This is a genomic window from Sphingobacterium sp. SYP-B4668 (assembly GCF_027627455.1).
Classification (GTDB): Bacteria; Bacteroidota; Bacteroidia; order Sphingobacteriales; family Sphingobacteriaceae; genus Sphingobacterium.
Map to the genome: position 1 here is coordinate 403,700 of NZ_CP115483.1, position 57,671 is coordinate 461,370.

At 43.2% G+C, this 57,671-nt stretch carries 41 protein-coding genes (2 of these 41 running past the window's edge); 36 read left to right on the forward strand and 5 right to left on the reverse strand.

What is annotated here, in order from left to right:
* The 25 genes from rfbA to OQ289_RS01875 all read left to right on the forward strand — a co-directional run.
* On the forward strand, positions 1 to 89 hold the end of the coding sequence (gene rfbA, locus OQ289_RS01755; RefSeq protein WP_270089156.1) for a glucose-1-phosphate thymidylyltransferase RfbA. 775 nt of this gene lie to the left of the window's left edge; only the last 89 of its 864 coding nucleotides appear in the window; the start codon falls outside the window, past its left edge; the stop codon is at positions 87 to 89.
* A gap of 19 nt (positions 90 to 108) precedes the next feature.
* Positions 109 to 1,215, forward strand: a complete 1,107-nt coding sequence (wecB, locus tag OQ289_RS01760) for a non-hydrolyzing UDP-N-acetylglucosamine 2-epimerase (protein ID WP_333485562.1) — start codon at positions 109 to 111, stop codon at positions 1,213 to 1,215.
* A gap of 2 nt (positions 1,216 to 1,217) precedes the next feature.
* A complete protein-coding gene (locus OQ289_RS01765; RefSeq protein ID WP_270089158.1) occupies positions 1,218 to 2,627 on the forward strand; it encodes a lipopolysaccharide biosynthesis protein in 1,410 nt (469 codons plus the stop codon).
* A gap of 204 nt (positions 2,628 to 2,831) precedes the next feature.
* The gene (locus tag OQ289_RS01770) at positions 2,832 to 4,499 is read left to right on the forward strand and encodes an FAD-dependent oxidoreductase (RefSeq protein ID WP_270089159.1); all 1,668 of its coding nucleotides are present in this window, start codon (positions 2,832 to 2,834) and stop codon (positions 4,497 to 4,499) included.
* 10 nt (positions 4,500 to 4,509) lie between these two features.
* On the forward strand, positions 4,510 to 5,592 hold the full coding sequence (locus OQ289_RS01775) for a polysaccharide pyruvyl transferase family protein (RefSeq protein ID WP_270089160.1): 1,083 nt from the start codon (positions 4,510 to 4,512) through the stop codon (positions 5,590 to 5,592).
* Positions 5,589 to 6,710: a glycosyltransferase gene (locus tag OQ289_RS01780; RefSeq protein WP_270089161.1), complete on the forward strand. Its 1,122-nt coding sequence runs from the start codon at positions 5,589 to 5,591 to the stop codon at positions 6,708 to 6,710. The genes OQ289_RS01775 and OQ289_RS01780 overlap by 4 nt, the downstream gene beginning before the upstream one ends.
* Positions 6,707 to 7,867: a hypothetical protein gene (locus tag OQ289_RS01785; RefSeq protein ID WP_270089162.1), complete on the forward strand. Its 1,161-nt coding sequence runs from the start codon at positions 6,707 to 6,709 to the stop codon at positions 7,865 to 7,867. The genes OQ289_RS01780 and OQ289_RS01785 overlap by 4 nt, the downstream gene beginning before the upstream one ends.
* Positions 7,864 to 8,670 carry a glycosyltransferase gene (locus OQ289_RS01790; protein ID WP_270089163.1) on the forward strand — a complete coding sequence of 269 codons (807 nt, stop codon included), beginning with the start codon at positions 7,864 to 7,866 and terminating at the stop codon, positions 8,668 to 8,670. The genes OQ289_RS01785 and OQ289_RS01790 overlap by 4 nt, the downstream gene beginning before the upstream one ends.
* Entirely contained in the window at positions 8,663 to 9,754 is a 1,092-nt protein-coding gene (locus OQ289_RS01795) for a glycosyl hydrolase family 28-related protein (protein ID WP_270089164.1), read from the forward strand. Before OQ289_RS01790 ends, OQ289_RS01795 begins: the two co-directional genes overlap by 8 nt.
* Before the next feature lie 4 nt (positions 9,755 to 9,758).
* Positions 9,759 to 10,583, forward strand: a complete 825-nt coding sequence (locus tag OQ289_RS01800; RefSeq protein ID WP_270089165.1) for a glycosyltransferase — start codon at positions 9,759 to 9,761, stop codon at positions 10,581 to 10,583.
* Positions 10,584 to 10,585: 2 nt separating this feature from the next.
* Positions 10,586 to 11,620 (forward strand): polysaccharide biosynthesis protein, encoded by a 1,035-nt coding sequence (locus tag OQ289_RS01805; RefSeq protein WP_270089166.1) that lies wholly within the window; start codon positions 10,586 to 10,588, stop codon positions 11,618 to 11,620.
* A gap of 26 nt (positions 11,621 to 11,646) precedes the next feature.
* The gene (locus tag OQ289_RS01810; protein WP_270089167.1) at positions 11,647 to 12,765 is read left to right on the forward strand and encodes a polysaccharide biosynthesis C-terminal domain-containing protein; all 1,119 of its coding nucleotides are present in this window, start codon (positions 11,647 to 11,649) and stop codon (positions 12,763 to 12,765) included.
* A gap of 17 nt (positions 12,766 to 12,782) precedes the next feature.
* Complete coding sequence (gene wecB / locus OQ289_RS01815) at positions 12,783 to 13,922, forward strand: non-hydrolyzing UDP-N-acetylglucosamine 2-epimerase (RefSeq protein ID WP_270089168.1); 1,140 nt, start codon at positions 12,783 to 12,785, stop codon at positions 13,920 to 13,922.
* Positions 13,923 to 13,924: 2 nt separating this feature from the next.
* Entirely contained in the window at positions 13,925 to 15,109 is a 1,185-nt protein-coding gene (locus OQ289_RS01820; RefSeq protein ID WP_270089169.1) for a glycosyltransferase family 4 protein, read from the forward strand.
* Entirely contained in the window at positions 15,106 to 16,008 is a 903-nt protein-coding gene (locus OQ289_RS01825) for an NAD-dependent epimerase/dehydratase family protein (protein WP_270089170.1), read from the forward strand. The genes OQ289_RS01820 and OQ289_RS01825 overlap by 4 nt, the downstream gene beginning before the upstream one ends.
* A gap of 250 nt (positions 16,009 to 16,258) precedes the next feature.
* Entirely contained in the window at positions 16,259 to 17,215 is a 957-nt protein-coding gene (locus tag OQ289_RS01830) for a UDP-GlcNAc--UDP-phosphate GlcNAc-1-phosphate transferase (RefSeq protein WP_270089171.1), read from the forward strand.
* A 378-nt stretch (positions 17,216 to 17,593) separates the two neighbouring features.
* A complete protein-coding gene (locus tag OQ289_RS01835) occupies positions 17,594 to 17,953 on the forward strand; it encodes a four helix bundle protein (protein ID WP_270089172.1) in 360 nt (119 codons plus the stop codon).
* An 87-nt stretch (positions 17,954 to 18,040) separates the two neighbouring features.
* A complete protein-coding gene (locus tag OQ289_RS01840) occupies positions 18,041 to 18,469 on the forward strand; it encodes a WxcM-like domain-containing protein (RefSeq protein ID WP_270089173.1) in 429 nt (142 codons plus the stop codon).
* Positions 18,470 to 18,815: 346 nt separating this feature from the next.
* Positions 18,816 to 19,772: a nucleotidyltransferase family protein gene (locus OQ289_RS01845; protein WP_270089174.1), complete on the forward strand. Its 957-nt coding sequence runs from the start codon at positions 18,816 to 18,818 to the stop codon at positions 19,770 to 19,772.
* 473 nt (positions 19,773 to 20,245) lie between these two features.
* A complete protein-coding gene (locus OQ289_RS01850; RefSeq protein WP_270089175.1) occupies positions 20,246 to 20,827 on the forward strand; it encodes an RNA polymerase sigma factor in 582 nt (193 codons plus the stop codon).
* A 58-nt stretch (positions 20,828 to 20,885) separates the two neighbouring features.
* Entirely contained in the window at positions 20,886 to 22,085 is a 1,200-nt protein-coding gene (locus tag OQ289_RS01855; protein ID WP_270089176.1) for a FecR family protein, read from the forward strand.
* A 324-nt stretch (positions 22,086 to 22,409) separates the two neighbouring features.
* Positions 22,410 to 25,673: a SusC/RagA family TonB-linked outer membrane protein gene (locus tag OQ289_RS01860; RefSeq protein WP_270089177.1), complete on the forward strand. Its 3,264-nt coding sequence runs from the start codon at positions 22,410 to 22,412 to the stop codon at positions 25,671 to 25,673.
* 13 nt (positions 25,674 to 25,686) lie between these two features.
* Positions 25,687 to 27,147, forward strand: coding sequence for a RagB/SusD family nutrient uptake outer membrane protein (locus tag OQ289_RS01865; RefSeq protein ID WP_270089178.1), 1,461 nt, complete (start codon positions 25,687 to 25,689; stop codon positions 27,145 to 27,147).
* 23 nt (positions 27,148 to 27,170) lie between these two features.
* A complete protein-coding gene (locus tag OQ289_RS01870) occupies positions 27,171 to 27,854 on the forward strand; it encodes an SGNH/GDSL hydrolase family protein (RefSeq protein ID WP_270089179.1) in 684 nt (227 codons plus the stop codon).
* 17 nt (positions 27,855 to 27,871) lie between these two features.
* A complete protein-coding gene (locus OQ289_RS01875; protein ID WP_270089180.1) occupies positions 27,872 to 29,515 on the forward strand; it encodes an FAD-dependent oxidoreductase in 1,644 nt (547 codons plus the stop codon).
* A 211-nt stretch (positions 29,516 to 29,726) separates the two neighbouring features.
* Here OQ289_RS01875 and OQ289_RS01880 read toward each other — a convergent pair whose 3' ends face one another.
* The gene (locus tag OQ289_RS01880; protein WP_270089181.1) at positions 29,727 to 31,469 is read right to left on the reverse strand and encodes a RagB/SusD family nutrient uptake outer membrane protein; all 1,743 of its coding nucleotides are present in this window, start codon (positions 31,467 to 31,469) and stop codon (positions 29,727 to 29,729) included.
* 38 nt (positions 31,470 to 31,507) lie between these two features.
* A complete protein-coding gene (locus OQ289_RS01885) occupies positions 31,508 to 34,762 on the reverse strand; it encodes a SusC/RagA family TonB-linked outer membrane protein (protein ID WP_270089182.1) in 3,255 nt (1,084 codons plus the stop codon).
* A gap of 509 nt (positions 34,763 to 35,271) precedes the next feature.
* Between OQ289_RS01885 and OQ289_RS22125 the strand changes: the two genes are divergently transcribed.
* Positions 35,272 to 35,535 carry a CBU_0592 family membrane protein gene (locus OQ289_RS22125; protein WP_443020419.1) on the forward strand — a complete coding sequence of 88 codons (264 nt, stop codon included), beginning with the start codon at positions 35,272 to 35,274 and terminating at the stop codon, positions 35,533 to 35,535.
* Here the strand turns inward: OQ289_RS22125 and OQ289_RS01890 are convergent.
* Positions 35,499 to 36,185, reverse strand: a complete 687-nt coding sequence (locus OQ289_RS01890; RefSeq protein ID WP_270089183.1) for a TetR family transcriptional regulator — start codon at positions 36,183 to 36,185, stop codon at positions 35,499 to 35,501. The genes OQ289_RS22125 and OQ289_RS01890 overlap by 37 nt on opposite strands.
* A 500-nt stretch (positions 36,186 to 36,685) precedes the next feature.
* Here OQ289_RS01890 and OQ289_RS01895 point away from each other — a divergent pair, with 500 nt between their 5' ends.
* The 7 genes from OQ289_RS01895 to OQ289_RS01925 all read left to right on the forward strand — a co-directional run bounded on the left by OQ289_RS01895 (position 36,686) and on the right by OQ289_RS01925 (position 49,134).
* Entirely contained in the window at positions 36,686 to 38,032 is a 1,347-nt protein-coding gene (locus OQ289_RS01895) for an IPT/TIG domain-containing protein (RefSeq protein ID WP_270089184.1), read from the forward strand.
* Positions 38,033 to 38,035: 3 nt separating this feature from the next.
* Positions 38,036 to 41,131 carry a SusC/RagA family TonB-linked outer membrane protein gene (locus OQ289_RS01900; RefSeq protein WP_270089185.1) on the forward strand — a complete coding sequence of 1,032 codons (3,096 nt, stop codon included), beginning with the start codon at positions 38,036 to 38,038 and terminating at the stop codon, positions 41,129 to 41,131.
* Positions 41,132 to 41,218: 87 nt separating this feature from the next.
* Positions 41,219 to 43,249 (forward strand): RagB/SusD family nutrient uptake outer membrane protein, encoded by a 2,031-nt coding sequence (locus OQ289_RS01905; RefSeq protein ID WP_270089186.1) that lies wholly within the window; start codon positions 41,219 to 41,221, stop codon positions 43,247 to 43,249.
* Between the two features lie 45 nt (positions 43,250 to 43,294).
* Positions 43,295 to 44,176: a BT_3044 domain-containing protein gene (locus OQ289_RS01910; protein ID WP_270089187.1), complete on the forward strand. Its 882-nt coding sequence runs from the start codon at positions 43,295 to 43,297 to the stop codon at positions 44,174 to 44,176.
* Positions 44,177 to 44,301: 125 nt separating this feature from the next.
* Positions 44,302 to 45,693 carry a BT_3987 domain-containing protein gene (locus tag OQ289_RS01915; RefSeq protein WP_270089188.1) on the forward strand — a complete coding sequence of 464 codons (1,392 nt, stop codon included), beginning with the start codon at positions 44,302 to 44,304 and terminating at the stop codon, positions 45,691 to 45,693.
* Positions 45,694 to 45,715: 22 nt separating this feature from the next.
* Positions 45,716 to 48,208 (forward strand): phosphocholine-specific phospholipase C, encoded by a 2,493-nt coding sequence (locus tag OQ289_RS01920; RefSeq protein ID WP_270089189.1) that lies wholly within the window; start codon positions 45,716 to 45,718, stop codon positions 48,206 to 48,208.
* 77 nt (positions 48,209 to 48,285) lie between these two features.
* Complete coding sequence (locus OQ289_RS01925) at positions 48,286 to 49,134, forward strand: metallophosphoesterase family protein (RefSeq protein WP_270089190.1); 849 nt, start codon at positions 48,286 to 48,288, stop codon at positions 49,132 to 49,134.
* A gap of 240 nt (positions 49,135 to 49,374) precedes the next feature.
* Here the strand turns inward: OQ289_RS01925 and OQ289_RS01930 are convergent, their stop codons facing one another.
* Positions 49,375 to 49,698: a TFIIB-type zinc ribbon-containing protein gene (locus tag OQ289_RS01930; protein ID WP_270089191.1), complete on the reverse strand. Its 324-nt coding sequence runs from the start codon at positions 49,696 to 49,698 to the stop codon at positions 49,375 to 49,377.
* A 457-nt stretch (positions 49,699 to 50,155) separates the two neighbouring features.
* On the opposite strand from OQ289_RS01930, the gene OQ289_RS01935 reads away from it, so the two are divergent.
* Positions 50,156 to 51,238, forward strand: a complete 1,083-nt coding sequence (locus OQ289_RS01935) for an FUSC family protein (protein ID WP_270089192.1) — start codon at positions 50,156 to 50,158, stop codon at positions 51,236 to 51,238.
* A gap of 84 nt (positions 51,239 to 51,322) precedes the next feature.
* Here OQ289_RS01935 and OQ289_RS01940 read toward each other — a convergent pair whose 3' ends face one another.
* Positions 51,323 to 53,866, reverse strand: a complete 2,544-nt coding sequence (locus tag OQ289_RS01940) for a prolyl oligopeptidase family serine peptidase (RefSeq protein WP_270089193.1) — start codon at positions 53,864 to 53,866, stop codon at positions 51,323 to 51,325.
* A 386-nt stretch (positions 53,867 to 54,252) separates the two neighbouring features.
* Here OQ289_RS01940 and OQ289_RS01945 point away from each other — a divergent pair, with 386 nt between their 5' ends.
* On the forward strand, positions 54,253 to 56,667 hold the full coding sequence (locus OQ289_RS01945; protein WP_270089194.1) for a hypothetical protein: 2,415 nt from the start codon (positions 54,253 to 54,255) through the stop codon (positions 56,665 to 56,667).
* Positions 56,668 to 56,754: 87 nt separating this feature from the next.
* On the forward strand, positions 56,755 to 57,671 hold the start of the coding sequence (locus OQ289_RS01950; RefSeq protein ID WP_270089195.1) for a glycoside hydrolase family 95 protein. The gene runs 1,441 nt beyond the window's last position; 917 of the gene's 2,358 nt are visible here — the first part of the coding sequence; it begins with the start codon at positions 56,755 to 56,757; the stop codon falls past the right edge of the window.

The following is a 57,671-nucleotide window of genomic DNA, read 5'->3' on the forward strand; positions in this document are numbered from 1 at the left end:
ATATAGATAAGCAACAGTTGAATCTTGTAGCACAGCCCCTTATAAAATCAGGTTATGGTGAGTATTTGATAAAAGTTTGTGAATTGTAGTTGTATGAAAAGGAATCTAATGATATTTGGAACAAGGCCAGAGGCAATAAAGATGGCACCATTGATAAAGGAGTTTATAAAGAAAACGGAGGAGTTTGATACTAAAGTTTGTGTTACAGCCCAACATCGCCAAATGTTGGACCAGGTTTTGGATTTTTTTGAGATAACGCCTGACTATGATTTGGATCTTATGAAACCCGATCAGGATTTATATTCTTTGACGGCGGATATTATCACAAAATTGAAACCAGTTTTAAACGAATTTAGACCTGATTATGTCTATGTGCATGGAGATACCACTACTTCTATGGCTGCCAGTATAGCAGCATTCTACTCGGGTGCAAAGATATGTCATATTGAAGCTGGACTAAGGACAAATAATAAAAGATCTCCTTTCCCTGAGGAGATTAATCGACAAATTACCGGTCGAATTGCGGATTTTCATTTTGCACCTACTGATGCTTCTCGAAATAATCTTCTGCGTGAGAATGTTAATGTCAATGATATTTTGGTAACTGGTAATACTGTAATCGATGCGCTAGTCGAAAGCGTAACTAAAGTTAATACCTTACAAAATGATGAGATTAATCAATTAAAAAATACTATCGATCGAAGTAGGAAAATTATACTAGTTACTGGACATAGACGTGAAAATCATGGAAAAGGTTTTGTTAACATTTGCGTCGCCCTTAAAGAAATTGCTCATGAGCATACAGATGTACAAATTATATATCCTGTACATCTAAATCCAAATGTTAAGGGGCCAGTTTATGAGATTTTATCTGGAATTCAGAATATTAATTTGATTGAACCTCTTTCTTATCCTGCGTTTGTATGGTTGATGGATCAGGCGTATTTGATTATCACCGATTCCGGTGGTGTTCAAGAAGAGGCTCCAAGTTTGGGCAAACCTGTGCTGGTAATGCGAGATTCAACGGAGCGACCTGAAGCGGTAGCCGCTGGTACTGTTATATTGGTCGGCACTGATAAAGAGAGAATAGTGGACGAAACACGATTACTGTTAGTTGATACAACGAGATATGAAAAAATGAGTGGATTGCATAACCCTTATGGAGACGGAAAGGCTAGTTATAGAATTGTTGAATTTATGGCCCGGCAAAATTAAAAATGGCTGGGAGAGTAAGTTTAATGAGAGAAACTCTCATCTATACCGTAGGTAGTTTTGGCTCAAAGATATTATCATTCCTATTAGTTCCGCTCTACACTTTTTATCTTACAAAATCAGAAATGGGAGAATATGATCTTTTTATGACCTCTATAGCTTTGTTTGTACCAATAGTGTCATTACAATTGTCGGATGCTGTTTATAGGTGGTTGGTAGAAATTGACGAGGAAGAAACTAGAGAAAGGATGTTGCCTACAGTTTTTACGAGCTCTTTCTTGTTGTTGCTGATTACGTATGCTGTGTTTAGTTTAGGCTTTATAGGCTATTGTCAACTCTTCGGTATGAACAATGCTGTGGTATTTTTAATATTGCTTATGTTAAGTTCAATGCTTCCATTTCTTCAGAGTGTTTTACGAGGATTAGGAAAAACAAAGGAATTTGCTATAAGTGGATTGGTTACTACATTGTTGATTGTTGGACTGAATATTATCTTATTTCTATTTTTTACGGTGTCGGTAAAAGGGGCTTTGATTGCTAATATTGTAGGTTTTGGTCTGTCTTCGTTGCTTATTGTAGTAAAGTTAAATTTGAATAAGTGTTTTAAGATTGAAGCTTTCGATGTTCAGCTTGTTAAGAAAATGTTGTTGTATTCGCTACCTCTTATTCCAAATTTGATAAGTTGGTGGTTAATTTCGTCTGCCAGTAAATTTATCATTTTGGATAAGTTGGGAATAGAAGCAAACGGGGTTTACGCCATTGCAAACAGATTTCCTTCAATGTTGGTTTTGATAAACTCTGTATTAATATTACCCATTCAAGATTCTTTGCTAAAGCAACGGTCAGATTTTCAATATTTTATATCGATTGTTCAAAGGTTTGTTCGGTTTGAACTGATCGTGGTTGTTTTGCTCTCCGTTGGAAGCCCAATTTATGTCAAGTTTATGGTAGAAGATAGTTTTTATGAAGCATGGATGTATATGCCATTTTTGTTTCTTGGAGTCGGATTTAACACATTAGCATCCGTGATTGGTATCATATATCAAAAAGAAAAGAAGACGATGCGAATAACGGTCACTACTGTAATAGGTGGAATCATTTCAATACTCCTGTCTTTTCTTTTAGTGTCTGAATTTGGGCTAATGGGAATATCATTATCTTTTTTTGCAGGTTATTTGATTATGTTTTTGCTTCGAACAATTGATCTCAGACATAAATTAAATTTTAAAGCATTTTTACCATCTGACATGTTAGTTTTTTTTGGTTTTATATTGATAATGTATTTACAGATAATACTAGAATTCAAAATGCAACTTTTATTGTTTATTATTACTATGTTTTTTTTGTTTTTTTATTATCGAGTTGATATTCAAAAAGCCTATAATAGTATTAGAAAAAATAAAGAAACTATTTAGTAAATAAATACTATTGGAATGTTTCTCTTATAGATCTAGGTATTCAATGGCGGTGAACATATAGAGGAGTATTCACTCAATATTTAAGGATAGATTTTTTATTGCGTGATGTTCGTATCTTGAATTTGAATTAATGCAAGAGATAATATTTTTTGATTTAGAGTTTGATAATAAATAACCGGGAAATAAGACTTTCTATATTATATGAGAATTAAGGCAATTTGTTTTTTCTTTTTTGTACCTGCTATGGGATTTTTAATCTCATGTAAAAAAGCACCTCCCTTACAGGATCCGATTCCTGATGAGGAAGTCTTAAATTTTAATAAACTATCCGGTGTTGGAGACGAAAAGATAGGTGACGAATTTGACGTAGTCATTTATGGGGGGACTGCTTCAGCCATCATGGCAGCAATTGAGATAGTACAATCCAACAAATCGGTTATTGTAGTTAATCCTCGTGGTTCCGGACTTGGAGGAATGACAACTAATGGTTTGGGTTCAAGTGATTTTACTAGTACCACAATAATAGGAGGATTAGCTGGTAGGTTTTATCAAGACTTGAAGAGAGAGTACTCAAATCCACTTTATTGGATTGATAGTCGCCGAGAGGACTACACAAGGTTAAATGCCTACGGCGATAAAATGATGTTTTTCGAGCCTAAAATGGCACAAAAAATATTGCAACGTTATATTATGCATTATAAAATACCAATTATACACTTAGATAGACTAAACTTAACAAGCGGAGTCGTCAAATCCGGTAACACGATATTGATGATTAAACTAGAGTCTGGAAGATCTATAAAAGGTAAAGTCTTTATTGATGCGAGTTATGAAGGGGATCTAATGGCTAAAGCCGGAGTATCTTATACAGTAGGGAGAGAGAGCTCTTCGACTTACAATGAGGATTTAAATGGAGTTAATGTAAAAACTATGCCTACAGCTGAGTTTCATAGAGGTGTCCAAGACAAGAGAGGGATTTTAAAAAATTGGCGGGAAATCGGGAAATCGGGAGGGGGTGATGAAAAAGTTCAAGCATATTGCTATCGTCTTCCTCTTACCAACGTCGCGGCAAAGATGGTGCCTGTTTCTAAACCGTTGGAGTATAATGAGAATGATTACGATTTCCTTTTTCAATATTCTAGAATCCAACCTGAAAATAAATTCATTGATTTATATCCTTTGCCGAATGGTAAAACAGATACTAATAATAGCGGTCCTATTTCGATAGATTTTGTTGGGGCAAATTATGGCTATCCTGATGGATCACATGAAGTGCGAGATAGAATTGTTGCAAGGCATCGCTCTTATATTCAAGGATTTTTATGGACATTGATTAATCATCCGGACATTCCTAGCAATATTAGGGAAAGATATGGCAAATGGGGGTTATCAAAAGACGAGTTTATAGACAATGACAATTGGCCCTATCAATTGTATGTCCGTGAGGCTCGACGTATGGTGAGTGATTATGTAATGACTCAAGCAGATTGTGAAGGAAAGACTTCTTTGGGGCAATCAATAGGGAAAGCTCTATATGCTTTTGATAGTCACGTGGTACAGCGTTACGTTGCTTTTGATGGGAATGTGAAGAACGAAGGGGGATTTCATAAAGTCTTAAATGTACCTTACACTCTTAACTACGGGTTAATTCTGCCGAAAAAGATAGAATGTTCTAACTTGTTAGTCCCAATCTGTGTTTCTGCATCACATGTTGCATACTCTTCGCTGCGAATGGAACCAACATATATGGTGCTGGGGCAATCGGCTGCTTGTGCAGCTCTAATTGCATTGAAGTATAACCTTGCCGTGCAAGATATTAATTATAATGAATTAAAAGCTTTCTTATTGAATAGGAGGGTGGTTATCTAATGAAATGAATATGTATAAATTTAGTATTAGGGGGGGGTATGGGGTATCAAACTTTGGTGATGATCTGTTGATGATTGTTTTTGAAAACTACTTGATAAAGGAGTTCCCTGAGTCCCTGTTAAATTTTGAAAGTCAGGGCTTGAATTATCCAGTTAAGCTTTTAAAAAGATCAAGCTACGATGTGAAGTCATTTAAAGAAGATTGGTTAATTTATGGAGGCGGAACTCAATTTTTTGCATTTAGTGATAAAAATGAATTTACATTACTACAACGTATTCGACGAGCAATGTTGAGTCCAGAGATAATTTTGAATAAGATTCAGAGATATTTTGCTAAACCTAAGAAAGTTAACATTGCGATTTTAGGACTAGGCTTAGGACCTTTCTATAATGAAGAATATATAAGTATTGTAAAAGATTTATTAAAGGATACAAAATATATAGGTTTGAGAGATGAACAATCTTATTTGTATTGTCGCGATTGGGATATTAAGGCTACATTAGGAGCCGATGTTGTGTTTTCTTCATATTTTTATTTACCGCCATTTAAGGGAAATGAAGTAACTCAAAAGTCGAAAAAGATTGGTGTGATTGTGAGGGACTGGGAATGGGAGGAATCAGGCAGGGCATATTTTGAACCAATTTTGGATTTTGTAGAGGATTATCAAAGTAGACCGGATATCGAAATCCATTATATTCTATTCTCAACAAAAAAAGACAAGGAATGGATAACCTTAATTGGAGATAGTAAGAGAATAATCTGGAATCCAGATGAATCTACTGTAGATGATTTTTTAAAAGTGCTGGCTAATTTTGATGGATTTATATCAGCTCGGTACCACGGTGCTATAGTCGGTGCTTTGCTCGGAAAACCTGTGATTGCCATTGAAATTGAACCGAAATTAAGGTTGTTGCGAGATCAAATTCCTGAGATGCAGCTTTGGTCAAAGCCTTTTGATTTGGAGGAATTAAAAAATCTCGTCGAAAAGATGGATTTTAATGTAGATTATTCGAATTCAATAAGTAAGCTTAGAAATGCTTCTGATAAGATGCTTTTAGAGTTTAGAGAATTAGTAAATTTAAATAGATTATGATTAAAGTTGCTTTTTGCATTAGAGAGGATTATAAAACTCGGGGGGGCGGGGATGCTGTTCAAATGTTGAAAACCAAGCAGTATCTAGAATTCCATACAAAAGATATAGAAATCCAAGTTTTAACGAATCCTGCTGAATTAACAAAAGACAGATTTGATCTCTGTCATATATTTAATTTTTCGACTTACAAGCTAAGCGGAGCTTTTATTGAGAAAGCAAAATCAGAAGGAATTAAGATTGCTGCTTCTCCAATCTACTGGGATTATAGCGTTCTGATTTACGCAATTTTTTCAAAACTAAGGCTTTCAAAACTCAATTCGACAATTTTATCGCTCGAAAAACTCATTTCGAAAATAATTGGTGTTTTTTATCCTTTAATATTTCTGTCTTCAAAAAAATTCAGAGCTATTGTAAGCAGCTTCGTCTATAATTGCGATATTCTCTTGCCAAATTCTGAAGAGGAAATGACATTATTGTGCCAGTTTATAAAAAGAAAGAAGGCAACAATTAATTATGATGTTGTGGTTAATGCTTGTGAGGCTCACTACGTATTTGATTTAGAAAAGCAAAAGGCTGTCAACTTATTGTTGGCTCAGGGAAATATTAAGGGTGATTTTGTTTTACAGGTCGGACGTATAGAACCTATTAAGAATCAAATTAATCTTGTAAAAGCGCTGGAAAAAGACTCCGATATTCCAATCGTTTTTATTGGAGCAATTTCACATAGGGAATACTATGATACTTTAGCTCGGATTTGTAATCGCCGAGGAAACGTTTATTTCATCTCCGAGGTAGATCATGAACTGATTTACGACTTTTACAGACGTGCTAAATTACATGTATTACCTTCCTTGAGGGAGTCGCCGGGGCTCGTTTCTTTAGAAGCGTTATCTATGGGATGTCCAATTATTGTTTCGGATTACCCTTATTCACCTTTTGAGACTTATTTTGGAGAAAAAGTGACAAAAATAGATCCGCTCAATATTTCTGACATACGGACTAAAGTCTTGAAGGAATTTTGTAATAATGAAGAAAAAAAGTCCGGATTTAAGGCCTTTACTTGGGAAATGACTGCAGAACAAACGTATAATGCTTACGTTAAAATACTGAAAAAATGATTTCGGTTGAAAGAGCCCAGAGCACACTGGCTACACTTTTTTTAGTGATGGTTTTTTCTTTTCCTAGGACACTTCAGTCTCCGAAGATTATCGTACTTTTTATCCTGTTGCTTTTAATGGCTTTTAGGCCAAAATTAGGAGCTGCTTATTTAAACTTTTTTTTATCTTATCTATTCATTTTCATATCTCCTTTTTTGGTAGCTGGTATTAGAGGAAATGAAACAATTTTTGTACTTCATTCTTTTCTGATTTATTTCATATTTCCTTTTTTGGTAACAATAGTACTTCAAGTTTTTGATAGAAATAGACTTTTTTCAATTATTTATAGAAGTGCTTTCATATCCCTAGTATTAATAACGCTAACAGCTGTAAGTACGTTGTTACATGGAGTCGGAATATTCCCCATAAATTTAAATGCGATTTTCTACCCTGACGAAAATCGTATCGGCCTCAATGAAGGATTTATTCACATAATAAATTCTCCGCTAACTTATTATCTGTTTTTAATTCCGATAATTTTTAATCAGGGGAAGCAGCTAAATTTTAGAAACTGGAAGTTGTATCTCTTTCTCAGCCTTTTAATTTTTTCTGTTCTTACAGGAAGAAGAATTTTGCTTGTTCCTTTTATTCTCGTTATTTTAATAAATTTTAAGTATTATGTCCGCTATATTTCTTTATTTCTGGTTGCTCTAATGTTTATTATTCCCAAACAAAAATTCGAAAATTTTGAGTTTGAAAAGGTTGTAAGTCGCTTCCGAGATGCAGCTAGATCCTCTGGAGATTCAGAAGTCCGGAGTGAGCAAGGAACTTATTTTACTAAATATATCCTAGACCGCCCACTTGCTGGATACGGAATGGGGGCATATATGCCCGATTATTTGCGAAATAATGAGTTTAAAACTGCCTATGAAAATTCATTTCATTATTTAATATTTTGTGTTGGGGTTCCAATTGCGTTCATTCTTATTTGTATGTATTTATATTTGTTATATAGAAATTGGAAATTGGAAGTGGATAATTCGTTGAATGTAGGAATTTGCCTAGGAATTCTTTCGGTTCTATTAGCTTCATTTACCAATCCTTATTGGTTAAGTAGTTTTGATTATACTGTCCCGTTTGGAGTACTTATCACATTAGCTTTTAAAAGAACAATATGAGAGAGATTTTCGGAATATTAGTTACATATAATTCAGATATTCAGAAATTAGAAAGGAATATTGAATCTATTTTAGACCAAGTTGATAAAGTAGTGATATTTGACAATGGTTCGGGAAATAGAGAAGATATTGCTAAATCTGATATCATCGGAAGATGTGAGGTTTATTACAGTGATAAAAATATAGGATTAGGAGGAGCCTACAATTATTGGCTAAATAAGTATTGTCAGAATTATTCCTATTTTGTGACTTTTGATCAGGATACTTGGATTCCATCAAACACCCTTGTCCTTTTACAATCTATATTGGATTCTAACCGAAATATAGGGATTGTCGGACCCTCATTTTCGAGAAGTAACAGTAGTACTACAGAAGACGGAAAAGTACTTGATACATATACAATAATTCAAAGTTGTTGTTTATTTAGAACTGAACTTTTGCAAAAAGTTGGGGGGTTCAACGAGGATTATTTTATTGATTCTGTTGATTTCGAATATTGTTTACGGGTGGGCAAAGCGGGATACAGAGTAGTAAAGTACGATGGAGTGACAATAGAGCACAGTTTAGGTTCTGCAAAGAGGAAATTTGGAATTAACTACTACAGTCACAACTGCCTCAGGAACTATTATATAGCAAGGAATCACAGACATATTTCGAGTACCTACTTTATGGATTTTCCGTATTTTATTCTCAAAAAGAATTTTTTTTTCGTACTTCATATCCTTAAAGTACTATTTCTTGAAATGGATATGAAAAAAATAAAATGTTTATTTAAAGGCCTAATGAATAAGAGTTATGAATAGATTAAGCTTTTTGTCGGTACTTGCTTCGTCAAGTTGTTTTTATAAAGGGTCATCGAAAAACGAACGTGAGACAGTTAATGAAATAGCTGCTGTAAACAATGATGCGCGATCTTCATCCATAATAGATATAAAGCAATATGGGGTGAAGGGGGACGGTCATATTGATGATTCTCGAGCAATTCAAGTTGCTGTTGACGACTGTATTAAATTTAAAAAAACTCTTTATCTTTCGAGGCCAAGCAAATCTTACCTCTGTAAGAGCAAAATAATTATATCCGGTCAAATTTACATATACGGAGATGGAATGAGCATGTGTGGATTGAATTTTTTGAATAGTGATGGTTTTGAGATTTTGGAAGGTGTTAGTAATGTCATTTTTGAAAGATTTTCTATTAATCAAGCTATTAGATATACCCAAACAAGAAATCTCTTCACGGCCATAAAGGTGCTGGGGTCGACGAAAAAAAGACCTTATACGCATGTCTATCGAGATGTTTTTATAGATGGCTTTAATACAGCCTTCGATTCCAGTTGGCTGTGGGATTCCCATTTCGATAATATAAAAGTATTATTTGGTCAGATTGGTTTCAATATAAAAGGAACATCTGTAAATAATAATATAAGTAATTGTAGTGTCTCAGTATCTGGAGGTGGATCGAAGGGTGTCTTCTTTAGCGATGCTCAACAAGCAACTGAGGGATGGAGGATTACGAATTTATTAACTTATAATGCCGATATCGGTATTCATTCCCTTTATACCTCTAATGTATATGTAACGACTCCTATTTTAGATTTCTGTAAAGAGTATGGTATTTTGCTCGAATCAGGGAAAGGGCCCTCCACAAACTGGCAGGTTTTGGGAGGATATATAGCCATGAGTGGCAGGAGTAAATCCGCTATTTCAGTGAATAACGAGGTTAATAACAACCAAATCAGAGGCTGCAAAATTTCAAATGTAGATATTTTGGCCTATCCTGGGTCGTCTTGCGAGTATGGAATTGAATTAAAAGGGGTACTTGATCAAAAAGCGGCATTGAATGCAAATAGCTTTACAAATATAAAGAACGAATATTTTGCTAAATAAAATTATGAAGGAGTCTCTTAATCCTATTGTTCCTTTTATCTGTGTAAATTATGGAACGTATACAGAAACGGTAAAATACATCGAAAATGTTATTGGTTTAAAATTTGGTCAACGGGCACTTATTATAGTGATTGATAATACTCCAGATGAATTTGATTTCAATAAATTGTTGGAATATAAAGAAGAAAATCATCTTGAGGATGCGGTATTGAAGATTATTAGAGATGAGAATCGTGGTTATTTCCAAGGGCTTAATGTAGGTGTCAAATATGCCAGAAGTCTGAATAATGATTCTGGTTATTATGTAGTGGGCAATAATGACATAATTTTTGAGGACGATTTTATTAAATATATATTGGATTATCAATTAGATAGCGATACCCTTATTATATGCCCTGATGTAATCACTACAGAGGGATCACATGAAAATCCTCATGTTTTAAGAAAAATGGGCTTTCTAAGAAAGCTAAAGTATCAAGTGTATTATTCTAACTATTTTATTGCAAAAATTTTGAGTACTCTGAAAAGTACGGAAAGAAGATTTAAGAGGTATGATTCGCAAAAAAAAAATATTCATATGGGAATTGGCGCTTTATATATCTTGACTCCTAATTTCTTTAAGCATTTTGATTTTCTTTGGGAAGATGTCTTTTTATATGGAGAAGAAGCGATTCTGGCAGGTCAGGTTGGTTCAGTGAACGGTAAAATACTATATGACCCCTCTTTTGTTTGTTATCATAATGAATCTTCAACAACATCAAAAATTGAGCCAGCCTCTAAGTATAAAATAGTTCAACAGTCATATAAAGTGTACAAAAAATATTTGTAAATATGGAGATTAAAAGGAAAGTATTACTGATTACTGGAGGAACAGGTTCATTTGGTACAGCAGTTTTAAATCGATTTTTAAGTGGTGACCATTTTAAAGAAATTCGAATCTTCTCTCGGGACGAGAAAAAGCAGGATGATATGCGTAACCTCTATAGAAATGATAAAATTAAGTATTATATAGGGGATGTACGAGATTATTCAAGTGTTGAACCCGCAACACGTGGGGTGGATTATGTATTCCATGCTGCAGCGTTGAAACAAGTGCCGTCTTGTGAATTTTTTCCTATGCAAGCTGTAAAGACAAATGTTGAAGGCACGCAAAATGTAATCCGTGCAGCAGCTTCAAACGGTGTGAAAAAAGTAATTTGTCTAAGTACAGATAAAGCTGCTTATCCCATTAATGCAATGGGGATATCCAAAGCAATGATGGAGAAAGTGGCTGTGGCGGAAGCTCGCAACTTGACAGAGACTACTGTTTGCTTGACGCGTTACGGAAATGTAATGGCCTCTAGGGGTTCTGTTATACCTTTATTCTTAAATCAGATTCAAAAAGGCGAACCGATTACAATTACGGACCCTAACATGTCTCGCTTTTTTATGTCATTAGAAGATGCTGTAGATTTAGTGTTGTTTGCTTTTGAACACGGTAATCCTGGAGATCTTTTTGTCAATAAAGCGCCTGCAGGAAGTATAGGTGACTTGGCTAAAGCGTTAATCCAACTGACTGGAAAGGAAGTGCCCGTGAAGATTATAGGTACCCGTCATGGTGAGAAGCTATATGAGACGCTTTGCACCCGAGAGGAAATGATGAAAGCGGAAGATATGGGTGATTTTTATCGTGTCCCTGCGGATAATCGGGATCTGAATTATGCAAAGTACTTTTCGGAGGGGGAGCAGGATGTTTCTAGAATAGAGGATTACCACTCGCATAATACCACCCAACAAGGCGTTGATGGCTTGAAAGACTTGATATCCAAACTACCATTGATACGCAAAGAGGTTTTTGGTGAGGATGTTATGCAGTACCCCTATTAGATTAGAGTATTAGAATGTAAGATGCTATGAAAAGAATTGGAATTACGGGACAGCAAGGCTTCGTCGGAAGCCATTTATATAATACCTTAGGATTATTTCCTGACGAATTTGAACGTGTGAATTTCAAAAGGGCCTATTTTGATGATGCTGAGGCCTTAGATGAGTTTGTCCGTAAATGCGATGTCGTCGTACATTTGGCAGCAATGAATCGACACGAAAGTGAGCAGGTAATTTACGATACGAATGTTAAATTAGCCAAGGATTTGGTTGCATCTTTAGAGCGGACTAAATCAACAGCACATATCTTAATTTCCTCTTCTACGCAAGAAGAACGAGACAATCTATATGGCAAGTCAAAGAAAGAAGGCCGGGAGGCAATAGCATCTTGGGCTGAAGCCAAGGGAGGGAAGTTAACAGGACTAATTATACCAAACGTTTTTGGCGCGTTTGGTAAACCCTTTTACAATTCCTTTGTCGCAACTTTTTGCTACCAACTCACGCATAGGGAGCAACCAATTATAGCACATGATGGTGAGGTTACATTGATTTATGTACAAGAGTTGGTGGATGAAATAATTAACCAAATTCGTCGTGAAGAACATAGGCCCCATTGTGTAATAGAGCATACCGCTACAAAAAAAGTTTCAGAGGTACTAGCGCTCTTGGAAGGTTTCAAAGAAATGTATTTAGAAAATGGAGAGATCCCGATATTAGAAAATTCCTTTGAATTAAATCTCTTTAATACCTACCGGTCGTATATGGATTATGGTAATCTTTACCCACGCCATTTTCAATTGCATACAGATTCAAGAGGCACGTTTGTCGAGATTATCCGTATGGGTATTGGTGGACAATCTTCTTATTCAACAACTGTACCTGGGATAACCAGAGGTAATCATTTTCATACGCGCAAGATTGAGCGCTTCGCTGTGATTAAAGGTAAGGCTCTTATTCAATTACGTAAGGTAGATACTGACGAGATCTTTGATTTCTACTTGGACGGTACCCAACCTTCTTATGTCGATATGCCAATATGGTATACGCACAATATCAAAAATATTGGGAATGAAGAGTTGATTACTATGTTTTGGATAAATGAGCCCTATGATCCCACCGACCCAGATACTTATTTTGTAGAGGTATAAATTATTTTAAAGATATAATGAAAAAATTAAAGGTAATGACGGTCGTTGGAACGCGCCCGGAGATTATTAGATTATCAAGAGTATTGGAAGCACTGGATAGATCTAATGCTGTTGAACATATTATCGTCCATACAGGACAGAATTATGACTACGAGTTGAATCAGGTTTTTTTCGAAGATTTGGGATTACGTAAGCCTGATTATTTTTTGGAGGCTGCTGGTAAGACCGCAACTGAGACAGTGGGCAATATCTTGATAAAAATAGACCCCTTGTTAGAGGAATTGAAACCGGAGGCCTTTTTGGTATTGGGTGATACCAACTCATGTCTTTGCGCGATACCGGCTAAGAAACGTCATATTCCAATCTTCCATATGGAGGCGGGGAATAGATGCTTTGATCAGCGGGTACCAGAAGAGACCAACCGTAAAATCGTGGATCATACAGCAGATGTAAACCTTACCTATTCGGATATTGCGCGTGAATATCTATTGCGTGAGGGGTTGCCTGCAGATCGAATTATTAAGACAGGTTCGCCTATGTTTGAGGTGCTTAATCATTACCTTCCTCAAATTAAAGCTTCGGATGTGCTATCCAAATTGAATTTAGAGGACCGTAAATTTTTCGTGGTTTCTTCTCATCGTGAGGAGAATATTAATTCGGAAAAGAATTTTAGAGGTTTGATTGATTCATTAAATGCGATAGCAGAACAGTATAAGATGCCGATTATCGTATCCACTCATCCTCGTACGCGTAATATGATTGATAAGATGCAGATAGCCGTGCGCCCTGAAGTTCAATTTCTGAAGCCCTTAGGATTTCACGACTATAATGCGTTGCAGATGCGGTCATTTGCTGTTTTATCGGATTCTGGGACCATATCTGAGGAGTCATCTATTTTGAATTTCAGAGCACTGAATATTCGTCAGGCTCACGAGCGGCCAGAAGCGATGGAGGAAGCATCTGTCATGATGGTGGGACTGTCTCCAGAGCGTGTTTTACAAGGACTGGTGCAGGTATTAGAGCAAAAGATAGACGGTGAGCGTAATTTTCGTCCCGTAGCCGATTATTCGATGCCCAATGTATCTGATAAAGTGGTACGTATTATAATCTCCTATACCGATTATATTAAACGCGTGGTTTGGTCTGAGGAGATATAGGTATGAAGAGAGTATATCTGATTTCAGAATTATTTTATCCGAATAAAACCTCAACGGCTTATATTATGACAGAAATAGCCAAATTTCTGTCCAAAAATTATGATACCTCTGTAATATATGCTGACATAGCCTATGACGCTAATGTAGATCATGTAAATGAAAAAAAACTGGAAGGAATAAAGTTAATCAAATCGAGAGCCTTATCATTAGATAAAAACAAATTTTTTAACAGGATTCTGGGATCTTTGTACACAACATTTTCTTTTGCTGGAAAAATTTTGAGATACGTTGCGAAAGAGGATGTAGTTTTTGCAGTAACTAATCCATTTTTACTTGTGATTTTACTTGGATGTATTCGTAGGTGCAAAAAATTTAGGTATGTTCTCTTGGTTCACGATGTATTTCCGGAAAATGCTGTTCCGGCAGGTGTATTGAAAAACAACTCGTTTTCATATAAAATTATGAAGACGATGTATGATTGGTCTTACAGCATGGCAGACGAATTGATTGTATTGGGAAGAGATATGGAAAAACTTGTGGCTTCTAAAGTAAGCCGTGGAAAAAAAATTCATATCGTTGAAAATTGGTTTGATTCTGATTTACAACCTAATTTGGTTTTTGATAGAAATAACTATCTAGGAGTTGATGTAACGGATAAAATCGTTATCGGATTTGCTGGGAATATGGGAAGAGTACAATATTTAGAGGAGTTTTTGAAAATATTTGCCTCATCTCATAATGAAAAATTACATATGATTTTGGTAGGAGATGGCGCATGTAAAAATGATATACTGAACTTTTTAAAAAAGAACGGTATTGATAACGTACATTATCTAGGCCCTAAACCGCGCTCTGAGCAATCATATTTCTTAAATAGTTGTGATATAGGCTTAGTGACATTATCGCCGGCTATGTACGGTCTTGGCGTACCTTCGAAATCCTATAATTTATTAGCGTTAGGTAAACCCATTCTTTTCGTGGGAGATGAAGGGGCTGAAATTGATTTGTTAATTAAGGATAATCAGATTGGTTGGAGTTTTAACTGGGATAATCCCGAGCCTTTAAGAAGTTTTTTAACAACTTTAAATAACAAAGATAATATCAAATCAGAGAAAGCGAAGATATTAGCTAATGAAAGGTTTGCGGAAAATATAGTTCTTTCTAAGATAAACCAAATCATCAAATGAAAGTAACAATTTTAGGAGCTAGCGGATTCATTGGAAAGCATTTACTTAGTGGGATTAAAGATGTTTGTGGGAGCTCATTACGACGTGACGGGTGGCAAAATGATCTGAAGAGCAGTGTCGTTATACTTAATCTTGTGGGTAAGGCTCACGATCACAAGGGAACTGCGACCGAACAGGATTATTATTACGCTAACTTAGAGTTAACAAAGCAGATTTTTCAGGTTTTTGTAAGCTCCTCTGCTAAGCTGTTCATCCATATAAGTTCGTTGGCTGCCCTGGAAGAATTCGAATCTAACAGGCCGTTGACAGAAGAGAACAATTGTCATCCCGAATCTTGGTACGGGAGCTCAAAACGAGCTGCGGAGGAATGGCTTTTGGACCAAGAACTACCATCAGATAAAAAGTTGGTTATCCTTAGGCCGACAATGGTACACGGACCTGGTGACAAAGGAAATCTGGGCTTGCTATATAAATTGATATCGAGGGGAATTCCCTATCCTTTAAGTTCATTTGATAATAGCCGTTCCTTTATATCGATTTCTAACTTTTGTTTTTTTATCGAACAGATTATAGAAAATTACGATAAATTGGAATCAGGGATATATCATATCGCTGATGATGAACCAATTTCTACAAATGAAATTATTGAGGTCATTAAGAAGGTTACGAACAAAAAGGTTATGAGTATTTCACTGCCTAAATATTTGGTTAGGATGATAGCTAAAGTCGGAGATGTGATTCCGATACCGTTAAATACGAAGCGACTTAAAAAGATGACTAGTGATTTATTGGTTTCGAATCAAAAGATTAAAGCGGCTTTGGGAATTGAGAAATTGCCATTGACGGCGAAGGAGGGATTGGAGAGGACGATAAGGTCTTTTGGGGAGGCTAAGAGTTAGGTATTGGTGATTAGGAGAGAGGGACTTGACGTGATGTATTGCCTATGACGGAGAGACTCCGAATCAAGTTCGGAGTGACGGAATGATAGAGTGGTGATAGGGGTTAGGGGGTAGAGATTAGATGTTAGAGAGCTAGGAGTTTGGGGTGAGGGGCTTGACGTGGTGTATTGCATTTAACGGAGAGGCTCCGAATCAAGTTCGGAGTGACGGGGTCGGAGTTAGAGCCTAGGTACTAGACAAATATAAAGTGATGATATATTTAGTAGTTTTTATAGTTCTTTTTGTGGCGGAATTAGCATATTTCCGGGTTGCAGATCGATTCAATATTATTGACAAGCCGAATGAGCGTAGTTCGCATACCGCTATTACGTTAAGAGGTGGTGGGATTATATTTTATTTAGGGGCGTTAGCTTATTTTATTCTATCGGGATTCCAATACCCTTATTTCTTCCTAGGTCTGACATTGATGACAGTAGTGAGCTTTGCGGATGATATCATGACCTTATCCAATAAAATTCGCCTGTTGGTCCATCTGCTATCAGTACTGTTAATGGCATATGAACTGGATGTATTCGGTATGCCTTGGTATTATTTGGTGATAACATTTATAGTGGTAATCGGCGTTATTAATGCCTACAATTTTATGGATGGTATCAATGGAATCACGGCTTGCTACAGCCTAGCGGTAGGTGGCTTGTTACTATTGGTCAGCCATCACGTCGATTTTATCGACCGGGATTTGTTAATATATAGTATGCTCTCGATATTGGTATTTGCTTTTTTTAACTTTAGGGCCAAAGCGAAATGCTTTGCGGGAGATGTTGGCTCTGTGGCTATTGCTTTTATCTTGCTGTTTGCATTGGCTGCCTTGATAATTAAGACCCAGAACTTGATTTATATATTATTCCTAGTAGTATACGGAGTGGACACGGTGTGGACAATTGTGCGGCGGCTCTCCAAAAGAGAAAACATTTTCCAAGCGCATCGCTCACATCTGTACCAATACTTAGGGAATGAGGCCGGCGTGAATAAGCTAGTGGTATCTTTTGTATACGGAGTACTACAGTTTATCATTGGTTTACTCGTGATACGGTTTACAGATGAAAGTGTTACCATCCAATTAGGATTTGCAATTGGCCTGCTGTTAGCATTAAGCCTTATTTATTTGATGTTGAAGCGATATGTGTTGAAGAGGTATATTGGGTAACTAGTGACTAGTAATTGGTGACTAGTGACTGGTAATTGGTGACTAGTGACTGGTAATTAGTAACTAGTAATTGGTGGCTAGGAGTTAGAGTTTAGAAATTGGAGTTAGGAGATAGAGAGTGGTAATTGGTGACTAGTAATTGGTGACTAGTGACTGGTAATTGGTGACTAGTGATTGGTGACTAGGAGTTAGAGTTTAGAAATTGGAGTTAGGAGATAGGTGTTAGATATTAGGAGTTGGAGGGATAGAGAGTGGGAGTTAGGAGATAGAGGTTAGATAATTAGTGATTGGTGACTAGTAATTGGTGACTGGTAATTAGTAACTAGTAATTGGTCGCCAAAATCTCTATATTAGATATTTGGCGCTAATTGGAACCTTATGAAAACACACAAAGACTTGGATGTTTGGAAGAAAAGTATTGACCTGGTCACGACTATTTACGAATTGAGCAAAGTTTTCCCGAAGGACGAGGTGTATGGATTAACGAACCAGATAAGGAGGGCTGCTGTCTCAATCCCGAGTAATATCTCGGAAGGAGCTGCAAGACAATCAAAAAAGGAATTTATACAGTTTCTGTATATCGCATTAGGAAGTGCGATGGAAGTAGAAACTCAATTGATTATCAGTAAAAACTTGCAATATATTTCTGAAAAGAAGCAGATTGAGATTTTAGACGAATTAAGTTGCATTAGTAAAATGATTAATGGCCTTATTACATATCTAAAGGAACGGAATTAATGTTTTATAACTAATACGAGTAGTTGACTACAGGCGATGTGTGTCTCTAACGACTACTAATCACTAGTCACGAATCACAAATAACATATGCATATAAATTTTATTACAGGTGGCATCGCCAAAGATTATAGAGGTCAAATTCGGTTCGTAAATGACTTTGATATGTCGCAAGTCAAACGATTCTACATCATTCAAAATGCAGATGCCGAGCTGGTCAGGGGCTGGCGTGCGCATCGTATAGAGCAGCGCTGGTTTTATGTCTTATCGGGTGCATTCGCCGTAGACTTGGTCGAAATCGATAATTGGGAGGATGCATCTCCTGATTTGGCCATACAAAGAGAGATTATCCATGTCACAGAACAGCGTGTATTCCACGTACCTGCTGGATATGGTACCGCTTTTCGAGCCTTAGAACCGAATAGCGAACTGTTGGTATTCGCAGATTATGGTATCGAGAATGCTAAGCTGGACGACCACACCTGGCCAGTGGATTATTTTGTGAATAGGTTGGTGTAGGGGTTAGAGATTAGGAGATAGAGAGACTAGGTGTTGAAGATTGGAGGCTAGGAGCTAGGTGTTAGAGGTAAGGAGGTAGTTTAGATACTAGGTGTTGGAGATTGGAGGCTAGGAGCTTGACGTAGTGTATTGCATTTGATAGGCAGACTCCGAATCAAGTTTGGAGTGACGGGCGGGGAAGGAGTTGGAAGTGGTGTATTGCATTGACGGGCAGACTCCGAATCAGGTTCGGAGTGACGGGCGGGGAAGGAGTTGGCATTAAACTTGTTATAGGCTGGTACATGTTTTAATTTTTGTACCGTTCTACTGGATTCTCCAAAAATCCAAGTAGACCAGATCACACCCTATGATAAAAAAAGAAAAACCTACGCTGGTCATACTGGCGGCTGGAATGGCTAGCCGATACGGCTCTGCTAAGCAAGTGGAAAGCATTGGTCCATATCAAGAGAAAATTATCGATTATTCCATATACGATGCGGTCCGCGCTGGATTCGGCAAGATTGTCTTTGTTATCCGAGAAGAATTCTTAACCATCATGCAGAAAAATGTGGGCGATCGGCTTCCCAAAGAGATAGAAGTAGCTTATGCTTTCCAGGATTTTGACCTGCGTAAATTCGGCGTGGAGATGCACGTCGAGCGGCAAAAACCGTGGGGCACGGCACATGCGGTAATGAGTGCGCATGAACATGTAGATGGCCCATTCTGTGTCATCAATGCCGATGATTTCTATGGTTATGATGCTTTCGAACGGATGGCTGATTTCTTGACGAATGAAGCAACAGATGGACAAATGGCCTTGGTAGGTTTTGAAATAGGAAATACGCTATCCGACTATGGATATGTATCGCGAGGGGTATGCGAGGTGAATGGCACAGGACAGATGACGAGCGTGACCGAACGCACCAATATATACCGTAAAGACGAAGGAGAGGACATGCATATCGTCTACCGCTCGGACGACCAAGAGGTGATACTCCCTAAAGAGACAAGGGTATCCATGAACTTTTGGGGATTCACCCCCAAAGTAATCGAGGTAGCTAAGGAGCTGTTTCCAGCTTTCGTAGCAGAGAACCAAGATAACCCGAAAGCCGAATTTTTTATTCCCAATATTCCAGACTACATGGTAAAGAAGCAGATGGCGCAATTTGCAGTGCTGCCAACTTCGTCCAAATGGTTTGGCGTGACCTATAAAGAGGACAAGGCGATAGTACAAGCAAGTATTCGACAATTGATAGCGGATGGGGTGTACCCGAGAAGGCTATGGCCGAAGCCTGTAAATGAAGCGCTGTATTTGGATTTTTAGGGGTTAGTGATTTGGGGGGAGGAGCTTGACGGGTGTATTGCATTTGACGGAGAGACTCCGAATCAAGTTAGGAGTGACGGGGGGAGTGGTGATAGGGGTTAGGTTTTAAAGATTAGGGGTTAGTGATTTGGGGGGAGGAGCTTGACGGGTGTATTGCATTTGACGGAGAGGCTCCGAATCAAGTTCGGAGTGACGGGAGAGGATGGAGGGGTGATAGGGGTTAGTGGGAGAGGTGTTGGGTTTTAGAAACTAGGAGTTAGATGGTTAGGAGTTAGGTTTTAGAGATTAGGGGTTAGTGATTCGTGATGGGGTTAGGAGCTTGACGTGGTGTATTGCCTATGACGGAGAGACTCCGAATCAAGTTCGGAGTGACGGGTGTTTTGTTGTAAGCCCTCCGCCATTAACCATCCATCACTAGTAATAAGCTAGCTACTAATTTTCAATACTAAACTGAATTAGCTACCTTAGGGTTGATGAAACTAACCAATTATCATGTATTGCCCGAAAATCATTTGATTCCGTTATTGAAGAATGGCGATCGGGAGGCCTTCGAAGAAATCTTTAATCGATATTACCATTTTCTGCTCCAATATGCAGATCAACTGACGCATGATAGTCAACAAAGCGAGGACCTCATCCAAGAGATATTTATCCGAGCGTGGCAAAACCGCGAACGATTTGACGATTCCAAAAATCTATTTAATTATCTCAAAGTGAGTGTTCGGAACGGCTTCCTGAATCAAGAACGGACCAAGACGACGCATACAGCTTTCAAAAAAGAATTGACCCACTACCTAACGGCGGGATACACGACTGCGGACCAAGGGATGATCGAGAAGGAGCTTATTGCACGTTTGGAAAGCATAGCTGCAGCACTGCCCGGCAAAATGGGAAAGGTATTCATGATGACCCACTTCGAGAATTGCAGCAATGAAGAGATTGCCCTCGCACTGGGGGTCTCCGAGAAGACCGTCAAAAATCTATTGAGCCAAGCTGTTGGCAATATTCGCCTACGTATGGGACTCTCCCTAGCATTGGCTATTTTACTTTCGTAAAAAAAATAAAATAAATCGGGATTTATGGGAAGCAGATGTGTACTGTATATAGAGACACATGAAAGATGACGCTATCGCTATGGGAAATACAGAAGCACAGAAACTAATAGAACGCTATATGGAAGGGACGGCTACTCCTCAAGAGCGGCTGCAGGTCGAGGCTGCCCTCAATCGACATATGGCGAATAGCGATGTGCGGCGTACACCGGAGGAAATGGCGAAGGCTACCCGACGGAGTAAGGAGGCTGTGCTTGCCGCAATTGAACTACCGGCAAGGTCACGGGGCCTTAGATATCGGGCGCTACCCTATGTAGCAGCGGCAGCGCTACTGATTGTGGGCCTGGTGTTTTGGCGGATAGGGGATGGGAAAAAGGATCGTCCAGATATGCAAGCTGAGCGACAAACGAGGGTAGACCCTCAGCAGGTGTTGCCAGGAGGCAACCGGGCGACCTTGACTTTGGCCGATGGAAGTACCTATGCACTGGATGAACAGCAGACAGGGGTGGTAATAGGGCCGGATGCCATTAAGTATGGTGATGGCAGTGCATTGTTGGACAAAGAGGGAGGGAACGCTGAACTCACCTCTGCAGTACTGACTACACCTAAGGGGGGGACGTATCAGGTGACACTCCCGGATGGTACAAAGGTGTGGCTCAATGCGGCCTCGACCCTAAAATATCCAACCAAATTCACGGATATGGAAAGGGTGGTCGAACTGCAGGGAGAGGCCTACTTTGATGTGACCAAACAACAAGCAAAAGGAGGTGGACCTATGGCAGGTGCTGCGGTACCATTTAAAGTAAAAACGAAAGACCAGGTGGTAGAAGTCCTAGGGACCGGATTTAATATATCAGCCTATGCGGAGGATGTCGAGACGAAGACAACCTTGGTGGAGGGCCGGGTAAATATTGTCACGAATGGAGGGGCAGGCACGCTGTTGCTACCAGGGGAGCAAGCGACACTACGCAGATCTAAAGTGGACGTCCGAAAGGTGGATGTCGAACAATTTACAGCTTGGAAAGACGGATTCTTCTATTTCGATAACTTGTCGCCCCAAATCGCGTTGGCCCAACTGGCACGCTGGTATGATGTGGAGGTGCTGTATCAAGGGGCTATCCCCGAAAAGCGGATATTCGGCATGATAGACCGAGGCAAATCACTGGGCTCGGTATTGAAGTCATTGGAAAAAAGTGGGCTGACCTTCAGGCTTACAGAGGCCAATGGCCATAAGGAGCTGCTTGTGCAGGGCGAAAGATAGCACGTGAAAACAAACGAAGGGTATACCCAGCTTATAGCAAGTAAGTGTACCATTTATATAAACCATAACCATTATAATCAAAAACGAGGAGAAATGAATATGAATACATCATAACGACAGGACGGTATAGCAGAAAGAAGAATAAGGAACAACGGATGGTGCTGGAGACACCATCCGTGGATTTCGTTTGGATTACAGTACGGACCGGTATTGAATTGCCGGTCTATGACCAATTTTGAATCACCCAAACAGCACTAATTTATGATTTTTAAACGAATTTTTAAAGGACCGGACTGGTCTTTTAGAACACGATTGCTACTTACTATGAAATTAGCGATTTTTTTAACTTTTCTTTTCATTGTCCAGGCTGCGGCCGAAGGGCGAGCACAAAAGATTACTCTTCATGCCAAAAATACCAGTCTGCGGGATGTCATGAAAGATATCCAAAAACAACAGGGCTATTCCTTCTTGTTTCGTGGCGATCGCATAGCCATGACACGTGTCAATGTGCAAGTCAAAGATGTAGTATTTTCGGAGGCGATGCGGGCTATATTGGCAGGCCATGAATTGGTTTGGTCACTTGATGACGGCATTGTCACCATCATGCCAGGCGCACCGCAGCCTACGCAAAGGGAAAAAGCCGAGGATAGGCCCCAAGAACGGCTGGTCTCGGGAGTGGTCAGCGATAATGAGCGTAAGCCTTTGGCGGGGGTGACGGTACGGGTGAAGGGGACCCAAGTGGCTACCACGACCAATGGTGATGGAGCATATGAAATTCGCCTCCCGAATGGAGCGACTACATTGACCTATTCGTTGATAGGTCGGCAAACCAAAGAGTTGGCGGTGGGAAGCCAAGTGCGGATCGACGTGCTATTGGGCGAAGAGGTAGCCGATCTGGATGAAGTGGTGGTGGTGGGCTACGGAACGATGCGAAAATCGGATCTGACAGGATCGGTATCGCAGGTGAAACCCGCCCAGCTGGAAGCGGTACCGGTATATAATATGGAGCAGGCCTTGAAATCTGGCGCTACGGGGGTACGTGTGGTGCAGAATTCGGGAGCTCCGGGATCTCGGATGGAGGTGCGGATACGGGGCGGCAACTCTATGATAGGGGACAACCAACCCCTGTATGTGGTAGACGGATTTCCGGTGACGGGGGATATCAGCTATCTCAACCCATCTGATATCGAATCGGTCGATATCTTAAAGGATGCTTCTGCCACTGCTATATATGGCGCAAGGGGAGCGAATGGGGTGGTCATCATTACCTCCAAAAAGGGAAAATCAGGCCAACCCACCAAAATAGACCTGCAGAGTCAGGTCGGGGTACAGGAAGATATCAAACGGATGAAGGTATTGGATGCGAAAGAATATGCGATCGTAGCCAATGAATGGTTAAAGAACAGTGGACAGCAGCCATTTTTTGATGTCAACGAAATCAAGGGCCCAGGTACGGATTGGCAAAGTGAAGTATTAAGAAGTGCGATCCTACACAATCATACGCTTACCTTCTCAGGGGGATCTGAAAAAAGTCGATACTCCCTATCTGGAAGCTATTACGATCAAGACGGAATCATTATCAATACAGGTGCTAAACGGGGATCGGTGAGACTTAATATGGACCATCAGCTGTTTGATTGGTTGACCATGGATGTCAACATCAACTTGTCTCGAAGAGAGCGTTTTCAGGTGCCGGTGGATAATGGCAATTTCGGTAATACGGTATATTCGGGTGCGGTGTCGGCCCCACCCACATTGGATGTGTATGATGCCAATGGACAATATACACAGATAGGTCAGATATACTCGTTTGCGGAGGCCACGATGGTCAACCCGCTGATCTATCACAAGCCCTATAAAAATAGAGGTTTTACCAATGTATTGATTGGAAATACGAGCTTCACGGTCAAGATCGCAGAAGGGCTGACCTTCAAAACATTACTGGGCACCGAAGCCCATAACGTAGCGACGGAGGAATTTAGACCTCTTATTTTTGAAAATGATAGGGGAGGCGCCTCGCAAGGGACTTCCTATAGATCGTCCTTCTTGAACGAGAATATCTTGAATTATAACCGTGCATTCGGGGATCGCCATCAGCTGGGCTTGATGGGCGGATTTACCTATCAGGATGAAACCCTTCGTACATCGGGAATCAGTGTAAGCGGGTTTGCAAACAACAATACTGAGAATTATAACCTAGGTGTGGCCGAGACGGTGAATCCGCCTTCGTCTGGAATATCCAAATGGGCGATGGCCTCTTGGTTGGCAAGGGCCAACTACTCCTACGCGGACAAGTATTTGCTGACGGCCAGTATACGTGCCGATGGATCGTCGCGCTTTGGCGAAAATAATAAATGGGCGGCATTCCCATCGGGAGCGGTGGCTTGGAAAGCGAGCAATGAGCCTTTTCTTCAAGAGGTCGAGGCTATCGATGAATTGAAGCTAAGGGCAAGTGTAGGGGTGACTGGAAACACCGCCCTATCGCCTTATCAATCTCGAGACCGTATTTCGCCGGTGAGGACCATCTACGGCAATAGTACGGAGGTCATCGGCTATGTGCCCTCGGGTATAGCCAACCCCGACCTAAAGTGGGAGACGACTACACAGATGGACGTGGGCATAGACCTAGCGCTATTGAACAACCGATTCAAGATAACAGCGGATTATTATATCAAGAATACCACCGATTTATTGGCATCGGTGCCACTGCCTCCTTCGGTCGGGTTTGGCGCTATGCTACAGAATATCGGCGAAATAAGGAATCAAGGATTTGAGTTCAACTTGGCAGCGGATATCTTGACACGCGAATTTAAATGGGATGCAGCTGTCCGGCTTTCGACAAATAAGAATAAAATTGTTTCGCTAGCGGGAGGAAATGATATCTTCAGTGCAGAATTGAACCAATTCCGATCGAGTATGAACATCGCTAGAGAGGGACAGCCTTTCGGGATGTTTCTGGGACTGATCGAAGATGGATTGGATGACAAGGGCTTGATCAAATATGTGGATCAGAATCAAGATGGACAAATCAACGCGCTGGACCGCGTGATTATCGGGAATCCCTATCCGAACATGGTCTATGGATTTAACAGCAACTTCTCCTACAAAAGCCTGGAATTGAATCTTTTCATAGAGGGCGTGACAGGGAATGATATCTTCTGGGCGACAGCGGGGACAAACCTCAACTCTTTCCAACGCGGGACCAATCAATTTCAGGATCTAGTGGGCAATTATTGGACGGCAGAGTCGCCCAATCCGAACGCGAAATATCCGAAAATCAGCTCCACTACGTTGGTGGATGTCTCCGATCGCTTTATTGAGGATGGAAGCTATCTACGCCTGAAATCGGTCAGGCTGGCGTACAATATGCCTATCGCCAAGTGGACCAACTCAAAGGTGAAGCGGGCCCAGGTCTATGTGTCGGGCGTCAACCTATTCACGATCACCAACTACCCGGGTATCGATCCGGATGTTAATACTACCGGGTCAGATGGGCAAGGAGTGGGAGATAGACTGCGTATGGGGATAGACCAAAGTGCCTATCCGACAGCCAAAATGTATATGGCTGGAATTAATTTTTCATTTTAAGAGATACGGGATCATGAAATATTTCATCATTGGATTTTTACTGCTGACAGCACTATTTAGTACTTCATGCAGCAGCTTATTGGATGAGGTACCCCAGGATTTTATCAATCGGGACAACTTCTATCAGAACGAGACAGATGCTTTAGGTGCCATAGCGGGTGCATATTCTTCTTTCAATCGGGACTATTACAATGTAAACTACTACCTGCTGCTGGAATTGCATGGTGATTATATAGAAGGAAGGGGGTCACAGGCACCTATATCTGATTTTACACATGTGCTGGACAATACGAGCATCGGTAGGGCGGCCACAGGATGGTCTATCTTATATCAATCGATCAATAGGGCAAATGCGGTGCTGGACAATGTGCCGGGAATCGAAAACATGTCTGACGGGGTCCGGAAAAGAGTGTTGGCGGAAGCTCGGTTTATACGGGCAATGGCTTATTTCAACCTGGTGAAGGGCTGGGGAGCGGTACCGATCCGATTAAACGAAAACAAAGGCTTAAGTGGACTGTCAGCACCGCGTGAACCTGTAGAGAAAGTATACGAACTTATCGTATCTGATCTGGAAGCGGCACAACATGACCTGCCTCCCTCGGTGAAAGCAGAGACCGGAAAGGCCTCAATGGGGGCGGCCAAATTGCTGCTTGCAAATGTGTATCTGACAATGGGGGAGTGGCAAAAAGCGGCAACCAAGGCGGACGAGGTGATCACAGCAGGTGTGTACAGCTTGGTGAAGGTGGATAAACCCGATGATTTCTACCAAATATTTGCGACGCAAACCTGCTCGGAAGATGTATTTTCGGTACATCATTCGGAAAATAGATTTTCGGAACTACCCCTGTATCTACATCGGGGAAATACACCGCCGTATAATTATTCGAGCAGGGGATTCTGGGCGTGGATACCCAATACCAATTCATTTATCGGAAAGGGATGGGACGATGCGGATATGAGAAAGCCATTCAACTTGTATACCAAGCACCTCGACGCAAATGGCAACGAAGTGAGCCTACCGGCTACCTCACCCATCTTGTTCAAGAAATTCATCTCGAATACCGCTGGCCTCAATGTATATAGTTTGCCCATCCTGCGGTATGCGGAAGCCTATTTGATATATGCTGAAGCGGCGGCCTTGGCGGCGCAGTCCGTGACTCCGATGGCTTTGGAGCGATTGAACATCATCAAACGAAGAGCGTATGGCTACCCGTTGAATGCGGCATCAGCAGTGGATTATAAGGGAATCGAGGATGTACAGGCATTTAGGGATGTCGTATTGCAGGAGAGGGGATACGAATTTATACTGGAAGCTAAGCGTTGGTGGGACCTCAAGCGTACAGGTAAGGTGAAATCGGCCTTCCAGGCAATAGGCAAAACCTACATGGACGAACGGATGCTGTTCCCAATTCCCGAAAATGAAATCAACAGCAACCCTGCACTGACGCAAGCGGACCAGAATCCGGGGTACTAACTGAAAATGTGTAATCATAAACGATGAGGAAGATAATCGGAATAATGTGTGGCCTGCTGATAGCGCTAACTGCGTATGGTCAAAAGGGGCTGATCGAGCACCTAAGGAGTGGACAGGCACAGCATATTGTGGTGTATGGGACGAGCTTGTCAAGTGGCGCTTGCGGGAATGCCTGGATGCGTCCTGTCGCGGCAGAGTTGAACAAACGGTATGGGGATAGCTTGGTGACCTACACGCTTGCTGGTAAAGGAGGGATGTGGTCTACTTGGGGGGTGACCCATCTAGAAGATAGTGTTATCGCGAAGAAGCCGGACGCGGTGATCATCGAATTTGGAATTAATGATGCTTTTCGGGATTACCAAACTTCGGTAGCCGTGGCCCGCCTGAACCTAGAGTATATGATCGATAGGATCCGCTTGTCGGTACAGGATTGCGAAATCTTCTTGCAGGTGATGAATATGCCGATAGGCAAATCGGCGGGATTTAGACCCCATCTTGCGGATTACTATGCGATGTATCGAGAGACGGCGCAAAAAAAAGGAGTGACCTTAATCGATCACTACGCCAATTGGGAACGTGTGTTGGAACAGGGGGAGGCCATCTTTCGGACGTATGTGCCTGATGGGATACACCCCAATACGAAAGGAGGGGAGCAGATCATTGCTCCGCATATTTTGAAGCGTATATTACCTACTACTAGTCTATAAAATAAACGATACTATTTATGAAGAAGCTATTCTATTGTTTTGTAATTATGGGGATGCTAAGCGCTTGTGGACAAGCGGAGTCGACCGAGAATCAGGCCGATATTGTCATCTACGGCGGTACGTCGGCAGCGATTACAGCTGCTGTACAAGCCAAGAAATCCGGAAAATCGGTCATCGTGGTCTCTCCCGATACACACATCGGAGGACTCTCATCGGGTGGCCTTGGATTTACCGATACGGGAGATAAGTCAGTGATTGGAGGGCTATCCCGAGATTTTTACCACAGGGTGTACTTGCACTACCAGGACAGCGCGGCCTGGCGTTGGCAGCAACAGGCAGACTATGGCAATAAGGGACAGGGAACGCCTGCTATGGATGGCGACGCGCGGACGATGTGGATATTTGAACCGCATGTGGCGGAGCAGATTTTTGAAGACTATGTCGAAGAATATAAAATCGACGTAAGGCGCGATGCGTGGCTAGACCGTGAAAAGGGAGTTGTCAAGAAGGATGGTCGTATTGTATCGATTAGGACCTTGGATGGTACGACCTATAGGGGTAAAGTATTTATAGATGCTACTTACGAAGGGGATTTGCTGGCAGCTGCTGGGGTAAGCTATCATGTGGGCCGAGAGGCAAATGCAACGTATAAGGAGAAATGGAATGGGGTGCAAGTGGGGGTATTGCACCACGGTCACTGGTTTAAGACGGATATCAGTGCCTACAAAGTGCCGGGAGATAGTACTAGCGGATTGCTGTATGGTGTATCAGCGGAGCATCCGGGTGAATATGGCGCTGCGGATCATCGATTGCAGGCCTACTGCTTTCGGATGTGTTTGAGCAACCATCCTGAAAATAGGGTAGCCTTTGCCAAACCAGCTAACTACGATGCCGCCCATTATGAGCTGCTAGCACGGGTATTTGCCAGTGGTTGGCGGGAGACATTCAATAAGTTCGATCCAATCCCCAATCGCAAGACGGATACCAACAATCACGGTCCCTTTAGCACAGATTTCATAGGAATGAACTACGACTATCCGGAAGCGAGCTATGCGCGTCGTAGGGAAATCATTCAGGAGCATGCCGATTATCAACAGGGGCTTCTCTATTTTCTGAGCCATGACCCTAAGGTACCCCAAGAGGTACGTACAGAAATGGCGAAATGGGGATTGGCGAAAGATGAATTCGTGGCTAATGGCCATTGGCCGCAGCAGTTGTATATTCGAGAGGCGCGCCGTATGGTGGGGCACTATGTGATGACGGAGCACGATACATTTAGCGAACGCGAAATCACAGACCCGGTGGGGATGGGCTCGTATACATTGGATTCGCACAATGTACAACGCTATGTAAAACCGGATGGGAATGTGCAGAATGAAGGAGATATTGGTGTGTCACCCAAAAAACCATACCAGATATCTTATGGGGCCTTATTGCCCAAACAGGAGGAATGTACTAACCTACTGGTGCCCGTATGTGTATCGAGCTCCCATATTGCCTTCGGTAGTATTCGGATGGAGCCTGTCTTCATGATATTGGGAGAGAGTGCCGCGACAGCAGCAGTGCTAGCCATCGATGGTAATAAAACCGTGCAAGAAGTAGAATATGCGGATCTTCGGAAGGCGTTGTTGGCACAAAAGCAGGTGCTGGCAGTGGATTAGGGGATAGACGCTAGGAGTTAGGAGTTAGAGATGAGGTGTTAGTGATTGGGGTGAGGAGCTTGACGGCTGTATTGCCTTTGACGGAGAGACTCCGAATCAAGTTCGGAGTGACGGAGAGAGGGTAGAGTGGTGATTAGCGATTTTGTTTAAGAAAGTCACTCGGTCTTTGCGCCGGCGTAAAGACCGAGTGACTTATATATAAAACTATTTATTATTCGCCCCAGTAAGGATTTTGGCTCAAATTAGGATTTAATTGGCGCTCCTGTACAGGAATCGGGTATAGGTAGTCTTTATTTTCATCAAATACCTTTGCAATATGGGCATTGATGATGACATTGCCCTTGTTGCCGTTTTCGAGCAAAATCTCCGAACCTAGTTTCAGTAGTTGTATGCCAGAAGCACTTGGTCTATCCCCTTCATAGATCCAGACATCGTCTTTTCCATCATTATCCAGGTCGAATTTGCCGATACTTGGGAAATACATTCCTTTAAATTGTCTAGTCACCATTTGGCCATTTTTCCAGCGTATAATATCATCCCAACGGAACGATTCCATGACTAATTCGACGCGACGCTCTCTTCGGATTTCGAGAATGATTCCTTTATTGGCACCGGATACATGGGTATAGTCTTTCGATAGATAAGCATCTGGACTAGCATTGGCCTGTAGCAGGTCTAGATTGGGCATACTTACGCGGTCGCGGAGCAGCTTGATGGATTTGTCGATATCGGCCTGGGTCAAAGTGCCCAGCTCGGCTTTCGCTTCGGCATAATTGAGCAAGACCTCTGCATATCGGAATAGGGGCATATCGTTTTCAGACCGATTAAAATTGTCATACTTGACATCTCCGACAAACTTAATCAATTGGTAACCAGTTACTGAGTTGCCAAAATTTGGGGCTATATTGGCCGAGCCGCCAATACGCCTATACCCCGGCGTACGGATGGTTTGGCTGAGGCGCGGGTCACGATCCACAATCTCTTCCTTGAAGGTCATGGTGGCGTAGTTGGCCTTGTCCGTAAACCTGCTACCATCTTTCATTAAATAGGAGTCTACCAAATTCTTGTCTAGACCGGGCTTGCCGTAGGAAGCCGTAATGGTGTAATAGTTGACGTTATGCCAGATTTGCAAGGCATCGGAAAATTTTCTGGCTAAAATAACTTCTTGCGGAATACTGTTGACACTGTAGAACAAAGCGCCATAAGAAGTTGCTCCAGCTGCATTATAGATGCTATACTGCTTGCCCTCGATTACTTTGTTGGCGGCATCGGCGGCTTGTTCCAGTAGCTTGTTGGCATCGGGCAAGTTGAATTCGACGTGATATTTTCGAAAAGTTCCTTCAAAAAGAGCCACTCGTGATTTTAAGGCCAAGGCTGTCCATTTGGTGACCTTCTCATCGCTCTTGGTGCTGGAGAGATGCTCGATGGCATAATCCAGATCGGCTAGGATATTAGTGACAACCAGGGTTCGAGGATCTCGGGGTTTCTTGAGCTGTTCTTCATCATTTTGATCGATGACCTTGTCGTACCAAGGCACATCCCCGAAGCGCTTGAGCTTGTCAAAGTAAAAGTATGCTCTGAAAAAGCGGGCCTCTGCTGCATAAGGAGCTGCAGCTGCTTCCGCAACGGTAGTAAAGCAGTTTTCAAGAAAGTAATTGATATTTCGCAAATTGGTCCAGGTCCATCCGCCGCCGCTGACGGGGACCTGTCTTTTGCCTGTGAGCTCATCATCCAAGGTGGTCTTCACGATATTGTCCACAGACTCATTGTACACGCCCTCTGCTGATGGGAAAGCTACATCGTAGAATGATTTGGTAAAAAGTGCGAGATCCTTCTCCGTCTTAAAAGACGCCTCTGGGGCGATACTAGATTCGGGCAAGCGGTCTAGGTAGTCTTTGGAGCAAGACATCAACAGACATCCTGCCAAGACATATATGTAGTGTATGTGTTTCATCAGTTTTGTGATAGGATTGGTATTCATGTGTTGGTACATTAGAAAGTGATATCTAGTCCAAATGAAAAAGTCTTGGACACAGGATAGGACCTACCGTTCGTTTCTTGGGCAGATTGTTCTGGGTCGATGTACTTGGAGCGTAGCTTGGTAGCTGTCCAGATATTCTCACCGGATACATAAATGCGTGCATTGCTTAGCTTCACTCGGCTGAGCCAAGACTGCGGTACAGAATATCCCACGGTCAAGTTCTTGAGCCGTATGTAGGCTAAATCTTGCAGATAGCGGTCGGATTTTACGTTCAAGGAGCCTCTGTCATTCAGCGCGATATACCCCCTTAAGAGCGGATAGTAAGCATCAGTATTCTCGGGGGTCCAGATATCTTCTTCAAAGTCTTTGGGGACAAAGGAGTAATATGGTCGCGAATATGGTCCCCAGAACTTGTCCGAATTGGCACCTGGCCACCAGTGTTGCCTACCTATACCCTGTAAAAAAGCAGAGATATCGAAGCCATTCCAGTTGGCCCCTAGATTGAATCCAAAGGTATAGCGGGGGCGGTTGTTACCGATAATGATCTGATCTCCGGGGTTCATGAGTGTGTTGGTGCCGTTATCGACTTTGCCGTCACCATTTATATCTACAAATTTCAGATCACCAGCCTGCAGCTTGGACCAATCCCCTGGAGCGGCCAGTCGCTGTTTGTCCACGTAGTCTTGAAATCCTTTAGGAACAGCTGCCGCTTCTTCATTGCTGTTGTAAAATCCATCGGTCCTGTAACCCCAGATCTCTCCCAGTGCCTGCCCCACGTAATAGTTGTTCAATAGCATCTCCTTATTGTCGAAACGGGTAATTTCGGCTTTGGAATCGGATAAGCCGAGGCCGATATTGTAGCCAAAGGGTTTGCCACCCATTTCGGTCTGATCTCTCCAGGCTATGGAAACCTCCCACCCCTTGTTTCGCAAATCACCTGCATTGGTCTTGGGTGAAGCAGCACCGAATACCGCCGGCAGGGTCTTGCCGGGAATGAGCATATCCAGCGTATTGCGAATGAAGTAATCGGCTGATATGCTGAGCTTGCTCTTGAAGAACTCCAGGTCTGTCCCAAAGTTTAGGGTGCTGGTACGCTCCCAGGTCAGGTCTGGAGATATAGGAGTCGGTGAGCTCAGGTATTGCGTCTTGGTACCATTGGTGATGTAGTTGGAAAGGCCTGTGTTCAATAGCGGTACGTAACCATATACGGCCGCCTCTTGTGCATTCCCGAGGGCGCCATAGGATACCCTGAATTTGGCCTCGTTGAGAATCGGTTTTAGCTGTTCCATGAATGTTTCTTCAGACAGCCGCCATCCACCGGAGAAGGATGGGAAGAATCCGTAACGCTGACTCGACGGAAATTTGGAGGTGCCATCATATCTGCCATTTACCTCTAAGAGATATCTCCCTTTGTAATTGTAGTTTATACGGCCGAAATATCCGCGCAAGGCCCATGTATCTGCATTGCCGAGTAATTGCATTTGGCCGGTACCTAAGGCAAAGTCATTCAGGTCTTCGGACAAGAGATTGGTATGTGTACCGCCGATACGTTTGTAGCCGGTGGTTTCTTGATTGAAACCCAAAGTGGCTCCGATCTGATGGTCACCCAGTTGCTTGTTGTAGTTGGCAAATAGATTGAGGGAATGCTTGGGCTTATTTTCAATCGTTTCGGTATAGGTGTCATTGCCCAAGTAATTGATTACTCCCGGAAAAACAGACCAAGGCGCCGCCGTCCTTCTATTCCAATTGTGGACGGGATTGTGCGTATAGGTATAGTTTCCGGTCAATGTCAATTCTTTGGTCAGTTGGAATACCGACTCAAACATATTGATGAATTCATATTTGTCTTGGCCGCCTCTAGACTTGCCATATAGCAGGTCGGCATAGATCCCGTCACCGATATTGTAGTTGTTGAGTTCGGTCCGGTAGGTGGCTGTCCCATCGGGATTGATAGGCACGTAAGAGGGTAGGGCATGGACGGTGGTCGAAATGAAATTGTTGTTGTTATCGGGGTTGGTGGCCCAGCCTGGGTAGGTATAGTTTTGGTAGTTCAGCTGCGTATTGGCGCTTACTTTCAACCATGGGGTCACTTGGGCATTGATCCTAGAGCGGACGTTATAGCCATCGAATTTGTCCTGATTGATTTTCATCAGTCCTCCCTTTTCATAGAGTCGTCCGGAAATATAATAATCGATTTTATCGGTGCCGCCAGAGAAATTTAACGAGTGCTCCATGGATGTCTGGGTATTCCGGTACATTTCACTCCACCAATCGGTGTTGGCATAGTAGACATATTGGTCTTTTCCATTTCTATTCTGGATGACAACAGATGGTAACGAAGGGTCGGTTTTCCTTTTTAAAAGCTCAGCATAGTCTTCCGGTGTATAGCCCGTGTAGCTATTGCCGGTGGCCCTAATGAAGGCTTCGTCGTTCATTAGGGCCGCATCGTAGCCGCTGGTCATGAAATCTGTACTGACGGTGAGGCCGGACCAACCGAAGTTATTGGCGTAATTGATGTTCATTTTGCCGGCCTTACCCTTTTTGGTCGTCACCAACATGACGCCAAAGGCTCCCCGTGCGCCATATATGGCGGCGGCAGAGGCGTCTTTGAGGACGGAAATAGACTCGATATCCCGCGGGTTGATGGTGTTGATGTTGCCAGGTACCCCGTCTATTAGGATCAAGGGTTGGGCATTGGCCGAATTGATGGACGCAAAACCGCGTATATTCAGGTTGCCCTCGCCACCTGGCCTGCCATTGGTAAAGGTAATGTTTAGATTGGGCACAGCTCCCTGTAGCGCTTGGGTGGCATTTGCGACAGGTCTGTTGTCCAGGATCTTGGAATCTATTTGGGTGACAGCTCCAGTCAAATTGACTTTTTTCTGCTTACCATACCCTACTACCACTACTTCATCCAGTGAATGATCCGCTGAGATCATGCTAATCTCCAGTGATGATGACTGGATACGGAGTTGTTGTGTTTCAAATCCGACGATGGAGATGCGTAGCTCTTGACCAATCTTTCCTTCGATTTCAAAAAAGCCTTTGGCATTGGTTTGCGCTGATATACCGGTGGATAGATTGGCAATTGAAGCCCCGGCGACGGGGTCGCCTGTCGCATTCCTTACAGTCCCGGTTATCAAATTTTGGTCTTGAGCTGAGAAACCGATCACTGGCGGATTGGACAGTGGTACAGGTGTGCGTTCTGCCCAAGAGCAAAGCGAAATCCCGAGCATGACCGGGAGTAACATACGTTTTGTTTTCATACTTTGGTGTCTATTATGGTTACAAAAATGATTGTTTAGTATATGTAAATTATTAACAGCACATTATTAAACAGTTAATTGGTCAGTCAGGCTAGTTTGCTATTAACATAACATTTATTTAACGTATAGGTTTTGTATTCTTTCGTTTTATTTCGTTAATTTTTTTTAATGAGCTATATGGATTCATATTTGGGTCTAAAAATCACAAAAGAAATGTAAGTGAAATTAAATGTAAGTTGTTGTGTATTTGCGTGTTCAAATACGGTTGATCGAAATGTAGCGAAAAAGAGATGGGTCAAAGGAGCATTCGTTCTGGAGGTATGGATTTTTCCACTTTGGGCAATCCTTGGAATGGGAAAAGTAAGAATAAAAGGCTATATTGGGGGTATAACCTCAAATCGATATTAGGTTATGGCGTGGAAGAGGAGGTAATATGTGTGCTAGTCGATTGGGGTCGTGTATAGTATTTTGATGAAAATGGGCTGTTATGGTCAGTTAAAGAAAGTGTCATGGAGGAACCGATAGTTTTAACAATAGGCTGGATCGGATTTATTTTTTGTTCGTCGGCGTATATGCTTTTGAATATTCGTATTATTCGTTTTGATGGAATAGTATATCAGTTGTTGAACATCGTTGGTGGTATTTGCTTGGTGGTCAGCGCTTCTTTTTTTAGTGACATCCCCAATACCGCGGCCAATATCCTGTGGGTTTTTATAGCCTTATTTGGCATAATCCGTTATTCCAAATCGTTTAGATCGTCTAAAAAGTATTGAATATCCGCTATTCCCAATAAGCGATACGCCTGAATTTTGTAATCTTCGAAGTGTAAATCAAAATCTTTATGGGTAGACGTGATGAGGCTCAGATGAAAATAGGCACCATCTACTAATGCAAACAACATGTTGGCCGTCAGCAGGGCATTGTCTATTTGAATGAGCTCAGCTTCCTTGCATTTTTGGAGTAGACCGGCAAGATTTTCGCGAAGTGTAGAGGTGAGATTCTTATACTGTGACTTTATATTTTTATTACGATAGGTGAGGGCATAGCAACTGTAGAACAAGCTGTCGTCGATCAACCGATTCCATTTCTTCGAAAAGAGATCGTCCATTACCTTGATCAATATCGTCTTGAGTGGGGCGGTTTTGCTGTTGGTAATCTTAAATAGCAGGAGATATTTTTCAAGAATGAATTCAATCAAGGCATAGGTAAGCTCTTCCTTGGTGCGAAAGTAATGAATAATAAGGCTGGGATTAATCTCCATATAATCCGCGATTTTGGCGATAGAGGTGTTTTCTAATCCTTCCTTTTTGGCAACACTGTAAAAAACGGTGATAATTTCAAGTTTTCTAGCTTGTCTTAAGCTTTTTCGTCCCATTATGAGCATATGTTTGACCAAATTTAACATATTATTGTGATTTATCATTGGGTTCAACGTTTTGGTCGGACTCTATACCCTCTTTTTATTTCTTGATTTTTACCCCGCCATCCACCAAAAGGTCGTAGATAAGTGGTTTTGGTTCAATTTGTTATTTGTTTAACTGTACGTTCATTCAATGAATATCTTGTAATGTGTTGATAAATAGAATTTTATAAATTTTATTTTTTATTTTATGTTTTGTTGTTTTTTATTTATAATTGTTGCTGCTAATACAAATTATAGTTTGACCTAAATGCTGACGATTACAGATTATGTTGACCACTACACGGTCGATATAGCCTTTACTAGCCGATAATATACTTCTTTGGGAAGCCCATCATCAGTTTTTTAGATTTTTTTGAGTGCGCTGGAATGCAAAAATAATCAGCCTGTAGAATAGCTTTTTTTGGCTGTTTATAGGGGCGTGTATTCCGCTCGGAAAAGGCTTCGGACTATAGGATATGTAGGAGCAGGTATGCTGATCAATATAAACTATAGATAACGTTATGAAATGTAAACATGTACCTAGGTATTCGCTCCTGCTGTCTACTTTGTGGGGATTGATCTTGATGCTCGGTTCTTGCAATAAGGGCGGTGATGCTGAGGGCGAAATCCCACCGTATGATCCCAATCAATCGGTCAAGCTTACGGCATTCTTACCTGATTCAGGGGGGATGTCCACACAAGTCATTCTAAAAGGCCAAAATTTCGGAAACGACGCCTCGCAATTGAGGGTCTACTTTAACAATAAAAAAGCAAAAGTGGTGCGGGCAGCTGGTGAACTGGCCTATGTATTGGCTCCTCGGTTGCCGGGTGATACGTGTATCATCTCGGTGGTCAATGGCAAGGACTCGGTCCAATATAGTAAACCGTTTTACTACAAAGCACTGGTACAGGTATCGACTATTTCGGGAACACCGCATGCTACAGCGGAAACGAAGGATGGTACGTTGGTGGAGGCTAGATTCCAACAACCGTGGTATATAGCCGTAGATAAGGAGAAGAATATTCTCGTCGGCGAATGGAAGGCACGCGCACGCTTGGTGAACGAGGATCGAAATTCCGTCATGACGCTTCTGAATACGACCACTGGTGGAGAGATGGCTTCGGGGTGTACGGACCTAAATGGGCAGACCTTTTACTTCCCGATGAATGGAGCTCCCTACTATTATGAATTCGATCCGGAGAAGCAATGGTTGGCACGTCGGATAAACCCGTCGAAGAAGGCGGGGGATGATTTTGATTTTTCGAAGAAGTATTCGCTGGCGATGAGTGAGCTGGACGGCATGCTCTATACGATTACTACAAATGGTGACCTGGTGAAAATAAATCCAAAAACAAGGGAAGCTTCCTTGGTCAAATCCGGTCTACTGAAAGATCGTGTACAGGGGGTGCTACAGGTGTATCTGTGCTTTCACCCAATCGACAAGCATATGCTGTACCTGGTAAACCCCTCGTCTATGAGACCGCAGGATGGCCCTATTCCGGGGACAGATATGATCTATCGGATCAACATGCGCAACTTGGTGCTGGAGGACTATGCAGGTACGGGGATAAAAGGGCATGCCGATGGGCCAAAGGATATGGCACAATTCAACAACCCTTGCCAGATCAATTTTGACCAAGATGGAAATATGTATGTCGGTGATACGGACAATTACTGTGTCCGTCGTATTTCTCCAGAAGGGGTAGTCTCGACCATTGCCGGCTTGCCCGGGATGTCGGGCTACTTGGATGGCCCACCAGATGTGGCGCTTTTCAATCGGTTTTGGGGAATGAAAATCGATATCGACGGCACTTTGTATATCGCCGATTATTACAACAATTGCATACGTAAACTTACAATTCAATAAAACATGAACATAGTCGATAAAAATAGCTGGAAATACGTAGTCTTTTCCATAGTGCTCATGCTTTGTACGACTGTGGCTGCGAAAGCCCAGGTGGTGGATACCACCCAGTCGAATATTGCTTTAAAGGGAACGGTATATGACATGGATGGGCAGAAGCTCCAGAGTGTAAGTATTCATATAAAAGACCGTCCTGGTACGGGATGGGCTACGGATAAGGACGGTAATTTTACCATCAATGCGTCGCTGGGGGATATCTTGATATTCTCATTCACAGGCTATGAAAATATGGAGTTTCAAGCGCTCAAATCTTCACTTGCAGTGGAAATCCGGTTGAAGCCTGCCGATAATGTCCTGGATGAGGCTGTGGTAGTGGGGATGGGGACACAAAGAAAGATCAGCTTAGTGGGGGCCGTGACAAGCGTCAACGTCAAAGATCTGCAAATGCCGGCCACTTCTCTTAACAACTTGATAGGCGGACGGGTGCCCGGGATTATATCGATGCAGAATAGTGGGGAACCCGGTAAGAATGTATCTGAATTCTGGATTCGAGGAATAGGAACATTTGGAGCCAACAGCGGGGCATTGGTACTAGTCGATGGATTGGAAGGCACACTGAGTCAGATCGACCCAGCGGATGTGGAATCATTTTCAGTGCTGAAAGATGCATCAGCGACAGCAGTATACGGGGTAAGGGGAGCAAATGGTGTTATCTTGATAACCACGAAGCGAGGTCAAGACCAGAATCTGCAAATTACCGGAAGGGCCAGCCAAACACTCTCTCGTTTGAATAAGCTCCCGGACTACCTGGGGTCTTATGACTATGCGGTACTGGCCAACGAGGCGATGGTGGTCTCGGGCAAGCAGCCTTTGTACAACGATGTGCAATTGGAGCTGATTAAAAACGGACTGGACCAAGATCTATATCCCAATGTAGACTGGCAGGAAGAGATATTGAACCGCACTTCTTTGCAACAGACGTATTATGCAAGTGCAAGGGGAGGTGGTTCGGTGGCACGCTATTTCCTAAGCTTGGGTATGTCCAATGAGTCGGCTGCCTATAAGCAGGATAACGTTAGCAAATACAATCGGAAGGTGGGGTACAACAGTTATAACTACAGGCTTAATCTTGACCTCAATGTCACCAAGACCACCTCGGTGTACATGGGATTAGATGGATTCAACTCGATCAATTATTTGCCTGGAATGGTCAACACGGATTGGTTGTGGTCGGCGCAGGCTAAATTGACACCACTAACGGTCCCTATGCAGTATTCGAACGGGGCGGCACCAGCTTTTGGTAGTGGTGACGAGATATCGCCCTACGTACTCCTCAACAAGACGGGGATGTCTACTCGCGAAGAATATCGAAACATGGCGACCTTGGCCATCAACCAAAACTTTGACTTCCTGGTAAAAGGGCTTAAGGCGAGAGTACAGGGAGCATTTGACAATATCTCTTATTTTACCGAGATGCGCGACAAAAGACCTGATCTATTCAATGCTACAGGCCGAAATACAAACGGGGAGCTGATCATGGTCAAAAAAGTAAATGGTTACGATGTCAGGTATGGCACCACGGAATCCCAATGGCGCAAATACCATTTGGAAAGCAATATTAATTATGAACATGTGTCCGATCAGGGACATCGGATAGGGGGACTTCTTTATTATTATATGAGCAGTGAAGGAGCGACAAATGAGACCAGTAGCATGACGGCTATTCCAAAAAGATATCAAGGGATATCGTCACGGCTGACGTATGGCTACAACGATACGTATTTGGTGGATGCCAATTTTGGTTACACGGGTTCGGAGAATTTCAAAAGAGGAGAGCAATTCGGTTTTTTCCCCTCCATAGCTGTGGGCTGGGTGCCGAGCCAATACAAGTATGTGCAAGATAATTTGCCCTTTTTGAATTTTTTCAAGATCAGGGCTTCTTATGGGACGGTGGGCAACGATAGGATCAGCAACGACCGATTCCCATATTTGACGATCATCAATTCGAATGCCCCAGGTGGCTGGGGTGGACAAGGACTTATCGAGAGTGTTGTTGGGGCCGATAATCTAGCCTGGGAGGTGGCCAAAAAGGCAAACCTTGGCATAGAGGCCAAAATGCTCAACAATAAGTTTGAATTTATCGTGGATATTTTCAACGACAATAGAGAGGGGATTTTTCAACGGCGTACCCAATTGCCTACTTGGGTGGGGGCGGTGACTATGCCTTATGGCAATGTGGGGTCGATGAAGAGCTATGGTGCGGATGGAAATATCAGTTACTCGTTTGACATGGGCAGGAACACGGGGATGACCTTGAGAGGTAACTTTACCTATGCGACCAACAAGGTGACCAATTGGGAGCAACCGTACCAAAAATATGATTACCTATCCTTCACGGACAAACCTTATAATGTATTGAGGGGCTTCAAAGCTATTGGACTGTTCAAGGACGAGCTGGATGTACACAATAGTCCCACGCAATTTGGCGACCTGCGCCCAGGAGATATCAAGTACATGGATGTCAATGGAGATGGTGTCATCGACAATGACGATCGGATCCCATTGTCCTATTCGCCAATGCCGAGACTGATGTACGGATTTGGTATGGAGGTACGGCATAAGGCCCTGACGGTGGGTGTCCTGCTTAGAGGTACGGGACGCACAGACTTCTTTTTAAACAACAACGGCTATGGGTATCTTCCGTTTTACGGAGGTCCTATCGGTAACGTATTGTCAATCGTCAACAATCAAGAAAATAGGTGGACACCAGCTTCTTATTCAGGAGACCCATCTACGGAAAATCAAGATGCACTTTTCCCAAGATTGTCTTATGGACGTAATCCCAATAACGAGGTCTTTTCATCCTTCTGGCTGAGTGATAGCCGCTACTTGCGTCTACAGGAGGTATCCATCAATTATAGCCTGAAACGGGATATGTTGAAAAAAATGTTGGGCATCAAGTCGGTAGACCTACAGTTGGTGGGATACAACCTCGCCGTATGGGATACGGTCAAATTGTGGGATCCGGAGCTGGCAAATAAGAATGGATATGCTTACCCTATCCCTAGTCGATTTGCTTTTCAAGTGTATGTGAATTTTTAAGAATCTCATTTAATAAATCCCTATGCATCGATTCTGATCGGTAAATGGAAAATGAGAATGGGGATAGACGAAGTAATATTTATAGATATGTTATTGAAAACACTTAACGATTATATACATCGTACAATTAAAAGAAAGAAGCAGTATGCGACCCTATTGGTGTTTGCTGCTGGTCTCATGACCTCGTCCTGTAATTTCTTGGATGTGGACGACTATTTTGAAGATACATTGAGCATTGACTCGGTCTTTCAGAATAAGATTTATCTGGAGCGCTATCTGTGGGGTACTGCCGCGATGCTACCCGATGAAGCCAATATATTCCTGAACAGTTACTATCCTGCGATATTGGGCAGTGATGAAGGATTTACGATGTGGGAAGACAACTATGCCCCACAGCGATTTCTATTGGATAGGGTAAATGCGGACGATTTGGGCAGCATGAATACATGGCCAAGGTTGTATATGGTGGTGCGCAAAGCGAACACGATAATTGCACGGATAGATGAATGTAAGGACCTGACGGGACAGGAAAAGAGAGAGATTATTGGATACGCACATTTCTTGCGTGGATATGCGTATTATCAATTACTCTTGAGCTACGGGCCAGTGCTCATAGCGGGAGACGAAGTCTATGAAACAAGTTTGCCGGCTGAGGCATACCAAAAATATCGATCTACCTATGATGAGAGTGTAGATTATATCTGTCAGGAACTGGAGACGGCCGCCAGTTATATTCCTGCCGTAGTGGCTATCCCGGTCTTCGGCCGACCTACTAAAGCCGCGGCATATGGACTGGTAGCACGGCTGAGGGTATATGCTGCAAGTCCACTGTTCAATGGAGGACAAGCTGCGAAAATCTATTTTTCGGATTTTGTCAGACAGTCTGATCAGGTGCACTACGTATCTCAGGTGTATGACGAAAAGAAATGGGCATTGGCGGCAGCGGCCTGTAAGCGGGTCATGGATATGGACTTTCAATTGCATACGGTAGAGGCTGCAAATGATACGCCTCCACTTCCAGCGGGAATTACCTATGATCGTAACTATTATAAGACATGGCCAGAAGGAGCAGCAGGGATAGATCACCTACGCTCGTATGCTGAGATGTTTAATGGCGAGGCGCTGGGATTTAAAAACAAAGAATTTGTATTTGCCAAAAATTCATCGGAGGTGAAGAATGTGACGAAGCACTCTTTCCCGGCCCAGTTTGGCGGGTGGAATGGATATGGTATCCCACAAAAAATTATAGATGCCTATAAAATGGCCGATGGCCGAGACATCAACCACTCGAGTGGTTTGTTCCCTTATTCGGAAACCGGCTTTAGTACCAAGGATTCTACCTTTTCGGGCTATGTCGTCAAGCCGAATGTAAGTACGATGTATCTCAATAGGGAGGCCCGATTCTACGCGTCGATCGGTTTCAGCGGTTGTCTATGGCCGATGAATTCGACTACAGAAAGTGGGAAATTTTTGCAGCAGGTTTTTTATTATGTGGATGGCAATTCAGGAAAGAGTGCCGCCATCTCTGTGGATGCGCGCAACTATCCCATCACAGGGTATGTCTCGAAAAAGTATATCCACCCGGATGATGCTTGGAGTGGGTCGAATGCTTCGCTATTGGACAAGTCATTCCCGATCGTGCGGCTGGCGGATATCCTGCTGATGTATGCGGAGTGCCTGAACAACCTCACGGGTGTGCACCAGGTGGTCGATCCAGTGACGGAGGTGACCTATAGTTTTTCTCGAAACACCGAAGAAATTGCAAGCGCTTTCAATAAAGTGAGATATAGAAGTGGATTGCCTGGATTGACCGATGATCAACTCGGTAATCCGAAGCTCTTTTTTGATGCCTTGGCAACGGAGCGAATGATCGAATTTCTACATGAGGGCCTACGTTACTACGACATGAGGCGGTGGGGTATCGTGGCAGAAGAGGAAGCGAAGCCTATCATGGGAATGGACGCTGAGCGGACAGCACGGAATGGATATTTCAACCGGGTGATCAGTAATTATCCCAGTGTCCGGAATCGAGACTTTAAATCAAAGATGATACTCTTGCCGATAGACAAACAAGAAATCATGCGCGTCCGTACATTGGATCAGAACCCAGGGTGGTAGCACTGATCGTAGGAAAACAATAGTTTGAAAATGAAAATGGAAAATATGAAAAATATTTTAATATATGGTTTGGTGGTGCTGTACGTACTGGTGAATACGTCATGTGAAAAAGACCTCCTCGATAAGGAGCAATACCATAATGTGATTTATTTAAAAAGTGATGGCAATAATATCTTCTCGTATACCCATATGATGAATGATTCGGTATCGCAAGGATTTTTGACCGTGGGTAGCGGTGGCAGTACACCTTTGAAAGAGGATATCGTGGTGACGATGGAGTTGGATACCGCTCGATTGAACCGTTACAATTTTAGGAACTTTGGATCGGACTATGCTAAATATGTGCAACTGGTGGACTCCAATCTGTATGTCCTGCCTTCTCGGCAGATCATCTTGAAGAAAGGCGACCCCAATATGACAACGTTTTTCCCTATTGAAATCGATGCGAATACCTTATCTCCCGATACGGTATACATGATTCCGTTCCGAATTGTGGAAGCGGGTGGAGTAGAAGTGAATCCACAGAAAAATTTTGTGTTTTATAAGCCGGAGTTGGCGAATGGGTATTCGTCGCCTAAATCACGATCGTACCGCATGAAGGGTACGCGCCAAACATCGGATGGGCTAGTGTCGTCGATGACCACGACCAAAAATCTATTGCCATTGGCTCACAATCGAGTTCGATTGTTCCCCGATAACTTGTCCCCATCGACCAATCTAGCGGATATCCAAAATAAGACTATTGTGCTGATTGTGGAAAAGGATAACCAAGTCCGAATCAAGCCTTTTAAAAATGTGATGGTGGAGGTCTTGGGCGCCTGTTACTATGATCCGAAGGAAAAGGTATTTAATCTGGACTATCGATATCGGCAGCCCGGGCAATCGGCTTGGATTAAAGTGAAGGAAGTACTGACACGTGTCGAGTAGCTTCTGAATCAAGTGTTTTACATTTTAGAACTATAAATTATGAAACCATCATGATTTTTCAAGCCACACAGTGGGATGAATAAATCTGATAGCTTCATCACCGTTAAAAAACAAATTATATACAGATGAAAATTCATATATCATATTTGACCGTACTGCTCCTATTGCTGGTCTCCTGTAAAGACGATAGCCTAATTGTGCCTGATCGTGCGGATTTTGGACTGTCGCTGACGACGGTCAACTTTCTGAGCGAGGCCGAATCTAAGGATGTCGAGGTGCTGAACGCCGGAACAGGTGTACAAGCAGAGGTCATCTCGGAGGCAACTCCTTGGTGTACCGTGAAGGTGTCGGGAAATAAAGTGACTGTCAGTGTAGAGGACAATCTGCTGGTCAAGAGTAGGAATGCCACAGTGGAGGTGGTCAGTGGTGACAAAAGAAACAGCATCTTGATTAGGCAGGCGGGTAAAAAATTCACCAATATAGCTGGGGTACAGGAGCTGACGGTGGAAGCAGGTATGGGTGAGGTAACCTTGCACTGGAAGGAACCGACTGCGGATAATTTTTCGCATGTCGTTGTTTCGTACGAAAAGGAAGGCCAAGTCATCAGCACTTCGCTGGAACCTGGCGTAGTCGAACATCGGATAGTGGGGCTTCGCAATATCGACGGGGTGTATGATTTTCATGTCCAATCCGTGGACAAGGAAGGCGATTTGGGTGAAATAGTAAGCATTAGCAAGCAGGTGGAAAAGTTGGTGGCTTTTGGATTTTCCAAGCTAGAGGTGAAAAATTGGTTACCTTATCATTTTAGGACGGGGGAAAATGTCAGGAAGACTACATTGCAGATAACGACGAATGAATTTAATGCAGACGAGCAGGTGAGCTTATCTTTTAGTGTGGACAAACAGGCCCTGGATACCTATAACCAAAAGAATGGAACGAACCATCAATTGGTGTCGCCATCAACGGCGACTCTTCCGAGTTCATTTGTATTCGCTGGCAAGCGAAATGTTGAAGAGATGGATGTTTTGTTGGATTTTGACGAATTGCAAGATGCAAAATCGTATGCGTTACCGATTACAATAAAGACCGTGTCGAGTGGTGGTATCAGTGCGACTCACGCTACCGTGCTACTCATTTATTATGTAGATGACCTATCGGGCTGGTATACCGTAGAACGACTTGCTAGCTCGGGTGAAGGTACAGGTGCCTATCCGAAACCCGAAAGTGATAGAAGAAGATATATCAAGCGGACAGGGGCATTGACCTGGGAAACGGGATATCTTTTCGGTAGCTATAGTAAGAGTGAGCAGGATGTCGGTGGGATAAATACCATTCAGTACATCAAACTGGATCCCGCGACCAAGAAAATTGCCATCCAACAGGGTAACTATGCTGTTGCAGAACAAGCGAATCTATTTGATGCGGGTAAAAACGAATTGACCATTAAGTATCTTTATCGGGACTGGGCCGGATGGTGGTCACATGAGCGTATGTATAACAGATCATTTTCAAAATAATAGACGAACCGAATTTAATTTTATGGATAATAGAAGAGACTTTTTAAAAAAGGCCGCGATGCTCGCGGGAGGAATGTCTATGTCACAGTTGTTGTCTTCCTCGATAGCAAAGGCAATGGCTATCGATCCTCAGCTGGGGAGTACGTTCCAGGACGCAGAGCATGTGGTTTTATTGATGCAGGAGAACCGATCTTTTGACCATGCTTTTGGTACGTTGCAGGGCGTGCGTGGATTTAACGATCCACGCGCAATACTGCAACCCAATGGGCGCAAAGTGTGGTTGCAGCGTAATAAGGCGGGACAGACATATGCTCCCTTTCGATTAGATATCAAAGATTCTAAAATCACGTGGATGGGCTGCCTGCCACATAATTGGCCCGATCAGACAGATGCTCGTAATCAGGGAAAAATGGATCGCTGGTTGGAGGTCAAGAGTTGGGGATCTAACGATGCAGGGGAGATTCCCTTGACGATGGGGCATTATACACGTGAGGATATTCCTTTTTACTACTCGTTGGCAGATGCTTTTACCGTTTGCGATCAGCATTTTTGCTCAAGCCTGACGGGAACCAATCCCAATCGATTGTATTTCTGGACAGGTAATATTCGGGAAAACTTGGACGGTAAGGCTTTGGTATGGAATGGGGATTCGGAATTTAGCGGAAAGGCAAACTGGAAGACTTTTCCAGAGCGATTGTCGGCACTCGGGGTAGATTGGAAAATCTACCAAAATGAGATATCATCAAGTAGTGCCGGTTATGCTGGCGAAGCGAATAGTTGGTTGGGTAACTTTGGCTGTAATGTCATGGAATATTATCCACAATATGAAGTCAAATACAGTAAGCGGTATCGGCACCTGTTGGAAGAGCGGAGGAAGAGCTTGGAAAAACAGATTCAAGAAAAAAAGGCAAATGGAAGTCCTGCGGACGAGGCTTTAAAAAAACTTGAGGGGCAGTTGCAAGGTGTACTGAAGGAACAGGAAATCTATACGCCGGCCAACTTTGATCGGCTAAGTGAGCATACGAAGGATATCCACAAGCGAGCATTTGTGAACAACAGTGCTAGACCTGATTATATGGAGTTGGAAAAAATGGAGTATCAAGATGGGGATATGCTCCGCAGTTTGCAAATTCCAAAAGGCGATATTTTGCATCAGTTTAGAGAAGATGTAAAGTCGGGGTCGTTACCAACGGTTTCGTGGTTGGCTGCTCCACAGCTTTTCTCGGATCATCCCGACTCGCCGTGGTTTGGCGCATGGTATGTGAGCGAGGTAATGAATATCTTGACACAGAACCCGGAGGTTTGGAAAAAAACAATCTTTATCCTAACATACGATGAGAATGATGGTTACTTTGATCATGTGGCCCCATTTGCTGCACCAAATCCCTATCGAACAGATTCGGGTAAGGTCTCGTCTGGCATTGATGCAAAATTAGAGTATGTCCGTAAGGAGGATCAATACTATCCCGAAAGTGGACGAGAGAGCAACATTGGCCTCGGCTATCGTGTCCCACTGGTCGTCGCTTCGCCCTGGTCTCGAGGTGGATGGGTGAATTCACAGATATTTGACCATACCTCACCCTTGCAGTTCCTGGAAAAATTTGTGGGATACAAACTTGGTAAAGAGGTTAAGGAAACCAATATTTCGGAATGGCGAAGGACGGTGTGTGGGGATTTGACCTCTATTTTTAGGCCCTATCATGGGGAGGCCATTACCAAGCCTGTCTTTTTGGAAAGGAAGCCTTTTTACGAAAGTATCCATCAAGCCAAGTTTAAGGACTTGCCAAAAGGATTCAAGGCCTTGACCGAGCCCGAAATAGAACAGATCCAAGATAGGGCTTCGGAATCACCGTATTTTCCAAAACAAGAAAAAGGTATTCGCGATTCCTGCGCACTACCCTATGAGCTTGGTGTAAATGGGGTTTACGATGCTACGAGCGCCAGTTATCGGATATCTTTTGAAGCGGCAAACAAGGCATTTGGTGCTAAAGCGGCAGGATCTGCATTTACGGTGTATCACCATGGAGCATTCAGACAAGAAGAGGGGCGTAGTTGGAATTATGCGGTGAAAGCGGGTGACAGACTGGAGGATACTTGGTCGCTGGCAGACTGCGCATCTGGTCATTATCATCTATCGGTACATGGGCCCAACGGCTTTTACCGTTCTTTTAAAGGTGGAGAGCAGCACCCACAAGTGCACATAAGCTGTGCTTATGAACCTAGTAAGAGAGGAAAAGGATTGTCTGGACGACTGATCTGTACCTGCACCAATATGGGGGCTATCGATCGAGAGGTGGTGCTTGAAGATAAGAGCTATGGCCAATCGAAACAGGTGTTGAAGATTAAAGCTGGAAAGCAGACTTCTTATGTCGTGAATACGGCGAGACAGCACTTTTGGTACGATCTGCGTGTGACCTGCAAAGGATTTTCTGATTTTGAGGAGCAATTTGCTGGGCGGGTAGAATCTGGAATTGCTTCTAAAACCGATCCGCTTATGGGAATGGGTAAAGCTTAGATAAATGTAAATGTTGAACACGGTCCGCTGGATTCCGATTTGATGGGATTGGTGATGACCGATATAAATAGGTATAGATGAAATATGTATTCTTAATTTTTAGTTTAGCTGTGCTGACCTCCATCTGTCAGGCGCAGGGAAAATTCTCTTTTGCTTTTTTTACGGACTTGCACTTAAATAATAATACCAACACAAGGTGTTTTGAAGGATTAGCACAGGCCACTCAACATGCAAAGGCCAAACGGATCGATTTTATTATGACCGGAGGGGACAATGTGGATGTCGATGCCTATAAGGCCGAACAATTACCAAAAGCGAAGGAAATATTCCAAAGATATAAGGCGCAAGTGGATGCGTCTGGCATGAGATGGTATTATGCTATGGGTAATCATGATCGGTATTGGCATCATGAGGGTAAGGATGGGGCAGGATTGTTTGAGTCTGTTTTGGGAAAAAGCTATTATAGTTTTGCGCATAAGGGCTGGCGTTTTATTGTGTTGAATAGTACCCAGATCTGTGATGGAAAGTATTGTATAGATGATGTGCAGAAATCTTGGCTGAGTGAAGTGTTGGCGCAGACACCGAAAGATCAACCGATCGTAGTGGTGAGCCACGTCCCTTTTCTATCGCTGTATTACCCTGTGTTGGAAGGATATTATACCGATGCGGATACCTTTGCTAACCAAAAGTCAATTTTTGACATGTTTGGTGGACACAATTTGAAACTGGTATTGCAGGGACACCAACATCTGTATGAGGAAATCAAAGTGAAAGGAGTGCAATTTATTACGGCAGGAGCCATTTCGGCAAACTGGTGGGGAGGGGTATTTCACGGTACGCAAGAGGGGTATTTAAAAGTTAATGTAAATGGTGATGCCTTTACGTGGGACTATCTGGATTATGACTGGAAGGTAAACGGAAAGTAATATCCATAAGGCAACGATTGAGAACGAGGGGTTAGGTTTTAGAAGCTGCTGATTCGTGACTCGTGACTAAAAGGGGCTGCGAAAGACCCAACGCCGTCTGTTAAAATAGAAGAAAGCACGCATGGATAGTAAGGCTATCAATGCGTGCTTTTAGTTTGTAAAATGGAGCTTTGCTGTCTGTTGTTGGCACCGCAGTATGCCCCCTTTGCTATCCGTCACCTGCAAGTTGCCCGCTGTTATTTAATCAAAGTCGAAAAAATCGGAAAGGAAGGATTTCTTCTTGTGGGGGTATTTTTGCTGGTATTCTCGGCTGTCTCTTGACTCACTATATCGATCGGATTCTTCTTCATAATTCCGTTTTTCATTATAGTCCCGGTTGACAACTGGGCGTTCTTGATAGTTCGTTGTTGGGCTAGGCGCATTGTTTTGAGAAGACGCATACTGTAGTAATTTATCAAGTTCTCCCTTGTCCAACCATACGCCTCTACAGCTCGGACAATAGTCAATCTCTACCTGATGACGTTCGGTCATTAATAAGGTGTCATTACAATTTGGGCATTTCATATCGTTGTGTTTTATTTTTTACATCAATCAGCAAGCTAAGAAATTTTGGGTGATCTCGTGATGAGGCAATCGCAATTTGACGTTTTTTAACATAATTGGGGATTAGGTGATTGGAGACTAGGAGGTGGGTAACAGGGATAACTGTGCCATCCATTTAAAAAAAAACGGATGGTGGACACGCTTGCACAAACATGGCATCTCTTCATCTGAACCAACAAAATGAGGAGATATATGTGCGGTCTACCATCCGTCACCGACTAGCCCTGTGCACCACAAAACATGTATGTTCGAGGGAGTTCAAAAGCTATAATCGGTTATTACATTATACTTCAGTGCAATAAAAATAGTCCCTTTTTTGCTGTATTGCAAATAAAATGGTGTTTTTGTAGAAGAGGGGCGAGCGGTTTTGGTACCTTTGCCTAAGGAGCTTAATCCTGCAGATTTAAAGCACTGACACATGGAACTCTTGACCACAATCTGGGCCGCCATACGGGAAGAAACTCGACAGTTTTTCCAACTCAAGAAAACAGAGCGGCTCTGGCATATTCCCGTCTTGGCGTCGTTGTGTATGGGATTGCCCTTGCTGATTGGCTATGCTTTGGGAAGGATGGACTACGGTATACTGTCCTGTATTGGGGGATTAGTGATTTTGTATATGCCTGCAACAGCGCTAGAGCATCGTATGCTGACTTTACTGCTTTGTGCATTTGGTTTTATCATCAGCTTTGCCATCGGAGCGGTTTTTAGTTTTAACCCTATCCTTTCTGCTACAGTTTTGGGGCTGTTTGCTTTTGGCATCAATTGGATCGTCAACTATTTTGCATTACCTCCGCCGCGTAATTTCTTTTTTATCATGATTGCCTCTATGGCGAGTTGTATGCCTTTCGATTGGACGACGTTGCCGACAAAGATTGGGTTGATCGCGTTGGGGACAATATTTGCCTGTATCTTTGCTCTGTTTTACAGTCTGTATGCGGTGCGCAAATTCCAACAGGCTGTACCCCCCACTCCAACCAGACCAAATAATGATGCGATCCATGTGGAGTCATTCATCATCGGTGTATTCATCTCGAGCAGTCTCTTGATTGGACATTTTTTTAAATTGGACAATCCGTACTGGATTCCGATATCCTGCCTTGCGGTGATGCAAGGACTTAATGTGGCACATGTAGGGCGTCGTAGTTTCCATCGAATTTTGGGGACATTCTTAGGAATGGGCCTTACTTGGATACTGCTTATTTTAGATCTCAGCCCCTTGCAGATTTGTTTTACAATTCTCATCTTGCAGTTTATAATCGAGATGCTCGTGGTAAGACACTATGCTTTGGCCGTTTTCTTCATCACACCGCTAACTTTTTTTCTTGCAGAAATAGGTGCAGGATTCGATATCGATATCGATCGCTTGATTGGAGCACGGTTGTTGGACATCGTTATTGGGAGCCTAATAGGCGTTTTCGGAGGATGGATGCTCCATAATAAGCAATTACAACGTATAGCCCGATGGAAAGTATATATGGGCCGGAGAAAAGGCCATAGCTAATTTGTTATTTGCTTCCCATGGAAAGACCTGGCCACTGAGGTACGTATCGTCCCGCAGTGGCCAGGCCCATTTGGGAAAGAGTATTTAACGGGTTACATGCCAAGAATTGTCGTAGAACCCAGCGTCCAAGATACCCTCAGCACCAACTTTGAGCATATCCAACTTAAAGAACATATAGTCTGGAAATCCACTCGCTCCAGCAAAATATTGATTGGCTGTGGCGGCTTGCATTCCCTTGATACCTGTCCCGGTAATGATGCCGACAGATCGTGATACTGTTCCAGGCTTTTTCCAATAGAAGTAGCCTCCAAGATCGTTTCCTTGATAGTGCTTGTCACCGACGATAACCTGCCCGGATGTCACTGAAATGGGGCAATCGTGAAGGAGTGCGTCCCAGGCGCTATTGGTTTTGGAATTGCCCACAAGGATAATATTACGATCGGTATATTTTTGCGCATCAAACTCTTGATCGGAAATAATTTCAAACGCACCATTGCCTCTGTAATACCACGATTCGGCATCGTATCTCACTTTTTCTATTGCCCAATTATTTTCTGCTTTCGTACCACGGGTGCCGTATACATAGACCATGCTATGGTCGAAGGCTTCCTTGAAGGTGCCATTCCGGTGTGGTCCTTTGTCGGCTAAAGATGGCGCATCTATTATTTTCCAAGTGTTGTTCTCCTTCTGGAGAAATACCGAAGAGCGATTGGTCGCAGACGTAGGATAGGTAAGTGTATTCAAGCTATCAAGTGTAATGGATATGGGATGGCCGATCGTGAATCCGCTTAGATCTAAGCGCAGGATGCGGACATTGTCCGTACGGCCTGTGATGCTATATTTTTCACGATCGCGCAGCAATTGGATATGGGAATAGTGAAGCGGCTGGAGCTGCTGATAAACCGTCCCCCAATAGTAAGAGGCCGAAATGCCGGGATTGGCGGTTTTAAAATCGATTTGATCGACATTGGTAGTTGTTTTTCGGGTGTGTGCTTTGAAATAGTCAAAAAGGGGCTTCCAATCCACACTTTCGTTGCTGTACCAATGTGAACCTCCAGGGTATTCATAGTAGCTAAAATCTGGATGAAAGGCGCCAAGTACTGCTCGCATCTGCCGAGCATATTCCACCGGAACGGTGCGATCGGCATCGCCATGCAGTACATACACGCCTAGTGGCTTATAGTTGGTTGCATATGCCAATACATCACTTTGATTTCCCGATCGAAGGAGTACATCTTCTAACGCATTGCGCCCTTTGTCAGGAACGAGCCCATCTGCCGAGCCGTAGCCCTTTAACGTCGGATATCCGGCGCAAGGCGCTATTGCTGCCCATTTATCGGGATAGGTGGCGCCTAAGAACCAAGTCCCGTGACCACCCATAGAATGCCCTGTTAGATAGATGCGTTGGCTGTCAGGCTGTAGTTGCTGCTTGGCTAGACCAAGAACCTCTAATGCATCCAGACGGCCCCAATCTTCCCAATTGAATCCGCGTGGGCGGCGATTGGTAGGGGCTATCAAGGTGCCCCAGTCTTTGGGTTGGTAGGCTTGTGCTTGTCCTAGGGCTTCGACCCCAGCACCATGGACGGAAAAGAAAAGCGCATCTCCAGCTTTCTCTCCTCCTGTAGCGGGATTGACGGCATAGTACTGTACACTACCATCAATCCTGCTGATGAATGTGATGCGGTAAGGGGTCTTTGTATCAACGCTTCTGAGCGTGATGTCTTTCTGGTCGACGACCTTTCCGCCTTGTAACAATTCCAGCTGGCTAACGATATTTCCGATATCTTGGACAGATGACCCATCGATATGGACCGCAATCTTTCTTGTACTCTGCGCCATGATGGGAGGTACGGAAGTAATCGTTTGACGTCCATGGGTTGTGCTTTGGATTTTTAGATCTTGTAGCTTTTTAGGGCTGTTATTGATGATGACGAGACCAAGTGTAAGCTTCTTATTGTCTCTGCCATGCACAATATCGGGCAATGTAAGGTCATCGGTAGCAAGTAACGCGCTTTGCTTTGCGAAACGGAGTTGTGCGGAAACGTATGTCCCCCGGACATAAAAGTCATTCAACCCTTTTTTGAGACGGACGGGCAATTCCAGCCACCCCATTCTGTAGGGGTCGCCTGCATGTAGTTCGCCATTGATGAGTACCGCACTGTTGCCTTTGATGTTCAAGAGGGCATCCTGCTCCTTGTCCGAATGATAGGATAGGTAAAGGTAGCTGGACCGTGGCCCGCGATAGGAAGTCGTCGCCCTAGGTGTATGACCTTGCTCGGCAACACGACCGGGCCCGGGTGGATTGTTGGGTTGACGGAGGTTACCGCCAGTACTACGTTGAGGCCTGAAGAAACCCGTGCTATCTGCGACTACGGCTGTCCATAAGGAGGGGGTCTGTTGTTGGTCCCAAGGCTTGCCTACTTGAGGCCGGACTACACCCTGGTGGTAATATTGCCATAGGAGTTCGTCTGTGTACAAGGCTTCTCGACCATAGGTATAGGGGACCTCTACAGATAGTCCTTCAGTAAAGGAATGGAGCTGTTGGGCGGATATACACATGGGTAGTAGAGGCAGACTGAGCACCAGAAATAACAATTTCCAGCTCGGATATAGGGAGGCGTGTTTCATTGGGATGCAAGGTTAGGATTTCATATGAAAAAGGGTTTAGCAGTATAAAAATAGCATTAAGTTGTGAAGTTGGCAAGTGATTGTTGATGGGACCGTAGGGATTGGGGTTTAGGTTATTGGAATTAAGTTATAGGGGTTGAAGATTAGAGGAAGAATCGATGTGGAGAAGGATCCGCGATAAGGTGTCTATAGGAGAAGGAGTGGACAATATAGTGTTAGTATTGGGTAATATAGGCGTAAAAATTTTCGGATCAATTGCGTTAATTTAGGGTCGGTTAAATAGGGACCAATTACAGGGATGCTCTAGCTATACCGTAAGTGTGCAAACCAGATATAAGCTGTTTCAAGACTGAGACGTTATCAATTAAAAACATAAAAATCCAATCATGTTAAATAAATGGAGAATAATACCCGTGCTCTGTCTATTGCTGTTGCTGGTTCAGATTGGCAAGGCGACAGATTTGCAGACCAAGCAGACGAAAGTGCGCCTAGATGAAAAAGGGTTTTATACGTCGATTCAGGTAGCTGGAACAGAAATTCTATCGAAAGGTGCTTATCCGATTGTGTCTGCGGTGAAGGATGGTCAAATCATTCTGCCGAAAAGACTGGAGGTCAAGGGGGAGCGATTCATTTTGCAAATGGCTGATGGGGGTGAAGTGGTATTGGATGTGAAGCAGATGGCACACGCGATTACTTACGAAATTGTCGAGCTAAGCAATCAATATAGATTGGTGCTATTTGGCCCCGTGAAAGTTGATCTCCATGAGGTGGTAGGAGAAATAGTAGGTGTGGTACAGCAGAGCGAAATTGCTTTTGGCATCCAGGCGATGAACAGTAAAACGAATGGTGGTATCCCGCAGGAAGCGGCGACACAATATAGTACCCAATTTGGGTATAAGGGAGCAAATACAGAGCTCTCGGTAGCGAGTGTACCGTTCTATAATCTTGCTGCGGTCAATACCGCCGATGGTACCGTATTCCAATTATCTGCCCGTGATCGACAACAAACAGAATATCGGAAGGTACAGCAGTTGGAGAAGTCACTCACGCTGCCTCTCACTGGGCCGGATGCTTCTATTGTGGGGGCCAAAGTCGCTTTGTTTGGGGATGCTCGTGCAGCAATCCTGAGTCGCATCGGGCAAGTGGAATTGGAGCAAGGGCTGCCACACCCGCTATTGGATGGTGAGTGGGACAAAGCGTCCAGATCGGCTATGGACTCCTATCTCATATCCAACTTTTCGGAAAATGATTTTGACTTTGTCTTGGACAAGGTGCAACTGGCGGGATTCAGAAATGTATACCACACCGACCCTTTCGAAACTTGGGGGCACTTCAACTGGAAACCCGCGTTTGTGAAAAATGGAGATGAGGGGGTGAAAGTATTGGTGGATAAAGCGAGGGCCAAGGGCATACGCGTGGGGGTGCATACGTTGACGAATTTTTTAACTACCAACGATGCATACGTGACGCCCGTGCCCAGTAAGAAGCTGTTGAAACAAGGGCAACTCAGCTTGCTGCATTCGCTAGATGCAGGGCAGACAGAAATGGAGGTGCAAGCCTCGGATTTGTTTGAAATGCCATTGACGCTCAATGCTATGCAGATAGATGATGAGCTGATTACCTTTGGTAAAGTGGAGAAAATGGGAGATAAGCTGAAGTTGACCGGATGTACCAGAGGGGCTTTCGGGACACAGGCTTCGACTCATCAAAAGACGACTCCCCTATATAAATTGTGGGACTATCCGTATAAAACATTATTCCCAGATCTGTCGCTGCAGGACGAATTTGCACATCGACTGGCGGATATTTTCAACAAAACGGGATTAAAGCAGATTTCCTTTGATGGTCTAGAAGGGAGTATGTATACTGGACATGACTACTATGCAACGGCTCGATTCATTAAAGAATACTATGAGCATTTGACGGATAAGACCGATTTGATCAATGATGCGAGTCGATTGGATCATTTTCTTTGGCATATACACACCAGGATGAATTGGGGTGAACCTTGGGGAGAAGAGATGCGGAAGGGGCAGGTCGAGAATAGGATCAAGAACCAAGAGTTTTTTAAACGCAACCTTTTTCCGCGGATGTTGGGTTGGTTTTTGGTACGATTGGCCGACCGTAAATTCGAAACCACGACGCTCGAAGATTTGGAATGGGCACTTTCGGAATCTGCGGGCTTTGACTCAGGCTACGCCATGAGCATCAATATGCAGACACTCCGTAAGCATGGACAGATCGACCAATTATTGACGGCGATGAAAAATTGGGACCGATTGAGAAAAGCCAAAGCATTTACTGACGAACAGATGCAGCGTCTACGAGATCCGGAGACCGAATGGCATCTGGAAAAGGTGAATGAACAACAATTTTTGTTGTATCCGCTCTTTATATCGGATCGCTACCGTTGCGATTTGTCGGAGATGCAACCCGGACAGCCCGGAGGAGCAGATTGGTCGTGGCAATCACCCAACGAAGGGACCTATGCTCTGCGTCTAAAAGTCGAGGGCGATGGTGCGATATCCAACCCTTCTTTTACGACGGCGAAGGGTGTTATTAAGATAGAGGGAACTATTGAAGCCGATCAGTATCTCTTGCTGGATCATGAGGGTACCGCCTTGCTAACGGACAAAAATTTTAACACGATCAAAAAACTAAATGTACAAGGGAAGGCTATCTTGCCACAAGGTAACTCAAGCATTGCTTTTGCATGTGATGCTGAGGCCGATAGCAGCCCCGAAGTACTGGTCAGATATAGTGTAAGAGGTAAGGCCGAAGAGATAAATCTGCCAAAATAGTAATGACAAAGAAGCCTTTCGGGAGGAATGGTAGGGATATCGTGAGGAAAGGGGCAAGTGAATGACAGAATGAAATCGACTTTAAAGATGAAAATCCAATTGTGTATCTATATGTTCTCGTTGATGGGCATGCAGCTGAAGGCACAACACCAAGAGCATGTACTGTGGTATGATGCGCCAGCGAAGGTTTGGGAAGAGGCCCTGCCGGTGGGCAATGGACGTTTGGGAGCGATGGTTTTTGGTGACTGGAATCGAGAGGTTATACAGCTGAACGAAGAAAGCCTATGGGCCGGAACAAAAACTCAGGCGGATGCGAATGCTGCTGCAAAGATGCCGGAAATCCAGCGCCTGTTGTTGGATGGTGAGATAGCGAAGGCGTCTGCACTCTCGGACAAGGTTTTGAGAAGCGATCCGTTGAGGATACGGTCCTATCAATCGTTTGGTGATTTCAGAATTGATTTTGCAACAAAAAGCTATTCGCCGAAACAGATTACGGGATATCGCCGATCGTTGGATATACAGACGGGCGTAGCTGCGGTACAGTACGAATTAAACGGGGTGCAATACAAACGGGAGATATTTGCTTCCGCTCCAGACAATGTCATTGTCATACGACTATCGGCCAATAAACCTGGACAACTTACCTTTAGATTTTCATACGGACGCGAGCAGGATGCTACAGCTTTACCACTCGGAGAAAAAGAGCTGATGATTCAAGGTCAAATAGCCGACTTACCCATGGAGGATGGGGGTGATGTAGGCTTGCATATGAAATTTGCAGGTTTGGTAAGAGGCTCGCATACGGGAGGAAGTATGGTGACCAATGCTAATTCTTTCTTTGTCAAAGAGGCAGACGAAGTGTTGTTTTATTTTACAGCTGCGACAGATTACGACTTTACGAAGTTAAATTATGATCGGTCTATTGACCCATTAACACGTTGTCAAGCTATATTGGCCGCGACGGAAGGACTTTCATTTGACCAGGCGAGACGTAGGCATACAGA

What these genes read in the sequence shown, in the direction of transcription:
- OQ289_RS01775 (WP_270089160.1), top strand. Translation starts at nt 4,510, where the DNA reads ATGTATAAATTTAGTATTAGGGGGGGGTATGGGGTATCAAACTTTGGT.
- OQ289_RS01900 (WP_270089185.1), top strand. Translation starts at nt 38,036, where the DNA reads ATGAACATAGTCGATAAAAATAGCTGGAAATACGTAGTCTTTTCCATA.
- OQ289_RS01890 (WP_270089183.1), bottom strand. Translation starts at nt 36,185, where the DNA reads ATGATAAATCACAATAATATGTTAAATTTGGTCAAACATATGCTCATA.
- OQ289_RS01765 (WP_270089158.1), top strand. Translation starts at nt 1,218, where the DNA reads ATGGCTGGGAGAGTAAGTTTAATGAGAGAAACTCTCATCTATACCGTA.
- OQ289_RS01920 (WP_270089189.1), top strand. Translation starts at nt 45,716, where the DNA reads ATGGATAATAGAAGAGACTTTTTAAAAAAGGCCGCGATGCTCGCGGGA.
- wecB (WP_333485562.1), top strand. Translation starts at nt 109, where the DNA reads ATGATATTTGGAACAAGGCCAGAGGCAATAAAGATGGCACCATTGATA.
- OQ289_RS01800 (WP_270089165.1), top strand. Translation starts at nt 9,759, where the DNA reads ATGAAGGAGTCTCTTAATCCTATTGTTCCTTTTATCTGTGTAAATTAT.
- OQ289_RS01835 (WP_270089172.1), top strand. Translation starts at nt 17,594, where the DNA reads ATGAAAACACACAAAGACTTGGATGTTTGGAAGAAAAGTATTGACCTG.
- wecB (WP_270089168.1), top strand. Translation starts at nt 12,783, where the DNA reads ATGAAAAAATTAAAGGTAATGACGGTCGTTGGAACGCGCCCGGAGATT.
- OQ289_RS01905 (WP_270089186.1), top strand. Translation starts at nt 41,219, where the DNA reads ATGTTATTGAAAACACTTAACGATTATATACATCGTACAATTAAAAGA.
- OQ289_RS01885 (WP_270089182.1), bottom strand. Translation starts at nt 34,762, where the DNA reads ATGAAAACAAAACGTATGTTACTCCCGGTCATGCTCGGGATTTCGCTT.
- OQ289_RS01795 (WP_270089164.1), top strand. Translation starts at nt 8,663, where the DNA reads ATGAATAGATTAAGCTTTTTGTCGGTACTTGCTTCGTCAAGTTGTTTT.
- OQ289_RS01770 (WP_270089159.1), top strand. Translation starts at nt 2,832, where the DNA reads ATGAGAATTAAGGCAATTTGTTTTTTCTTTTTTGTACCTGCTATGGGA.
- OQ289_RS01825 (WP_270089170.1), top strand. Translation starts at nt 15,106, where the DNA reads ATGAAAGTAACAATTTTAGGAGCTAGCGGATTCATTGGAAAGCATTTA.
- OQ289_RS01925 (WP_270089190.1), top strand. Translation starts at nt 48,286, where the DNA reads ATGAAATATGTATTCTTAATTTTTAGTTTAGCTGTGCTGACCTCCATC.
- OQ289_RS01790 (WP_270089163.1), top strand. Translation starts at nt 7,864, where the DNA reads ATGAGAGAGATTTTCGGAATATTAGTTACATATAATTCAGATATTCAG.
- OQ289_RS01850 (WP_270089175.1), top strand. Translation starts at nt 20,246, where the DNA reads ATGAAACTAACCAATTATCATGTATTGCCCGAAAATCATTTGATTCCG.
- OQ289_RS22125 (WP_443020419.1), top strand. Translation starts at nt 35,272, where the DNA reads ATGGAGGAACCGATAGTTTTAACAATAGGCTGGATCGGATTTATTTTT.
- OQ289_RS01855 (WP_270089176.1), top strand. Translation starts at nt 20,886, where the DNA reads ATGAAAGATGACGCTATCGCTATGGGAAATACAGAAGCACAGAAACTA.
- OQ289_RS01935 (WP_270089192.1), top strand. Translation starts at nt 50,156, where the DNA reads ATGGAACTCTTGACCACAATCTGGGCCGCCATACGGGAAGAAACTCGA.
- OQ289_RS01910 (WP_270089187.1), top strand. Translation starts at nt 43,295, where the DNA reads ATGAAAAATATTTTAATATATGGTTTGGTGGTGCTGTACGTACTGGTG.
- OQ289_RS01915 (WP_270089188.1), top strand. Translation starts at nt 44,302, where the DNA reads ATGAAAATTCATATATCATATTTGACCGTACTGCTCCTATTGCTGGTC.
- OQ289_RS01805 (WP_270089166.1), top strand. Translation starts at nt 10,586, where the DNA reads ATGGAGATTAAAAGGAAAGTATTACTGATTACTGGAGGAACAGGTTCA.
- OQ289_RS01830 (WP_270089171.1), top strand. Translation starts at nt 16,259, where the DNA reads ATGATATATTTAGTAGTTTTTATAGTTCTTTTTGTGGCGGAATTAGCA.
- OQ289_RS01880 (WP_270089181.1), bottom strand. Translation starts at nt 31,469, where the DNA reads ATGAAACACATACACTACATATATGTCTTGGCAGGATGTCTGTTGATG.
- OQ289_RS01940 (WP_270089193.1), bottom strand. Translation starts at nt 53,866, where the DNA reads ATGAAACACGCCTCCCTATATCCGAGCTGGAAATTGTTATTTCTGGTG.
- OQ289_RS01785 (WP_270089162.1), top strand. Translation starts at nt 6,707, where the DNA reads ATGATTTCGGTTGAAAGAGCCCAGAGCACACTGGCTACACTTTTTTTA.
- OQ289_RS01820 (WP_270089169.1), top strand. Translation starts at nt 13,925, where the DNA reads ATGAAGAGAGTATATCTGATTTCAGAATTATTTTATCCGAATAAAACC.
- OQ289_RS01810 (WP_270089167.1), top strand. Translation starts at nt 11,647, where the DNA reads ATGAAAAGAATTGGAATTACGGGACAGCAAGGCTTCGTCGGAAGCCAT.
- OQ289_RS01865 (WP_270089178.1), top strand. Translation starts at nt 25,687, where the DNA reads ATGAAATATTTCATCATTGGATTTTTACTGCTGACAGCACTATTTAGT.
- OQ289_RS01845 (WP_270089174.1), top strand. Translation starts at nt 18,816, where the DNA reads ATGATAAAAAAAGAAAAACCTACGCTGGTCATACTGGCGGCTGGAATG.
- OQ289_RS01840 (WP_270089173.1), top strand. Translation starts at nt 18,041, where the DNA reads ATGCATATAAATTTTATTACAGGTGGCATCGCCAAAGATTATAGAGGT.
- OQ289_RS01860 (WP_270089177.1), top strand. Translation starts at nt 22,410, where the DNA reads ATGAAATTAGCGATTTTTTTAACTTTTCTTTTCATTGTCCAGGCTGCG.
- OQ289_RS01930 (WP_270089191.1), bottom strand. Translation starts at nt 49,698, where the DNA reads ATGAAATGCCCAAATTGTAATGACACCTTATTAATGACCGAACGTCAT.
- OQ289_RS01875 (WP_270089180.1), top strand. Translation starts at nt 27,872, where the DNA reads ATGAAGAAGCTATTCTATTGTTTTGTAATTATGGGGATGCTAAGCGCT.
- OQ289_RS01780 (WP_270089161.1), top strand. Translation starts at nt 5,589, where the DNA reads ATGATTAAAGTTGCTTTTTGCATTAGAGAGGATTATAAAACTCGGGGG.
- OQ289_RS01945 (WP_270089194.1), top strand. Translation starts at nt 54,253, where the DNA reads ATGTTAAATAAATGGAGAATAATACCCGTGCTCTGTCTATTGCTGTTG.
- OQ289_RS01870 (WP_270089179.1), top strand. Translation starts at nt 27,171, where the DNA reads ATGAGGAAGATAATCGGAATAATGTGTGGCCTGCTGATAGCGCTAACT.
- OQ289_RS01895 (WP_270089184.1), top strand. Translation starts at nt 36,686, where the DNA reads ATGAAATGTAAACATGTACCTAGGTATTCGCTCCTGCTGTCTACTTTG.